Consider the following 54,974-nt stretch of genomic DNA (forward strand, 5'->3'; position numbering starts at 1 on the left):
CGTCATCCCGGACTAGGTCCGGAATCCACCGTGCCGCGATCTTAGTGGCGTCCGCTCCTGCGGAACCGTGGATGCCGGGGCGAGGTGGGTATGACGTCGATTACGGGAGGAGCGGACCACCCCGGCGAGGCCGGGGTCTTGGGCAACCGGCGTGGCCGCTCACGGGGCTTGACCCAACTGGACCCCGGCCTTCGCCGGGGTGGTAAGGTGGCGGCGGTGCGCCGCAGAACACGTACGGGGTAGCGGCGCGTTTTTCAGGCGACGCCGAGACTAACTCAGTATTCCCGCGCAGGCGGGAATCCCGTGGCCAAGCAGAACAACGGATTGTGGTGGAAGAAATACTGGGCTCCCGCTTTCGCGGGAGCACTCTACCCTCTCAGAACGGGTGGACCGGGCGATAGTCCCGACTATCGCCTCTGCCTCGCCGGCTTACCGTTCGTTCAGATAGTAACGATCCGTTGCCTGGAGCGCGTCGTCGAGTTCGTAGACGATCGGCTGGCCGGTCGGAATTTCCAGCCCGGTGATCGCATCGTCCGGAATGTTCGACAGATGCTTAACCAGAGCGCGCAGCGAATTGCCGTGCGCGGAGATCAGCACGCGCTGGCCGTCGCGCAGCGCCGGGGCGATCCGCTCCTCGAAATAGGGCAGGACGCGCGCGATCGTGTCCTTGAGGCTCTCGGTGGCGGGGATGGCGATGCCGGCGTAGCGACGGTCGGCGGACAGATCATAGGCGCTGCCCGGCTCGAGCGGCGGCGGCGGCACGTCGAAGCTGCGGCGCCAGATATGCACCTGTTCGTCGCCGTGCTTGGCCGCGGTCTCCGCCTTGTCGAGGCCGGTGAGCCCGCCGTAATGGCGCTCGTTGAGCCGCCAGTCCTTCTCGGTCGGCAGCCACAGCCGCCCCATCGCCTCGAGCGCGAGGTTGAGCGTCTTGATCGCGCGCGTCTGCAGCGAGGTGAAGGTCATGTCGAAGTCGAGGCCCTTGGCGGCCATCAGCTCGCCGGCGGCGCGCGCCTCGGCGGCGCCTTTCTCGGTGACGTCGACGTCCCACCAGCCGGTGAAGCGGTTTTCGAGGTTCCAGCTGGACTGGCCGTGGCGGATCAGGACGAGGCGCGGCATCGAAAGGCTCCCTTTACGCTTTAAGGCTCGGCCCGAAGGTCGAGGGCGAAGAATTGGTTGTGCGGGCTGGGGCGATAGTCGGCGAACGGCCCGGTGTCGATGAAGCCGGCGCTGCGATACAGCGCGACCGCCGGCGCATGCAGCGCGGCGGTGCCGGTTTCGAGGCTGAGCCGGTGATAGCCGCGGCGGCGCGCCTCGGCGACGACATGGCCAAGCAGCGCGCGGCCGACGCCGGTGCCGCGCATCGCCGAGGTGGCGCGCATCGACTTGACCTCGCCGTGGCACGGATCGAGCTGTTTCAGCGCGACGAAGCCGGCGAGCGTGCCGTCGCGCCACGCGGTCCAGAAGGTCACGTCGGGCCTGGACAGGCCGCCGGCGTCGAGCGCGAAGGCGAAATCCGCCATATGCCCGCGCAATTCGGCGAGATGGTGGGCGAGCAGCGCCGCGACGTGCGGCGCGGCGGGATCGTCCCGGCGGATCTCCATCAGATCGTGTCGATCATCTCGGCAAGCACCTCCAGGCACGCGACGCCGAGCCGGCGCGAGCGTTCGGGCGACCAGCCGAATTCGGCGTCGGGATTGGGATCATGGTCCTTGAACGGCATCTCCAGCGTCACCGACACCGCGCCGAAGCGGTGCGCGAGCTGGTTGGTCGACATCGACAGATTGGCGTTGCCGGCACTCGACTTCTCATAGCCCTTCTCGGTCTGGAAATCGGGGGTGTGCGCGGCGAGGCGGTGGCCGAAATCGTAGAATTTGGCGCCATGGTCCTCGGTCCAGTTCGGTATCCCCTCGAAGCCGGCGATGAAATTGGCCGGGATCGCCTCGTCGCCATGGACGTCGATCGCGAAGGCGACGCCGGTCGCGTCCATCGCATCGCGGACGCAGAGCACTTCGGGGCTGCGATCGGGCGTCGGCGCGTGCCATTCGCGGTTGAGATTGACCCCCGCCGCATTGGTGCGCAGATGACCGCGGCGCGTGCCGTCGGGATTCATATTGGGGACGACGTGCACCGTCGCCTTGGCGAGCAGCGGCGCGGCGGCCGGGCTGGTCAGCCAGTCGAGCGCGCCCTCCATCCAATATTCGGTCATCGATTCGCCGGGGTGCTGGCGCGCATAGAGCCAGACCGGCTTGGGCCCGTCGCCGATGCGCAGATAGTCGATGCTCTGCCCGTCGAGCGAAGTGCCGAGTTCGCGATGCGTCACCCCCGGCCGCGCGGCGATGCGCGCGACGAGATCGTGGTGCATCTCCATCGTGAACGGCGCGAAATAGGCGAACCAGGCGAGGTCGCCCGCGGCGTCGTAATCGAACGACAGCACGCCATCGTCATAGCGCGTCTCGATCATCCGCCATGCGCGGCGATCGGTGCTGACCCGTGCCTGATAGCCGGGCCAGCCGAACGGATAGGCCGACTGGCCGGCGTTGACGATGCGGAAGCGCAGCCGCCGTCCGCCCGCGCCGGCGACGCGGAAGTAGAACCACTGGAAGAAATCGGACCGGTGATCGCGGACGATCTCGAGATCGACCTGATCGCCGTCGATTCCGACGACACGGATGTTGCCGCCGTCGAAGGCGGCGTTGATGCTGAGGGTCATGGGACTGCCTGATGGAGGATGTTTGTTACGGGACGTCGCGGTCCTCACCCTTCGCCGCCTTCGGCGTCTTTTCCCGATACTCCCGATGGGAGAGGGAGGGGCGTCGCCGCGGAAGGGTGAGGGTCAAGGATTACCTCACCGAGATCGTCCGCCCCGATTCGCCGGGGAAGCCGGTGAACAGCGCGCGGGCGAGGCGGCCGGCCTGCTGGTCGGCGCCCTTGATGTCGCTGACCCCCTGCGCCTTGCCCTCCCAGACCGGCGACTGGTCGGCGCGGCGCTTGATCGTCACCGCCAGCTCGGCGACGAGCAATTCGGTCGGCCGGCTGCGGCCGATCGGGAAGCCGATGCCGCCGCCCAGCCCGACGCCGCCGCCGCGCCGCCCGCCGCTGAAGCCGCCGCCGCCGAGGCCGATGCTGACCGGCGACTGGCGCGGCGGGCCTTCGCGGCTGGTGCGGGTGAAGGCGACCGAGGCGACATAGTCCGGCGTCGCGCCCTGCGGCGGCAGCGTATAGCCGACCTTGAGCAATTCGGCCTCGACCGCGGCTGCATAGGTCTTGAACTCGAGGCTCGCCGGGCTGCCGCCCGACAGCGGCTCGACCGCGACCGTGCCGCGCGCGATCGGCGCGCCGAGATGATAGCGGATCACGTCCGTCGGCGGCAGCGACGCGGTGGTCGCGCAACCGGCAAGAGCCGCGGCGGCGACGCCGAGCGCGAGGAACGGACGGAGGATCATGGCGGGGGACCTTTGCGATACGTTGCGTCTGGGAAACGCTCTAACGCCGCCTGCGTTGCTTGACTATTGCAGCCTCCACGCTTAGGCGCTCGCGCTTTCACCGACACCGTCAATCTCGAAAAGAAGCGAATCGATCATGAAGATCCGCAATAGCCTGAAGTCGCTCAAGGACCGTCATCGCGACAACCGCGTGATCCGTCGTCGCGGCCGTACCTACGTCATTAACAAGACCAACCGTCGCTTCAAGGCGCGCCAGGGCTAAGCCTTTGGGCGTGCCCACGGCCGATGTCGCTGCCGCCGTTCCGACGGCGGTGATCTTCGATGTCGGCCGGGTCCTGTACGACTGGGATCCCCGGATCCTCTACCGGCACCTGATCGACGACGATCGGGCGCTCGATGCATTCCTGCGCGACGTCGTCACGCACGATTGGCATTTCCAGCATGATGCCGGACGCGACTTCGCCGATACCTCGGCGGAGCTCGTCGCGCTGCATCCGCAGCATGCCGAGCTGATCGCCGCCTGGGGACCGCGCTTCCTGGAGAGTATCGGCGATCCCATTCCCGGCATGCCGGCGCTGGTCGACGCACTCGACGCGGCGGGCGTGCCGCTGTTCGCGATCACCAATTTCAGCCACGAATTCTGGCCGCCGTTCCGCGCGCGCGAGGCGGCGATGTTCGATCGCTTCCGCGACATCGTCGTCTCGGGGGTCGAGAAGATGGTCAAGCCCGACCCGGCGATCTACCGGCTGGCGCTCGACCGGTTCGGGCTGGAGGCGGCGCGGACGGTGTTCATCGACGACAATGCCGCCAATATCGCCGGCGCACGCAGCGTCGGGCTGATCGCGCTGCACTTCACCGACGCACCGACGCTGCGGGCGGAGCTGGCGGCGCTGGGGCTGGTCGCGGCGTAGGCCTGCGGATCGGGTCGGGGGGCCGAGGCGGTCGGCCGAGGCTGCCGTTGCTGTTGCTCGCTTCTCCGGTCATTCCCCGCTTTATCGTCATCCCCGCGCAGGCGGGAATCCCGAGACGCTGACGGTGCGGCTCGAGCGAAGACCCGCGCGTCTGGATCCCCGCCTGTGCGAGACCTCTGCGAACGTTTTGAAACCGCCCCGGCGCAAGCCGGGGCCCAGTTGGGAGGCCTTTGTAACTGATTGTAAAGCTTCACCAAACTGGACTCCGGCCGGCGCCGGGGTGGTACGTGAGCAGGTCAGGTTGCTACTGTCGCAGAGGCCTCGCCTGCGCGGGGATGACACCGTTAGCGGATGACAACGTTAGGGGGTGACGGGGCAGGGGAAGACGGAGCTGGCGCGCGGCATGGCTGGGCCGGGATAGGACGTTCGCCCGCCGCCCTCATCCCATTCGCCGCTAGCCTCCTGAAAAAGCCACTGTATGGTGCGGCGACGTCGCCGGGGGGCGGCGTGTGTTTCCCCGCGGGATCTTCCATGCACCGTATCCTGATCGGCGTCGCCGGCATCCTCGTCATTCTCGCCATTGCCGTTGCGCTGTCCGCCGATCGCCGGGCGATCCGGTTGCGCGTCGTCGGCGCCGCCTTCGCGTTGCAGGCGCTGATCGCCACCGTCGTGCTCTATTGGGGGCCGGGGCGGCAGGCGCTCGCCGGCGCGTCGGCGGGGGTCGCGGCGCTGCTCGGCTATTCGCAGCGCGGCACCGAATTCCTGTTCGGCAAGCTCGCCGCGCCCGAGATCGGCGGGCAGAGCTTCGCGATCGCGGCGCTGCCCGTCATCATCTTCTTCGCCAGCCTCGTCTCGATCCTCTATTATCTCGGCGTGATGCAGGTGGTGGTGCGCTGGGTCGGCGGCGCGATCGAGACGGTGATCGGCACCTCCAAGGTCGAATCCCTGTGCGCGGCGGCGAACATCTTCGTCGGCCAGAGCGAATCGCCGCTGGTGATCCGCCCCTATCTCGCCGGCCTCACCCCGCCGCAGGTGTTCACGGTGATGACCAGCGGCATGGCGGGCGTCGCGGGGACGATCCTCGCGGCCTATGCCTCGATGGGCATCCGCATCGAATATCTGCTCGCGGCGAGCTTCATGGCGGCGCCGGGCGGGATCCTGATGGCGAAGATCATCATGCCCGACCGTCGCCTTCCGCCCGAGGGCGAGCTGCCGCTCGGCGACCAGCCCGGCGCGCCGCGCGACGTCCGCCTCGCCGAGGCGCGGATCAGCGGCGCCGGCCCCGCCGCGCTGCTGCCCGAAGGCACGCCCGGCGAGCCGCTGCCCGAGGCGACGCATGACGAGGAAAAGCCCGCCAATCTCATCATGGCGGCGGCACAGGGCGCGCAGACCGGCGTGCGGCTGGCGGTGGCGGTCGGCGCGATGGTGCTCGCCTTCGTCGCGCTGGTCGCGCTCGCCAACGGGCTGCTCGGCGCGCTCGGTGGTCTCGTCGGGCTGCCGGGGCTGAGCTTCCAGGCGCTGCTTGGCTATGTCTTCCAGCCGGTGATGCTGCTGCTCAACGTGCCGTGGAACGAGGCGGGGATCGCCGGCGGGCTGTTCGGCGAGAAGATCGTGCTCAACGAATTCGTCGCCTATATCGATCTCGGCAAACAGGCCGGGCAGCTCAGCGCACGGACGATCGCGGTGGTGACCTTCGCCTTGTGCGGCTTCGCCAATTTCTCGTCGATCGCGATCCAGATGGCGGTGACCGGCAGCCTCGCCCCCAATCAGCGGCCGACGATCGCGCGTCTGGGCCTGCGCGCGCTGGCGGCGGGCAGCCTCGCCAATCTGATGAGCGCGGCGCTCGCCGGGCTGCTGATCGGCTGAGCCGGGCAGGATGACCGGCCTCCGCCGTACGCTCGGACCGGGCCAGCTCGCGATGATCGCGATCGGCGGCGCGGTCGGCACCGGGCTGTTCCTCGGCAGCGGCCTCGCGATCGGACTCGCCGGGCCGGCGGTGCTGGTCAGCTATGCGATCGGCGGGCTGGTGACGCTGGCGCTGATGGGCTGCCTTGCCGAGATGACGGTGGCGGACCCGGCGACGGGGTCGTTCGGGCTGTTCGCCGAACGCTATCTCGGCCGCTTCGCCGGCTTCCTCGTCCGCTATGCCTATGCCGCGGCGGTGATCCTGGCGATCGGCACCGAGGTGACCGCGGTGGCGATCTACATGCGCTACTGGGCGCCGGGCGTGCCGGGATTGTGGTGGATCGCCGGCTTTTCGCTGGCGCTGCTCGGCGTCAACCTCGCCAGCGTGCGGCTGTTCGGTGCGGTCGAATATGTCTTCTCGGCGATCAAGATCGCGGCGATCCTGGTCTTCGTCGCGATCGGCCTGTGGATGATCGCGGCGCGCGGCGTCGGCTTCAGCCACTATACCGATGCCGGCGGCTTCGCGCCGCACGGGCTGGGCGGGATCTGGACCGCGGTGATCGTCGCGATCTTCAGCTATATCAGCATCGAGATGATCGCGGTCGCGGCGGGCGAGGCGCGCGATCCCGAACGCGCGATCGTCCGCGCTTTCCGCTCGACGATGCTGCGGCTGGCGCTCTTCTATCTCGGCAGCCTCGCGGTGATGCTGGCGATCGTGCCGTGGCGCGAGGCGGGGACGGCGACGAGCCCGTTCGTCACGGTGATGCAGGCGACCGGCGTGCCCTATGCCGCGGGCGTGCTCAACGCGGTGGTGCTGATCGCGGCGCTGTCGGCGATGAACAGCCAGCTCTATGCCGCGTCGCGGATGCTGTTCAGCCTCGCCGAGAGCGGCCTTGCGCCCGCAGGCCTGGCGCGCGTCGACCGGCGCGGGGTGCCGGCGGCGGCGCTGCTGGTATCGGCGGGCGGCATCGGGGTGGCGGGCGGCGTCTATGCCTGGCGGCCGGAGGCGGCGTTCGGGGTGATGATCGCGGTGTCGATTTTCGGCGCGCTGTTCACCTGGGGGATGATCTTCGTCACGCATCTCGCCTTCCGGCGGCGGCACGGGGCTCCGGCGGCGTTCCGGCTGTGGGGCTATCCGTGGACGAGCATTGCCGGCGCTGTGGCGATCCTGGCGATCCTGCTGACGACGCCGTTCACCGCGCCGTTCGCGCTGACGCTGGTATATGGCCTGCCGTTTCTTGGCGTGCTGGCGGGGGTGTATGCGGTGTGGTTCCGCGGTGCGGTGTCTCGCTGACGTTCCCCCCCATTCGTCATCCCGGCGCAAGCCGGGATCCATGGACGCGCGACGCTGATGATGCGCGAGACAAGCGGAGGCGCCGTGACCATGGATCCCGACTTTCGTCGGGATGACGAAGGAACGAAGGGGCGGCGCAGGACGGACCCTTATTCGTCGGTGCGCATCTTCACCTTGTTGGGCAGGTCCTTGCCCTTGGTGCGGCGCGAGGGGAGCTGCACCGGATTCTTCTTCTTCCATTCCTTGAACGTCATCGGCCCGTCGGGCGTGTCGATCATCGTATCGTCGAGGCTCATCGTGTCGGCTCCGGGGTCGCGCCGCTATAGTCGTAGAAGCCGCGGCCGGTCTTGCGGCCGTACCAGCCGGCCTCGACATATTTGACGAGCAGCGGCGCCGGGCGGAATTTGGGATCGCCGGTGCCGTCGAACAAGACGCGGATGATCTCGAGACAGGTGTCGAGGCCGATGAAGTCGGCGAGCGTCAGGGGGCCCATCGGATGGTTGAGGCCCAATTGGCAGGCGAGGTCAATGTCGCGGATCGTCGCGACGCCCTCGCCGAGCGCGAAGATCGCCTCGTTGATCATCGGCATCAGCACGCGGTTGACGATGAAGCCGGGCGCGTCATTGGCGCGCACCACCGCCTTGCCGAGCCGGTCCGCATAGGCCTCGATCGCGGCGACGGTGGTGTCGGCGGTGGCGAGGCCGCGGATCACCTCGATCAGCCCCATCACCGGCACCGGGTTGAAGAAGTGAACGCCGATGAAGCGCGCCGGATCGGGCGTGCTCTGCGCCAGCCGCGTGATCGGGATCGATGAGGTGTTGGAGGCGAGGATCGCGTCGCGGCCGAGCACCGTGCCGACCTCGGCGAAGATGGCGCGCTTGATCTCCTCGCGCTCGGTCGCCGCCTCGATCACCAGGCCGCATTCGGCCATGGCGGCAAGGGCGGCGACCGGTTCGATGCGGGCGAGCGTCGCGTCGCGCGTCGCCGCGTCGATCTTCTCCTTGTCGACGGCGCGGGCGAGCAATTTGGCGATGCCCGCCTTGCCCGCCTCGGCGCGCTCGATCGACACGTCGCTGAGCAGCACGCGATAGCCCGCCGCTGCCGAAACCTGGGCAATGCCGGCGCCCATCTGGCCCGACCCGATCACTCCCACTGCCTGCATGTCCGTCTCCTATTGGCTTTGCCGCCGGCCATAGCCGGTTTCGGCGCGGCTGCCAGCGGCGCGCATCAGGGCGCGGGACGTTCCGCCTGCGCCTCGGCGAGATAGAGGCCGAACATGCCGTCGGGGTCGGTCCATTCGCGGATCGGCGTCCAGCCGCCCGAGCGCAGCAGGATGCGCGCGTCGCGCGAGCCGTATTTATGGCTGTTCTCGGTGTGGATGCTCTCGCCCTCGGCAATCGCGAAGGGGCGGCCGTCGACGGTGAAGGCGACGTCGCGCGTCGCGACGAGGTGCATCTCGATCCGCGCGCGGTCGTCGTTCCAGCGCGCCTCGTGCGCGAAGGCGTCGACCGGGATGGTGCCGGCGAGTTCGCGGTTGATCCGGTCGAGCAGATTGCGGTTGAACGCCGCGGTGACGCCGCCGGCATCGTCATAGGCGGCGACCAGCGTCGCCTCGTCCTTGATCCGGTCCATGCCGATCAGCAGCATCGCGCCCTCGCCGAGCGAGGCACGCATCGTGCGCAGCAGGTCGACCGCCATCAGCGGGATCATGTTGCCGATCGTCGAACCGGGAAAGAAGCCGAGCTTGGGCGTATCCACCACCGCGCGCGGCAGGGTCAGCGGGCGCATGAAGTCCGCCTCGAACGGCAGCACCGGCAGGCCCGGGAAGGCCTCGGCGAGTGTCAGCGACGATTCGCGCAGGAAGTCGCCGGAGATGTCGATCGGCACATAGGCGGACGGGTCGGTGCAGCGCAGCAGCAGCGGCGTCTTGAGCGACGATCCCGAACCGAACTCGATCACCGCGCGGCCACGCCCCGCCACCTCGGCGACCTCGGCACAGACGTGTTCGAGCATCGCGGTCTCGGTCCGCGTCGGATAATATTCGGGGACGCTGGTGATGTCCTCGAATAGTTCGGAACCGCGGCGGTCGTAGAACCAGCGCGCGGGGATCGCGCGCGGGCGGCGTTCGAGCCCGGCGAGCACGTCCGCGCGGAATTGCGGATCGGCGAGCGACTGCTCGCCGTCCTCGACTTCGGGCTTGAGCATTACAGATCCTTGGCGAGCCGCACGCCGGTGAACTGCCAGCGCTGGTGCGGGTAGAAGAAGTTGCGGTAGCAGGCGCGGGCATGGCCGCGCGGGGTGGCGCAGCTGCCGCCGCGCAGCACGAACTGGCCGCTCATGAACTTGCCGTTGTATTCGCCGACCGCGCCGGCGACCGGGCGGAAGCCGGGATAGGGGCGATAGGCGCTGCCGGTCCATTCCCAGACGTCGCCGAAGAAGGCGGGGCCGGCGGCGGGGCGCGGCTCGACCGGCCCTGCGGCGTCCATCTGGTTGCCGGCGTGGCTGTCGTGCGCCTGCGCCGCGGCTTCCCATTCGAATTCGGTCGGCAGCCGTGCGCCGGCCCAGCTCGCATAGGCGTCCGCCTCGTAGAGGCTGACGTGCGTCACCGGCGCGGCGGGGTCGATCGGGCGCCGCCCGTCGAGGCCGAAGCGCGTCCAGGTGCCGTCGCGTTGCTCCCAATAGAGCGGCGCAGCGATCCCCTCCGCCTTGACCCACGCCCAGCCGTCGGCGAGCCAGTAAGCGGGATCGCGATAGCCGCCGTCGGCGATGAACGCCGCCCATTCGCCGTTGGTGACGGTGCGGTCGGCGATGGCATGCGGCGCGAGCAGGGCATCGTGGCGCGGGCCTTCGCAATCGAAGGCGAAGCCCTCCCCGCCGTGACCGATGCGGACGATGCCCCCGGCATGCTCGATCCAGCCGATCGGCCCGGGCATCGCCACCGGTACCTTGGGCGCGGCGGGCCAGATCGCCGGCTCGAGCGGATTCTCGCCGAACAGGTGGAGGATGTCGGTGACGAGCAGCTCCTGATGCTGCTCCTCGTGATGGCAGCCGAGCGTGACCAGCTCGCGCGCGGCGTCGGGCAGGTCGTCGAGCGTGGCGAGCAGGGCGTCGTCGACATGAGCGCGATAGGCGCGCACCTCGTCGAGCGACGGGCGGGTGATCATGCCGCGGCGGTCGCGCGCGTGGCGGCGCCCCTCCGCCTCGTAATAGCTGTTGAACAGGAAGGGGAAGCGCTCGTCGTGCAGGCGGTAGCCGGCGACATGGTCGCGCAGCACGAAGGTCTCGAAGAACCAGGTGGTGTGCGCAAGATGCCATTTGGTCGGCGACGCATCGGGCATCGACTGGACGGTGGCATCGGCATCCGACAGCGGCGCGGCGAGCGCGAGGGTGAGCGCACGGACATGGCGGAACCGCTCGGCAAGGGCGGCACGCGGTGCGGGAGCGATCTTCAACATGGCAAACCCTCCCCGGTGCGGCTTGCCGCAGATCAGGATGACGCATGAAACGCCAAAGGGTTGCAGCAGCTTGCGGATTTGTTCCCGCGGGTTGGCGGAAAACGTCGGGCGGGGAAGCCCGCCCGCGCCGTATCGGCTAGCGGCTCGCTCCCGGCTGCCAGAGGATGTCGCCTGCGCCGGCGCCATTGACGACGCGGGTCGCGACGAACAGCCAGTCCGACAGGCGGTTGAGATAGGCGAGCGCCGGCGCGTTGAGCCCCTCCGCCGCCACCGCGCTGCGCTCGGCGCGGCGGACGATCGCGCGGGCGAGGTGGAGCGCCGCGGCACCGGCGTCGCCGCCGGGCAGGATGAAGCTGGTCAGCGGCGCGAGACCGGCGTTCATCGCGTCGATCTCCGACTCGAGCCGCGCGACCTGTGCCGGCACGATGCGCAGCGCGCCGTCGATCCCCGCGGGCGTCGCAATGTCCGCGCCGAGATCGAACAGGTCGTTCTGGATGACGCGCAGCGCCGCCGCAGGCGCCCGCTCGCCGAGCGCGGCGACGGCGACGCCGATCGCGCTGTTCGCCTCGTCGATGTCGCCGATCGCCGCCATGCGCGGATCGGCCTTGGAGACGCGCGACCCGTCGACCAGCCCGGTGGTGCCGGCGTCGCCGGTGCGCGTGTAGATGCGGTTGAGCTTGACCAAGGCGGTCAGGTGCGGCCGGCGAGGAACAGGATCAGCACCACGATCAGGATCGCCAGCGCCTGGAAGAAGATGCGCATCTGCATCATCTTGTTCGACTTGAGCGAGGCGGCGGACGGCCCTTCGCCGCCGCGCACCTGCGCATGCGATTCCTGAAGGAAGGCGATGACGCCACGCACCAGCGCGACCACCGTCGCCAGCATCGCCGCGATCAGCAGCAGGACGAGGAAGGTGTTCATCCGCTATAGGTAAGCGCTCGCCACCATAAAGCCAATGGGAAGCCGGCCATCGCGCAACGCCGCCGCCAGCGCCCGCCCGTCCTCGCCCGCGGCACGCAGATCGGCGAGCGCCGGCGCGCCGTTGCGCTTGGCAAGCCGCGTGCCGTCGGGGCCGAGCAGCAGCGGGTGATGGCGGTAGCGCGGCGTCGGCAGGCCGAGCAACGCCTGCAGCAAGCGGTGGATGTCGGTGGCGCGCATCAGGTCGCGCCCGCGCACGACATCGGTGATGCCCTGCGCGGCATCGTCGATCGTCACCGCCAGGTGATAGCTCGCCGGGGCATCCTTGCGCGCCAGCACGACGTCGCCGAACGCGCCCGGATCGGCGCGCTGCGGCCCGGCGATCGCATCATGCCAGTCGAGCGGCCCCGCCGCCGCGACCGCCCGGTCGACCGCCAGCCGCCACGCATGCGGCACGCCGGCGGCGATCCGCGCCGCCGTGTCCGCTGCCGGCAGATGCCGGCAGGTGCCGGGATAGACCAGCCCGTCCGGCCCGTGATGCGGCGCCGACGCGCTCGCGGCGATATCGGCGCGCGTGCAGAAACAGGCATAGAGAAGGTCGCGCTCGCGCAGCGCCGCCAGCGCCGCGCGATAGGCGGCGAGCCGGGTCGACTGGCGCAGCACCGGCCCGTCCCAGGCGAGGCCGAGCCAGGCGAGATCCTCGACGATGCCGGCGACATGCTCCTCGCGACTGCGCGTGCCGTCGATATCCTCGATGCGCAGCAGGAAGCGGCCACCGGCGGCGCGGCCATGGTCGTGCGCCTGCAACGCCGCATAGGCATGGCCGAGGTGGAGCCGCCCGGTCGGGCTCGGCGCGAAGCGGGTGACGACGGCCGTCATCGGCGCGCCACCGGGTGCGGCCTGCCGCACAAGGCTTGACCGCCATCAATCGGGCGTGCTGTCATACCAGCGTCACTCTCGTGGGCGACAGGGCCTGCGGGTAATCCGTGGGAGGAGCCGTGTTTCATCCCGATCTGATCCGTCACCCCGATTCTTGTCCGGCGCTGGTACTCAACGCCGACTACACGCCCCTGTCCTATTATCCGCTCAGCGTCTGGCCGTGGCAGACCGCGATCAAGGCGGTGTTCCTCGACCGGGTCGATATCGTCGCGCATTACGAACGCACCGTGCGCAGCCCGACCGCGGAGATCAAGCTGCCCTCGGTAATTGCGCTCAAACAATATGTGCGCCCCTCGGCCTTTCCCGCCTTCACCCGCTTCAACCTGTTCCTGCGCGACAAATTCGCCTGCCAATATTGCGGCGTCGGGCGCGACCTGACCTTCGACCATGTCGTGCCGCGCGCGCAGGGCGGGCGGACGACGTGGGAGAATGTCGTCACCGCCTGCGCGCCGTGCAACCTCAAGAAGGGCGGGCGGACGCCAAAACAGGCGCATATGCCGCTGTATGTCGAGCCGATCCGGCCGACCAACTGGCATTTGCAGGAACATGGCCGCGCCTTCCCGCCTAACTATCTCCACGACACATGGCACGACTGGCTCTACTGGGACGTTGAGCTGGAAGCGTAACGAACGGAGACCGGGTTTGCGGACGGGGATGATGATCGCGGCGGCGCTCGCGATACCGGCAATGCTGGCCGGCTGCGGCGAGCGCCAGGAGAAGATGGCGCAGGCGGACGCCAATGCCGCCGGCTTCGTGCCCCCGGCGGTGACCAGCCGCGTCGACTTCACCAGCACGATGGAGCGGCGTTTCCGCGCGCTCGACCGCAACGCCGACGACCGGCTCGACAAGACCGAGCTGCCCCGCCAGAACAGCCGCCTGATGGGCCTCGACCGCAATGGCGACGGCGTGATCAGCCTGATCGAATGGGACGAAGGCACGCTCAAGCGCTTCGACCAGATGGACCTCAACCACGACGGCACCGTCACCTCCGAAGAGGAAAAGGAATGGCGCGCCGCCCGCGCCGCCGGCCGCTCCCCGACCGCGCGACCGACGACGCCGGTGCCGGGCGATCCGCTCGGGAACAGCGGGGGGTGAGGGCGCGGAGCGGGCGGTGCCCGGTCGGCGCGCCCGGCGGCGGCGATGCACGACCGGCTCCGGTGCGATCACTGCGGAGCCAGGCGTCGGATCGACAGGTCGGTGGATTGCGAGACCTTTGCGGTATCGCTCCTGGACTCCTGCGGACGCAGGAGCCCAGGGTCGCAGAGATTACACGCCGTTACTCTGCTTGACCCTGGGTTCCTGCATGCGCAGGAACACGGGTGCTTGGGCAAGCGACGCCGGCTTTCGTCACGGCCTAGCAGGGTCTCCGGCCGCGCTGCCACACCCGGATGAACGCAACGATCGCGCCGTCAGCGATCGCCGGGAGCTGTCGCAGCCTTAACGCCCGTCGTGCCCCCTCACGCCGCCTCCAGCGCCTCGGTCGCCTCCAGCCACGTCGCTTCCGCCGCCTCGATCTGCGCCTGCACGTCGGCGCGACGCTTCATCAGCTCGCTCATCGCCAGTTTGGCGAATTTGGGCTCGGCGGTCTTGGGATCGAACATCGCGCGGTCGATCGCGTTGCGGTCGGTGGTGAGGCGGGCGATCTCCGCCTCGCAGTCGCGGATCGTCTTTCGGCGGGCCTTGTCGGCGTCGCGGTCGAACGGCTTGGCCTTGCCCTTTTTCGCCTTGGGCTCGTCCTGCTTGTCGCCGGCGAGCACGAAGGCGATGTAATCGTCGAGGCTGCCGTCGAATTCGCGCGCGGTGCCGCCGTCGACCAGCACCAGCCGGTCGGCGGTCATCTCAAGCATGTGGCGATCGTGGCTGACCAGCACGACCGCGCCGGTGTAGGAGTTGAGCGCCTGGATCAGCGCCTCGCGCGCATCGACGTCGAGGTGGTTGGTCGGCTCGTCGAGGATGAGCATGTGCGGTGCGTCGCGGGTGATCAGCGCCAGCGCGAGCCGCGCCTTCTCGCCGCCCGACATCCGGCCGACCTTGCCGACCGCCTTGTCGCCGGAAAAGCCGAAGCGGCCGAGCTGCGCGCGCACCGCGGCCGGGCTGGCGCCCTTCATGATCCGCGTCATATGTTCGAGCGGCGTATCGTCGGCGTCGAGCTCCTCCACCTGATATTGGGTGAAATAGCCGACCTTCATCTTGCCGCTCGCGTTCATCGCGCCGTCCATCGGCGCCAGCTGCGCGGCGAGCAGGCGGGCGAGCGTGGTCTTGCCGTTGCCATTGCGCCCCAGCAGCGCGACGCGGTCGTCAGGATCGAGCCGCATGTTGAGCCGCTTGAGGATCGGTGTCTCGGCATAGCCGACGCTCGCCATGTCGAGCGTGATCAGCGGCGGGCGCAGCTCGCTGGGATCGGGGAAGTCGAACGACAGCGTCGGATCGTTGGCGAGCTCGGCGATCGGCTGCATCTTGGCGAGCATCTTCTGCCGGCTCTGCGCCTGTTTGGCGGTCGAGGCGCGCGCCGAGTTGCGCGCGACATAATCCTGCAGCTTGGCGCGCTGCGCATCCTGATTGGCCTTGGCGGCGGCGAGCTGCGCCATCCGTTCGGCGCGCTGCCGCTCGAAACTGTCGTAGCCGCCGGCGTAGAGCGTGATCTTGCCGTTCTGCAGGTGGAGGATGTGATCCACGACATTGTTGAGGAAGTCGCGCTCGTGGCTGACCACGACGATCGTCGCCTTGTAGCCGACGAGGAAGTCCTCCAGCCACATCACCGCTTCGAGGTCGAGGTGGTTGGACGGTTCGTCGAGCAGCAACAGGTCGGGCTGAGAGAACAGCAGCGCGGCGAGCGCGACGCGCATCTTCCAGCCGCCCGAGAAGCTGTCGAGCGGGCGCTGCTGCATCTCTTCGTCGAAGCCGAGGCCGAGCAGGATCTGCGCGGCGCGCATCGGCGCGGTATAGGCGTCGATCGCGATCAGCCGCTCGTAGACGTCGCCGAGCCGGTCGGGGTCCTCGCTCGTCTCCGATTCGATCATCAGCGCGGCGCGCTCGGTATCGGCGGCGAGCACCGTCTCGAACGGCGTCGCGGTGCCCGACGGCGCTTCCTGCGCGATATAGCCGAGCCGCGCGCCCTTGGGCATGTCGGCGGTGCCGTCGTCGGGTTCGAGCATGCCGGCGATGACGCGGACCAGCGTCGACTTGCCGGCGCCGTTGCGGCCGATCAGGCCGACGCGACTGCCCGGCGGCAGCGCCGCGGTCGCGCCGTCGAGGATCGTGCGGCCGCCGAGGCGCACGGTGATGCCGTTGAGGTTGAGCATGGCGCGCGCTGTAGCAGATGTTGCGTTGCAGCTAAAGCGGTGCGGGCCGATCGGCGTGCGGTCGGGAACGGAACCGCCCCCGGCCTTTCCGTCACGGCCGTCGGCGCTTCGACACGCTCAGCGCGCACGGCGCTGCTGCCGAATCGTCACAGCGCGCGGATCAGGCGGGCGGCCTGCGCCAGCCAGGGGGGCGAGGGGATCGCGGTCGGGCGGGCGTTGGGGGTGAGGGGTAGAAGGAGCAGGGCGTCGCCGTCGCGGCCGATCAGGCGGGCGAAGAGGAAGCGGCCGGCGGCGACAGGGACGAGCACGTCGCGGTTGAGCGCCTCGCCGAACCGGTCGGGCGTGCGCAGCTCGCACCAGATCGCGTCGCCGGCGCGATAGTCGCCGACGCTGCCGTCGACCGAGATCGCGACGCTGCCCGCGGACGGCTCGGGCGGCACCAGGGTGAGCGACTGGCGCGGCGCATGCGCACCGTCGGCGTCGAGCGTCGCGGCGACGGGCAGGGTGGCGCGATCGGGCAGAGTGACGAGATCGGCGGGCGCGACGCCGAGCGCGGCGGCGATGCGGTTGAGCCAGGCGACCGAGACGGTGCGCGTTCCCGTCTCGAGCCGGCCGATCGTCTGGGCCGTGGTCGGCGGGATGCAGGCCCGTGCGACCGCATCGAGCGTCATGCCCTTGGCACGGCGGACTTCCCGGATGGCGGTGATCATCGAACGCCCCTTTTTTAACCGATGTGGTTATTCACCTGTCCTACAAAGCTGACGTTGTGGCAAGAGACCGGCGACTCGGCAATAGGAGGACAGGATGCGGGATCTGGTCGATCAGGTGCTGGCGAGCGGGCGTCACGTCACGGTGAACGTCGCCGAATCGCCGCTCGGCTGGCTGCGCGCGCGCGGGCTGGTCGATGCGCGGCAGTTCGAGGCGGGGGAGCGGTTGCGCGGCGATTATGAGACGGCGGCGCTCGGACCGCGGGTGACGATGCGCTGGGCGGATCGCGTTGACGGCGGCGGCGAGGGACTCGACCCGACCTCCGCGCAGATCGCCGCCAAGCGCCGGTTCGATGCGGCGCTGGCGGCGGCGGGGCGGGGACTCGCCGACGTCGCGTGGCGGGTGATCTGCGCGGGCGAAGGGCTGCCCGCCGCCGAAAAGGCGCTCGGCTGGCCGGCGCGCGCCGGGCGGCTGGTGCTGACGCTCGCGCTCGACCGGCTGGCGGATCATTATCGTTTGCCGTGAGCGGCCCGGCGGGTGTAACGGCGCCGCCAGAGAGAACATAAGCGGCCCGCAGGGTCGCAGCGGGAATGGATGTGGTGCGCTTCGACTTCGTCAAATGCCATGGATCGGGCAACGACTTTCCGCTGATCGACGCGCGCGGCATCGCCCTGCCGGCGGCGGAATGGGCGGCGGTGGCGCGGGCGCTCGCCGATCGGCGCGGGCCGGTCGGCGGCGACGGGCTGCTGCTGTTCCGCGACGCCGGCGACGGCGCGGACTTCGCGATGACGATGCTCAACTCCGACGGCAGCGAGGCGGAGACATGCCTCAACGGGCTGCGCTGCGTCGCACGCATGGGGTTCGAGGCGCTGGGCATCGATCGGGCGACGGTGCAGCTCAAGACCTCGCGCGCGACGGTGGCGCGCGACGCGGCGCTGGCGCCCGACGTCTATACGATACGCGAGACGGCGGGGCCGGCGGATCTCGACGCCGCCGCCTGGCCGCTGCACGGCGCGGGCGGGCGGATCGTCGATGCGCCGGTGGCGCCGCTCGGCTCGGACCGGCACTTCACCGCGGTGGCGATGCCCAATCCGCATCTCGTCGCCTTCGTCGACCGGATCGACGAGGCGGAGCTGGTCGCGATCGGCGAAAGCTGCGAAGCGGCGCCCGACTGGCTGCCCAACCGCGCCAATGTCTCGTTCGTCGAACTGCGCGACGCCGACGCGGATCGGCAGGCGCTGTTCGTGCGGACGTTCGAACGCGGCGTCGGGCTGACCGACAGTTGCGGCAGCGCGATGGCCGCCTCGGCCTTCGCCGCCTGTCTGACCGGGCGGCTGGCGTATGACGCGGCGATCACCGTGTTCAACAAGGGCGGACTGGTGCGGGCGCAGGTGGCGCGGGATGCGATGGTCAGCCTGTCGGGCAATGCGACCTGGGAATGGCGCGGCTCGGTCAGCGTCGACACGGCGCAGGCGCGGGCGGGCGACCTGACGGTCGCGGCGCATTGCGACGCCGAGATCGCCGCCTGGGCCAGGCTCGCCGATGCGGCGAGCCGTTGATCCGGCAGGGCGCCGAAACGTTATAGGAATTGCGATACGCGGTATCGCCGGAAAGCGACGGACATGCGCGACGACACGAACTACTTCTACGCACGGGCGGAAACCGAACTGGAACTGGCCCAGCGCGCGACCCATCCCGAAGCGGTGCGGGCCCACTATATCATCGCCAACCACTATCTCGATCGCTGCTACGGCGGCGGCGAGCCGACGGCGGACGCGGGCAGCGAGGACGATGCGGCCGATTGACCGATGAACCCTTGCCCGCGCCAGTCGTTCAAGGATGCGGACGAGGGCGGCAATCATGGATGGCGGCGACGACGGCAGTAACGGACGGGACCCATCGCGCCTTCGGCAGGAGGCGAAGCTGCAACCGCTCGGCCAGGCGCTGCGCGCGACCTATGACGCCGAGAATCACGCGACACTGTCGAAGGATGTGACCGGATTGATGCTCGACCTGGCGCATGTGCCGTTCGAGCCGCATGAGTTCGAGCCATTGATCGCACCGCTGCGGCCGCCGCTGCCGCGGAGCTGGCTGGCGCGGATGCGGCTGGCGCTGCGCCGGCGCAAGGCGCGCTGATCACGCCTCGACGGGCATGCCCTGGGCGACCGAGAGCAGCGAACCGAAGATCGTCTCCAGCATCGCCAGCGCCTGCGGGCTGAGGCGGATCGGCGTATCGTCGGTGATCGGCCCGGGGCGTTCGAGCTCGATGAAACCGGCATTGCCGAGCGCGAGCAGCCAGCGGCGCGCGAGCAGCCAGTCGACGGTGATCCGCCGCGCGATCTCGCCGCCGTTGATCGCGCGGGCCTCCGCCTCCGCGACATAGGCGCTGAGCATGATCTCGGTGGCGGGATTGCCCATCAGCGCCTGGCCGAAGGCGCGCTTGCCGTGGCCGATCGCGGTCAGCAGCATCCGCGCCATCCGCCATTGCGCCTCGACCGCCGACGGCGAGACGTCGGGTTCACGCAACGGCTGGCAGGTCACCGCCAATTGCCAGTCACCCTGTGCACCGATCCGCGAGACGTGGAGGTTGACCCACAGGATGCTGCCGTCGGCCCGCGCATGGCGATGGGTGAAGAATCGCGCCTCGCCGCTGTCGAGGATATGGCGGAGCTGGCGTTCGCCGGCGGGGCGATCGGCGGCGGCGAGCGTGTCGAGGACGCTGTGACCGATAATCGCGCCACGCGGCAGGCTGAGGATCGACTCATAGGCCGAGTCGATGTCGACGACGGTCAGATCCGAGCGGATCAGGCCGTGCGCCGCGGGTCCCAACGCCATCCTCATAAAAAATCGTTTCGGTTTAATCGGTTATGATCGTGCGTCATGCCGTCTCTGCCGTTCCCGCCGGAAAGCTGACCGTCGCCCGCACCGATCCGCCCGCGCGTGCCGTTGGCCGTCCTCTCCGCCTGTATCTGCAATGAAACCGATTGTGACACAATTAGTTGGACAGGTCGATCAGAGATTGTGAGCGTTCACAATAGGTCGTAATCCGACAAAACCTATCTGGTACAAAAAGCTTGACATCGTCACGCTGTTTGAGTACAAAACAGGAACGATGAGGAATTGCGGGCGGGGCCGCGGCATGGGCGACACCGTCCGGCGCCGCTGCCTTTCGTTTGCGGAGCGGGAGGCGGGCGATGGCGCGAGGCAGGGCGGCGGGCGGTCGGCAGCGGTGGACGCCGACACGGACGTCGATGTTTCTCGACCGGATCGCCGCGGGGCAGGATGCCGCGGCGGCGGCCGAGGCGGCGGCGGTGGACGTGACGCAGGCATATCGCCGGCTGCGTGACGACGACGGCTTCGCCCGCGGCTGGCGGGCGGCGACCGAGGCCGCGCGGCTGCTCGTCGAAACGCAGATGATCGCGGCGATCCTCCACGGTGACGGCGGCTTCGATCGCGATGCCGCGATGCGGCTGGTGCTGGCGGGGCGCCGCGCCCCGGCGGGCGATGCAGCGCCGGCGGTGGCGACGCGCGAGGAGACCGATGCGCTGATCCTCGACCGGCTCGCCAAGGTCGCCGGGCGGTCGCGGCAGGGCGATGCGGCATGAGCGGGGCCGCGGGGGATATGGTCGCGGCGCTCGCCGCTCTGCCGGAAGCGGAGCGGCGGTGGGTGATCGGGTCGCTGCCGGCCGCGGCGACGCGCGAACTGGCCGAACGCTGGCAGGGCGGCTGGGCGCGCGCCGGGCAGGTGGCGCCCGACGGCGATTGGCGGATCTGGCTGATCCGTGCCGGGCGCGGCTTCGGCAAGACGCGCGCCGGGGCCGAATGGGTCAGCGCGGTGGCGCGCGATCCGGCGGCGCGTATCGCGCTGGTCGGCGCGACCGCGGCGGAGGTGCGGCGGGTGATGATCGACGGGCCGAGCGGCCTGCGCGCGGTCGCCAAGACGCAGCAGGTGCCGAGCTATCGGATCAGCCACGGCGAATTGCGCTGGCCGAGCGGCGCGCTGGCGCGCGTCTATTCGGCGGATGCGCCCGATCAGCTGCGCGGCCCCGAACATAGCGCGGCCTGGTGCGACGAACTGGCGAAGTGGCGGCGCGGCGATGCCGCATGGGACAATCTGATGATGGGGATGCGGCGCGGACCGGCACCGCGCGTGGTGGTGACGACGACGCCGCAGCCGACGGCGTTGATGAAGCGCCTGCTGCGCACCCGCGGGCTGATCGAGACGCGGGGCGCGACGCGCGACAATCCGTACCTGCCGGCGCGCTTCGTCGCACAGGTCGAAGAGGCCTATGGCGGCACCGCACTCGGCCGGCAGGAGCTCGACGGCGAGTTGATCGAGGATCTCGGCGGCGCCTTGTGGACGCGCGGCGGGATCGAGGCGTGCCGGGCGGAACCGCCGTCGGCGCTGGTCCGCACCGTCGTCGGCATCGATCCGCCGGCGGGCGGCGACGGCATACCGGGCGACGCCTGCGGCATCGTCGCGGTCGGACGCGACGATGCCGGCATCGGCTATGTGCTGGAGGATGCGAGCCTCGTCGCGCGGACGCCGGAGGAATGGGCGCGGGCGGCGGCGGAGTGCGCGGCGCGGCATCGCGCCGACCGGGTGGTGGCGGAGGCCAATCAGGGCGGGGCGATGGTGCGATCGGTGCTGCTCGCCGCCGACGTGACGCTGCCGGTGGTGCTGGTCCATGCCAGCCGCGGCAAGGTGGCGCGGGCCGAGCCGGTCGCGACGTTGTACGAACGCGGGCGGGTCAAGCATGGCGGGCGCTTCCCCGCGCTTGAGGACGAGCTGTGCGGGCTCGTCGCGGGCGGCGGCTATCATGGGCCGGGCCGGTCGCCGGATCGCGCCGATGCGCTGGTGTGGGCGCTGAGCGAGCTGATGCTCGGTCGGCGCGCGCAGGCGGGGGTGCGGGGATTGTAGCACGCGGGCGCGGGCAGACCGACGCAGGCTTGTCCGTGTGACCCTGGGCTCCTGCCTTTGCAGGAGCACGGACGTTTTACGCGCGCGTCGCTCGACGACGCTTGCGCTCCTATCGATGGCGGGAGACGATCATGCGGTTGTTCGGACGCAAGCCGGCGCGCGAGGGCGCGCGGCCGGCGCTGTCGCGGGCGGCGACGGGGGTGTCGGTCGGCGACTGGCCGCGCTCCTATGAGGCGCAGGTGCGCGACGGCTATGGCGGCAATGCGATCGCGCAGCGCGCGGTCAAGCTGGTCGCGGAAAGCGTCGCGGCGGCGCCGGTCGTCGCCAGCGCGCCGGCGCTCGCCGCGCTCGTCCAGGCGCGGACCGGCGGCCAGGCGCTGCTGGAGAGCGTCGCCGCGCAGATGCTGCTGCACGGCAATGCCTATGTCCAGCTGCTGCGCGATGGCGAGGGCGAGGTCGCCGCGCTCTACGCCTTGCGGCCCGAGCGGGTCACCGCCGAGCTCGACGCGGCGGGCTGGCCGACGGCGTACGTCTATCGCGTCGGCGAACGGCGGACGCGGCTCGATGCCGAGGGTCCGCGGCCGGCGGTGGTGCATCTGCGCGGCTATAACCCGACCGACGATCATTACGGCATGGGCTGCCTCGGCGCGGCGGCGGGCGCGGTGGCGGTGCACAATGCCGCGGCACGCTGGAACAAGGCGCTGCTCGACAATGCGGCGCGGCCGTCGGGCGCCCTGGTCTATGATCCGCAGGATGGCGCGGCGCTGTCGCCCGACCAGTTCGCGCGGCTGCGCAGCGAGATGGAGGCGGGCTTCGGCGGTGCGGGCAATGCCGGGCGGCCGATGCTGCTCGAGGGCGGACTGCGCTGGCAGCCGCTGTCGCTGAGCCCGGCGGACATGGACTTCGTCGGCCTCAAGGCGGCGGCGGCGCGCGAGATCGCGCTCGCCTTCGGCGTGCCGCCGATGCTGCTCGGCCTGCCCGGGGACGCGACCTATGCCAATTACCGCGAGGCCAATCGCGCTCTGTGGCGGCTGACCGTGCTGCCGCTCGCCGAGACGATCCTCGCGGGCCTGGCGCAGGGCCTCGCCGGCTGGTTCGCGGACGCGCGCCTGCGCGTCGACCTCGATCGCGTGCCGGCGCTGAGCGAGGACCGCGAGCGGCTGTGGGCGAGCGTCAGCGCGGCGAGCTTCCTGACCGACGACGAGAAACGCAAATTGGTGGGAGTGGAACGATGAGCGAGGTTCTGGCGCAACTGATGGCGCAGGCGGCACGCGAGGGCAGCAATCTCGCGACGATGCGCGCGATCGCCGAGGAGGCGGGCGAATTGTCGGCGATGCGCGCGTTGAAGCGGCTCGGCCTCGCCGATGAGGAGGCGCGCGACGATCTCGCCGCGCTGCGCGAATTGCTGGCGACGTGGCGCGACGCCAAACGATCGGCGTGGAAGGCGCTCGCCGGCTGGCTGATGCGGCTGGCGGGGGCGCTGCTGCTCGCCGGCTTCGCGGTCAAGCTCGGCTGGCGGACGTGGCTCGAATGAGCGCGCTGCGCTTCGCCGGCTATGCGGCGCTGTTCGATCGCGCCGATCGTGCCGGCGACGTGATCCGCGCCGGCGCCTTCGCGCGGCCGGAGCGCGTGCCGCTGCTCTGGCAGCATCGCGGTGCGCCGATCGGCCGGATCGCGGCGATCGGCGAGGATGCGCGCGGGCTGCGCATCGCGGGCGAGATCGACGATGCCCGGCTTGCCGCTCTGGTGCGGGCGCAGGCGGTCGACGGGCTGTCGGTCGGCTACCGGCCGCTGCGCATCGCGCAGGGTGCGCGGCGCGAACTGCTGCGCGTCGCGCTCGCCGAGGTCAGCCTCGTCGCGGTGCCGATGCAGCCGGGGGCGCGGATCGATCGGGTCGGCTGACCCGGCACAGGGTTTCTGGAGGGAGAATGACGATGGACGTGGTCGATCGGCCGGCGTTGGACGGCGCACGCGTGGCGCCGGCGGACGGGGCTTTCGAAGGCTTCGTGCGGCAGGGCACGATATTGGAAACCAAGGCCTTCACCTCGGTGAGCGACGAAGCGGGCGGCTATGCCGTGCCGCGCGAGATCGATGCCGAGATCGCGCGGGTGCTGACCCAGGCATCCCCCATCCGCGCGATCGCCAAGGTGGTGACGGTGGGATCGGCGGGTTATCGCAAGCTCATCACCAGCGGCGGCACGCCGTCGGGCTGGGCGAGCGAGACCGGGCCGCGGCCGGAGAGCGCGACGCCGGTGTTCACCGAACTCGCGCCGCCGATGGGCGAGCTGTACGCCAATCCCTCGGCGAGCCAGGCGATGCTCGACGATGCGGCGTTCGACGTCGAGCTGTGGCTGGCGGGCGAGATCGCCGCCGAATTCGCGCGGGCGGAGGGTGCGGCGTTCGTCGCCGGCAGTGGCGACAATCGCCCGCGCGGTTTCCTGACGCAGCCGGTGTCGACCGCCAGGGATGGCGCGCGCCCGCTCGGCACGTTGCAATATCTGCCGTCGGGCGCGGCGGGCGATTTCGCCGGCGCGGCGGACGAGCGGCTGATCGACCTGATGCAGAGCCTGCGCGCGCCCTATCGGCAGGGGGCCTGCTGGGTGATGAATGCGAGCACGCTCGCGCGCATCCGCAAGATCAAGAGCGGCGACGGCCATCCGCTGTGGCAGCCGGGGCTGGCCGACGGGCGGCCGGCGAGCCTGCTCGGCTATCCGGTGATCGAGGCGGAGGACATGCCGGATATCGCCGCCAACGCCGCGGCGATCGCCTTCGGCAATTTCACCGCGGGCTATCTGATCGCCGAGCGCGGCGAGACGACGATCCTGCGCGATCCCTATTCGAACAAGCCGTTCGTCAGCTTCTACGCGACCAAGCGGATCGGCGGCTGCGTCGCCGACAGCGAGGCGATCAAGCTGATGAAATTCGCCGCCGCCTGAGCGCGGCCGCAGCGGGATGACAGGGGAGGGGGGCATATGGAAGCGGCGATCACCGCCGTCGCGGCGGCGGCGGCGGACTATCTGCGGATGGCGGCGGCGGACGGGGTGCTGGTGCGCGCCGCCGCGGCGGCACTGGCGCTGGCCGAGGCATTCTGCGGGCAGCGGCTGATCGAGCGGAGGTTCGATCAGCCGGTCGTCGCCTCGCCCGACTGGCAATTGCTCGACGAGGCGCCGGTGCGGGCGATCGTGGCGCCGGTCGACGGCGTCGCGCTCGACATCGATCGTGGCGGGATCGGCTGGGTGCGCGCCGCGGCGACGGGGACGGTGTCCTATACGGCAGGGCTGGCGGCGGACTGGGCGACGGTGCCCGCGCCGATCGCGCAGGGCGTGGTGCTGCTCGCCGCGCATCTGTTCGAGCATCGCGACGGGCGCGGCGAGCCGCCCGCCGCGGTGGCGGCCCTGTGGCGGCCGTACCGGCGGCTGCGGCTGGCGACGGCGGTGCAGCGGTGAGCGCGGCGGCGGTGTTGCAGGCGGCGGCGCTGGCGCAGCTGTCGCGGCGGATGCGGGTGTTCACCGCGCCGCCGCTGCGCGCCTCGCTGCCGCGCGTCGTGCTCGACGACGCGGTGCTCGCCGCGGCGGATGCGGTGGGCGTGAGCGGGCGGATCGGCACGATCGGCGTCACCTGCACCGACAGCGGCGAACAGCCCGACCGGCTGCGCATGCTGGTCGAGCAGGTCGAGACGGCGATGGCGGCGATCCCGCCCGATCTCGGCGCGGGCTGGCGGCTCGCCGCGCTGACGCTGACCCGCAGCCGCATCGTCCACGGCAAGGAGGTGCGCGGCGACGTCCGCTCCGAGCGGGGCGAGCAATGGACCGCGACCTGCCTGTTCGCGGTGCGGATGTTCCGGATCAACTGATCGGGACCGCGCAGAAGCGCGTTCCGCGGCGCCTGCCCGCTCCCCCGCCCCGCCTCCCAGTCATGATGCCGATGGGAGGCGGGGCGGGGGAGCGGGCAGGCGCCGCTCTTTCTATTCAACCAGGAGACGTACGATGGCGGTGGAACGGGGCAGTGCCTTTCTGCTCAAGATCGGCGACGGCGCGGCGGCGCCGGCGTTCGCGACGGTGGCCGGGCTGCGGACGACGCAGATGAGCGTCAACGGCGAGACGGTGGTGATCACCAACAAGGATTCGGGCGGCTGGCGGCAGTTGCTGTCGGGCGCCGGGGTGCGCAGCGTCAGCGTCTCGGGCGCGGGCGTGTTCACCGGATCGGCGGGCGAGGCGCGGATCAGAGCCAATGCACTCGCCGGGACGATCGACGATTACCGGCTGAGCTTCGAGGGCGGCGACAGCATGACCGGCCGCTTCCTCGTCACCAAGCTCGACTATGCCGGCGATTTCAACGGCGAGCGATCCTATACGCTGAGCCTCGAAAGCTCCGGCCCGGTGGTGGCGGCATGAGCGCGGCGGCCAATCCGGCGCGCGGCGAATGCGCCGTGCGGGTCGATGGATGCGAGCTGGTGCTGCGGCCGTCGTTCCAGGCGTTGGTCGCGGCGGAGCAGGAGCTGGGCTCGCTGTTCGACCTCGTCACCCGCGCCGCTGACGGCAAGCTGGCGATCGGCGAGCTGGTCGCCCTGTTCTGGCATTGCCTGCGCGAGCCGCCGGCGGGGATGACGCGCGAGACGCTGGGCGAGTCGCTGGTCGCGCTCGGGCTCGCCCAACTGACGCCGGTGCTGCGCCACCTGCTCCACCAGATTTTGGCGGGGCGATGAGCGGTTTTACGGCGGCGGCGGTGCGGCTGGCGGGTGCGGCGGGGGCGATCCTGGGGTGGAGCCCCGACGCCTTCTGGCGCGCCACGCCGGCCGAACTCGCGGCACTGGTCGCGGCGATGCGGGACGGCGGCGGGGCGGCGACGCCGCCCGACGCCGCGACGATCGCCGCCTTGCAGGAGGCACATCCGGATGGATGAGGTGGAGCGGATGATGATCGGCGTGCGCGCCGACACGACGGGGTTCGCGCGCGACGTCGAGGCGATGCGGAGCACGCTCGAGGATAGTCTCGGCGCGGGGGCGCAGCGGGTCGGGCGGACGATCGAGGCGGCGCTGCTGCATGCGGCGCGCAGCGGCAGCTTCGGCTTCGAGGAATTGAAGGGCGTCGCGCTGGCGGCGATGGCACAGATCGCCAAGGCGGCGCTGCACGCCGGCGTCGGCGCGCTGTTCGGTGGCGCTGGCGGTGGCGGTGGCAGTGGCAGGGCGCCGGCGGGCGGCGATGCCGGCGGGTGTTTCGGCAACGGCGGTCCCGATGTGTTGGGATCGCTCCTGCAGCGCGGCTGGCCGGGGCGGGCGACCGGCGGGCCGGTGACGGCGGGGCGCGGCTATATCGTCGGCGAGCGCGGTCCCGAAATGTTCGTGCCGACCGCGAGCGGACGGATCGAGCCGGCCGCGGCGGCGCCGCGCGACGTCCGCGTGACGATCCACGTCCAGACCGCGCCGGGCGAGGCGCCGGCGGCGATGGAACGATCGAGCCGGCAGGTGGCGCGCGCGGTGCGTGCGGCGCTGAGCGAATGAGGGGGTAGGCGGATGGCATTCTGGCTGTGTGCGACGCCGCCGGCGGCGGACGCCGTCCTCTCGCGCTTCGACGCGCGCTTCTGGACGGTCGACTTCCCGCGGCCGATGATGGCGGCGGTGACCAATCCGGCGGCGGATGCGCTGCGCGTCGATCTGGTGTTCCAGACGCGCGGCGACCTCGCCGGGCTGATCTGGGCGGCGGAGGACCGCTTCGATCACCCCTTGCTGCGCTATGCGACGGAGCGCGACTTTCGCGGCTGCCGGTTCCGCTTCCGCTGGCGGTCGCAGGGAATCCTGCCGCTCGACGCGGTCAACGGGCCGACGCTGACGATCGAGGGGCGCGACGCGGCGGGGCAGGCGGCGACCTGGTACGTGCGGCTGTGGAATTATGCCACGGGTACGCCCGAGGATGCGGCGGTGACGCTCGACTTCGCCGATCTCGCCGGCGGGTTCCGGCTGCCCGACGATGCGCGGCCGGTATGGGCGGGCGATATCGACCGGCTGTTCGTATCGATGGTGCCGCCCGGTTATGACGGCAGCGATGCCCTGCTGCCCGCGGCGGCGGAGGGCTGGGTCGAGCTGAGCGACATCGCCTGCGACGGGCCGGGTGCGGTGATCGGGCTCGGCGACGTGGTCGTGCCCGAACACGGCTTCGCCGTCGCCAGCGGGTATGACGACAGCTATCACCTCACCCCGGCCCGGCTGCTGCGCAATGCGCTGCATCTCGGCTATCGCGGTGCGATCACGCATTATGTCGGGATGAGCCATTATTTCCGGCTCGAACCGCTCGGCGCCGGGCTGTACGTCAGCCTGCGCGGCGGGGTGATCAATGCCGCCTGCGCCGCCTGGCATCGCGACTTCGCCGAGCGGGCGCAGCGGCTCGGCTATGCGCTGATCTGGTCGCTGAGCTACGAACTGCTCGACGCGCATTGCTGGAACGACTGGAAGCAGCGCGCCGCGGACGGGACGCCGGCGCGGACCGGCTGGACGCCGCCGTCGGCGCTGCTGTCGCCGGCGCATGACGGGGCGATGCGTTACCTGCACCAGGTGGCGACGGCGTTCGTCGGACTCGGCGTCGCGGCGGGGCTGGCGCCGCACTTCCAGGTCGGCGAGCCGTGGTGGTGGCTGATGGCGGACGGGCGGCCGTGCCTGTACGACGCGGCGGCGGTGGCGGCCTTCGCGCCGGTCGCGATTCGTTCGGTGCGGGCGCCGCTCGACGCGGTGCAGCGCGCGACGCTCGATCGCGCGGGGGCGGCGCTGGCGGCGTCGACCTCGGCGCTGGTCGCGCAGGTGCGGGGCGCGTTTCCGGGCTGTCGCACCTATCTGCTCGCCTATCTGCCGACGGTGCTCGACGGTGCGGCGCCGGACTGGGCGCGTGCCGCCTTGCCGGTCGGCTGGGCGGCGCCGGCCTTCGACGTGTTGCAGCTCGAAGATTACGACTGGGTCACCGCCGGCGACGGCGCGCTGACCGCGCGCGGCGTCGCGGTGGCGCAGGCGCGGCTCGGCTATCCACCGGCAGAGCAGCAATATTTCGCCGGCTTCGTCGCCGAGGCCGCGCAGGCGGCGGCGCATTGGCCACGCATCGAGGCGGCGGCCCAAGCGGCGCGGGCGCGCGGCGCCGCGGCCGTGACCCTGTGGGCGCTGCCGCAGGTGATGCGCGACGGCTTCGTCCATTTCGAAGGGGAGGATGCGATGCAGGATTACGACGATATCCTCTTTCCGATCGCACTCGGCCGCGAGGCGGCGGTGACGCCGGCATTTTCGACGACGATCCTGACCGCGGCGGGCGGCGCCGAGCAGCGCAACGCCGCCTGGGCGGAAGCGCGCACCAGTTACGACGTCGGGCCGGGGGTGCGCAGCGAGGCGGACATCGCCGTCCTGCTCGCCTTCTTCCGGGCGCGGATGGGGCCGGCGCGCGCCTTTCGCCTGCGCGATCCGTTCGATGCCGAGGGGCAGGACGAGCCGCTCGGCAGCGGCGACGGCGTCAGGCGGCAGTTCGCGCTCGTCCGCCATTATGGCGCGGCGGTACGGCGGATCGTCCGGCCGGTCGAGGGCAGCGTCCGCGTCGCGATTGACGGGGTGGCGACGCAGGCGTTCAGCCTGGTGGCGGACGGCATGCTGCTGTTCGACACCGCTCCGGCAGCGGGTACGCGCGTGACGGCGAGCTTCGTCTTCGACGTCGTCGTGCGCTTCGCCGAGGATCATCTGCGCGTCAGCCGCACGACCTTCCTCGCCGGTGAGGCGGTGTCGGTGCCGTTGATCGAGGTGCGGACGTGAGCGCGCTGTCCTGCATCGCCTATTGCTGGCGGATCGAGCGGCGCGACGGGATCGCGATCGGGCTGACCACGCATGACCGCGACCTGACGATCGACGGCATGACCTATCGCGCCGCGCCGGGCATGACGCCCTCGGCGATCGAGCGCCATGCCGGGCTCGAGGCGGATACGATGGACGTGCGCGGCAGCCTGACCAGCGCGGCGATCGGCGAGGCGGACCTGCTCGCCGGGCGCTGGGACGGCGCATGGGTGCGGCTGTTCGCGGTCGACTGGGAGATGGGCGCGATCGTCGCGCCGCTGGGCGCCGGGCGGATCGGCGCGGTCGAGCTGGGCGAGGACGGCTTCACCGCCGAACTCGCCGGCGCGAGCGCGGCGCTCGACCGTGCGGTGGTCGAGGAGACCTCCGCCGCCTGCCGCGCCGAACTGGGCGACCGGCGTTGCCGCGTCGCGATGGCGGCGCGGCGCCGGTTCGCCCGGGTGGTCGCGATCGCCGAGCGGGTGGTGACGCTCGACGCGGCGGAGCCGGTCGCGGGAGCCTATGCCGGCGGCGTGCTGCGCTGGTTCGGCGGCGCGAACGGCGGGCTGGTGCAGGCGATCGACGCCTCGGCGGGATCGACGGTGACGCTGCGCGCGCCACCGGTCTTTGCGGTCGGCGAAGGCGTGCTCGTCGAGCTGGGCGAGGGATGCGACAAGCGCTTCGCGACCTGCGCCGGGCGTTTCGCCAATGCGGCGAACTTCCGGGGCGAGCCGCATCTGCCGGGCATGGACCTGCTGACGCGCTATTCCGGTGGCTAGGGGCGTGGCGGTCGCGGCGGCGGCGCGGGCGCTGGTCGGGGTACGCTTCCGCCTGCATGGCCGCGATCCCGCGCACGGGCTCGACTGTATCGGCGTGATCGCGGCGGCGCTGCGCGGCGCGGGTTGGCGGGGCACGGTGCCGAGCGGCTATCCGCTGCGCGGTGGCGATCCGGCGCAGGTCGCGGCGCGGTTCGACAGGGTGCTGGCGCGCGGCGACGGCGCGGCGACGGGGGACGTGCTGCTGTTCGCGAGCGGGCCGGCGCAGCTGCACGGTGCGGTGCGGGTCGCGGGCGGCATCGTCCATGCCGATGCGGCCCTGCGCCGCGTGGTCGAGCGACCGGGCCGGCCGGACTGGCCGTTGCTCGGCGCCTGGCGGTACGAGGGGGAAGGGTGATGGCGACCTTGGTGCTGAGCACGGTCGGGCGAGCGTTGGGCGGGCCGATCGGCGGCGCGGTCGGCGCGATCCTCGGCCAGGCGATCGATGCGCGGCTGTTCCGCCACGCCGCGCGCGAGGGGCCGCGGCTCGCCGACCTGTCGGTGCAGACGTCGAGCTACGGCACGCCGCTGCCGCAATTGTTCGGGACGATGCGCGTCGCGGGAACGGTGATCTGGTCGACCGACCTGATCGAGACCCGCAACAGCCAGCGCGGCAGCAAGGGGCGGCCGGCGACCAACACCTACAGCTACAGCGCGAGCTTCGCGGTGGCGCTGTCGGCGCGGCCGATCGTCGCGGTGCGGCGGATCTGGGCGGAGGGCAGACTCCTGCGCGGCGCGGCGGGCGACTGGAAGACGCAGACGGGCTTCCGGTTGCATCCCGGCAGCGAGGACCAGCCGGTCGATCCGCTGATCGCCGCGGCGATGGGGGCGACGCCCGCCTATCGCGGTATCGCCTATGCGGTGTTCGAGGGCTTGCCGCTCGCCGATTTCGGCAACCGCATCCCGTCGCTGACCTTCGAGGTGGTCGCCGATGCGGCGGCGGTGCCGAGCGGGACGATCGCCGCGACGATCTCGCCCGAGGTGACGGCGCAGGGCGGGCTGCCGCTCGACGGCTTCGCCGCGGCGGGGGCGAACGTGCGCGGTGTGCTCGAGACGCTGGCGCTGCTCGACGGCGGCTGGTGGCGCAGCGACGGCGCGCGGCTGGTGCGGCAGACCGACACGGGTGCGGCGGTGCCGATCGCCGACGCGGGGCTGGCGGCGGGCGGGCGGACGCCGCGGCGGCGCAGAACGGTCGCCGCGCTCGCCAGCGTGCCGCGCGAGGTGGCGGTGGCGCATCACGACCCGGCGCGCGACTATCAGGTCGGCGTGCAGCGCATGCGGCGGCCGGGACCGGGCGAGCGGATCGATCGCGTCGAATTGCCCGCGGTGATCGACGCGACCGCGGCGAAGGGCGTCGCGGCGGCGCTGCTCGCGCGGGGCGAGATCGAACGGACGCGGCGGCAGGTCGCGCTCGGCCGGGAGGGACTCGGCATCGCGCCGGGCGCGATCGTCGCACTCGATGGCGAGGCGGGGCGCTGGCGGGTGGCGAGCAGCAGCATCTCGGGCGTGCTGACGACGTTGACGCTGCTGCCGATCGGCACGGTGCCGGTGGCCGGCGCGGCGAGCAGCGGCGCCTGCCTGCCGGCGGCCGATCTGCCGATCGGGCGCACGACGCTGGTGGCGGCGGAGCTGCCCGAGCTCGGCGAGGCACCGCTGACGCTGCCGCGGCTGAGCGTCGTGGCGTGCGGCAGCGGGCCGGGCTGGCGACAGGCGACGTTGCTCTACAGCCTCGACGAGGGCGCGAGCTGGAGCGCGGCGCCGGCGAGCGCGGCGCCGGGGATGATCGGCACGGTCGACGTGCCGCCCGCCGCGGCGGCATCCGGCCGGCTGGCCGACCGGCAGAGCGCGGTGGTGGTCACGCTGCTGCGCGACGACATGATGCTGGGCGATGCCGATGCGGTGATGCGCGGGCAGGGCGGCAATCTCGCGCTGGTCGGCGACGAACTGATCCAGTTCGCGACCGCGACGCCGCTCGGCGGCGGGCGCTGGCGGCTGACCGACCTGATGCGCGGCGTGCGCGGCAGCGAGGCGGCGATCGCGACGCATCGTACCGGCGAGCGATTCGTGCTGATCGAGCCCGACGCGATCACCGCGATCGCGCTGCCGGCGGCGGCGATCGGCCGGCGGCTGCGGCTGCTGGCGAGCGGCGTCGGCGATGTGGCGCCGGTGGAGACGGCGGTGACGATCACCGGCGCCTCGGTCGCGCCTCCCGCGCCGGTGCTCGGCTCCGTCACCGTCGAGGCGGACGGCGGCATGACCGTGCGCTGGGTCCGTCGCAGTCGTGCCGGATGGAGCTGGCGCGACGGCGTCGACGTGCCGCTCGGCGAGGAGAGCGAAGGCTATCGCCTCGCCTGGACGACATCGGCAGGACCGCAGGCGGCCGTCACCGACGCGCCCGCCTATCGCTTCACCGCTGCGGCGCGGCCGCCGGCCGGGACGAGCGTCACGGTCGTCCAGCTGGGGACGCTCGCCGTCTCGACACCATTGACGATCATCGTGGGAGACACGGCATGACCACCATCGACCAGAGCGCCCGGCTGGCCTTGCCCTTCCTCGCGCCCGGCCAGGCGGGCAAGGAGCTGACGCACAACGAGGCGCTGGCGCGGCTCGACATGCTCGTCCAGCCGGTGGTGGCCGGCGCCGGCGGCAACGTTCCGCCCGCCGATCCGCGGCCCGGCCAGTGCTGGATCGTCGGAGCGGCGCCCGAGGGGGTCTGGGCGGGGCAGGCGCAGGCGCTGGCCGGATGGACCGGCGACGGCTGGCGGTTCGTCCGGCCCGCCGAGGGCTATGCCGCATGGAACGCTTCGACCCATCAACCGATTGTTTACCACGATGGCGCGTGGCACGATGGCGACGTCTATGCCGGTCGGCTGGTGATCGGCGGGGAAACCGTCGTCGGCGCGCGCGGCGCGGCGATCGACGACCCTGTCGGCGGAACCATCGTGGATGACGTGGCTCGGGAGGTTTTGACTAGGATTCTCAGTGCTTTGCGACAGCACGGTCTGATCGCGCGGTGAAAATGAGTGTGGGATTCCTGCAACAGGTCCCGGCTTTTGCATTCTTGCGTGGAAACCAACCCTCGGATAGTGAGTTTGCCCTGTCCGTAGTGACACTCAAGAAAGGGGACTTCTATGCGGAAGCTTGCCGTCGTACTGGCACTGGCATCCACCGCGCTCGCCACTCCCGCCCTCGCCCGCGACAAGTCGTGGTACGTTGGCGTCGAAGGCGGCGCGATGATCGTCGAAGACATCAACTATGACATCGGCGCCGTCTCGCGCGCTGCTACCGTCGACCACAACTACGGCTACGACGTCGATGGCGTGATCGGCTACGATTTCGGTGCATTCCGCGTCGAAACCGAAGTCGGCTACCGTTCGGCGACCGTCGACGGCTACAGCTCGACGCTGACCACCCCGGCGTACACCGCCGCTGGCCTGGGCAACGCGGCTGCCGGTTCGTACGACTATGCCGGCGGCAAGACCTCGGCGCTCAGCTTCATGCTGAACGGCCTGCTCGACTTCGGTGACGATGACGGCATCCAGGGCTTCGTCGGCGGCGGTGTCGGCGTCGCTCGCGTCAAGGCGAACTACGGGCTCAACACCCGCGGCAACTTCGTCGACGATTCGGACACCGTGTTCGCGTGGCAGGGTCTCGCCGGCGTCCGCGCTCCGCTGACCGACCACATCGACGCGACGCTGAAGTATCGCTTCTTCAACGCCGACAACGTCAAGCTGGTCGACGTGACCAACCGTCAGTTCGACGGTCGTTTCCGGTCGCACAGCATCCTCGGTGGCGTGACGTACAACTTCGGTACGCCGACCCCGCCGCCGCCGCCGCCGCCGCCGCCCCCGCCGCCCCCGCCCCCGCCGCCGGCTCCCGAGCCGGTCGCTCAGGCTCCGGTCTGCTCGCCTGGTCCGTTCATCGTGTTCTTCGAGTGGGACAAGTCGGACGTCACCCCCGAGGCCGCGTCGATCCTCGACAACGCCATCAGCCAGTACCAGAGCTGCGGCAACGCGCAGGTCATGCTGGCGGGTCACACCGACAAGTCGGGTTCGGCCAAGTACAACGTCGGCCTGTCGCAGCGCCGCGCGGACTCGGTGAAGGCGTACATGACGTCGCACGCCATCCCCGCCGGTGTCATCTCGACGGAAGCGTTCGGCGAGAGCCGCCCGCGCGTCGACACCGCCGACGGCGTTCGCGAAGTGCAGAACCGTCGCGTGGAAGTCACCTACGGCCCGGGCGCCGGTCAGTAAGACCAGCTCCTTTCGTAGGACTACAGATCGGGAGGTCGGCGCGAGCCGGCCTCCCTTTTTGTTGCGCGCATCCCGCGATGGGACGTGCGTCGCGGCGGCGGTTGCCCGAGGCTGGCAATCGCGCCGCGTTTGGTTAGAGACGGTGCCACAATCTCATCCGCCAAGAGGATATCGATGCGTATCACGATGATCGGTTCGGGCTATGTCGGCCTGGTGTCCGGGGCCTGTTTCGCCGATTTCGGTCATGACGTGATCTGCGTCGACAAGGACGAGGGCAAGATCGCCGCGCTCAAGGCCGGGCGCATGCCGATCTACGAGCCGGGGCTCGAATCGCTCGTCGCGACCAACGTCGCCGCGGGTCGGCTGACCTTCACCACCGATCTTGCCGCCTCGGTCGCGGGCGCGGATGCGATCTTCATCGCGGTCGGCACGCCGTCGCGGCGCGGCGACGGCCATGCCGACCTCAGCTATGTCTTCGCCGCCACCGAGGAAATCGCCGCGGCAGTGACCGGGCCGACCGTCGTCGTCACCAAATCGACCGTGCCCGTCGGCACCGGCGACAAGGTCGAGGCGATCCTGCGCGAGAAGCGGCCGGAGATCGACGTTGCGGTCGTCTCCAATCCGGAATTCCTGCGCGAGGGCGCCGCGATCGGCGACTTCAAGCGCCCCGACCGGATCGTCATCGGTACCGACGACGAGGCCGCGCGCAAGGTGATGCGCGGCGTCTATCGCCCGCTCTACCTCAACGAATCGCCGATCCTGTTCACCGGACGGCGGACGTCCGAGCTGATCAAATATGCGGCCAACGCCTTCCTCGCGACCAAGATCACCTTCATCAACGAGATCGCCGATCTGTGCGAGGCGGTCGGCGCCAACGTCCAGGACGTCAGCCGCGGCATCGGTCTCGACAATCGCATCGGCGCCAAGTTCCTCCATGCCGGCCCCGGCTATGGCGGCTCGTGCTTCCCCAAGGACACGCTGGCGCTGCTCAAGACCGCCGAGGATTTCGAGAGCCCGGTCCATATCGTCGAGGCGGTGGTCAAGGTGAACGACAGCCGCAAGCGCGCGATGGGCCGCAAGGTGCTGCACGCGCTCGGCGATGCGCCCAAGGGCAAGACCGTCGCGCTGCTCGGCCTGACCTTCAAGCCCAACACCGACGACATGCGCGACGCGCCGTCGATCGCAATCGCGCAGGCGCTGAGCGATGCCGGCGTGACGGTGCGGGCCTATGATCCCGAGGGGATGGAAGCGGCGGAGCGGATGATGCCCGAGCTGGCCTTCTGCAAGGATGCCTATGAGGCGGCGACCGGCGCCGACGCGGTGGTGATCGTCACCGAATGGGATGCGTTCCGCGCGCTCGACCTGCCCAAGCTGGCGTCGATCATGGCCGCGCCGGTGCTCGTCGACCTGCGCAACGTCTACCGCCGCGACGAGGTGGAAGGCGCCGGTTTCGCCTATACCGCGGTGGGCCGCTGATCGGAGGCGAGCGCCGCGGCCAGCCAGTCTGGCCGCAGCGCATCGCCTAACGCCTCGACCCGGCGATGCTCGATCATCAGGCCGAGGTCGGGGTAGGTCGTGCGCGTACGCTCGCCGGCGGCGGTGAGCGGCGCGACGACGAGGCGGCGGTTGACCTTGGCGCGATGGTGCATCCGCGCCGTATTCTCCTGTCCGATATAGCAGCCCTTGGCGAAGCTGACGCCGTTGAGCTCGCGCGCATTGCATTCGAGCCACAGCGTCTCGCCATTGCCGAGCTCGGCGACGCCTTCGACCACGCCGAGCGCCAGGCGATGCGCCCGCCAGCCGCGCGCCGGCTCGCCCGCGGGCGCCAGCCAGCGGCGACCGAGCGCGGCGAGGCGCGGATCGGCGACACCCGCCGCACCATCCGGCGCCCAATGGACGGCGCGCGACTCGTCGCGCGCGATGACGATCGGCCGCCGCAGCCGGTAGAGCGTCAGGCGGCGGATCAGCGCATCGGCGGCGTCCCGCTCGACGTCGAGCAGCAGATCGTCGCCATCCGCCCAGACGAGGAAGTCGAACAGCGCCTTGCCCTGCGGCGTGAGCAACGCCGCCCAGACCGGCAGCACGCCGCCGACGTCGTTGGTGACGAGTCCCTGGAGGAAGCCGCGGACATCGGGGCCGGCGAGACGGACGAGCGCGCGATCGCTGAGCGTGGTGGCTTGCATGCGGCTAAGCTAGTGACGCCGCGGGCGTCATCAAGCTGGCGGTGCGGCCGGACGCCCGATAGGGAGGCGCAATGACCGACCGCCTGACCATCCGCCGCCCCGACGACTGGCACGTCCACCTGCGCGACGGCGCGATGCTCGATGCGGTCGCGCGCTATACCGCGCGGCAGTTCGCGCGCGCGATCATCATGCCCAACCTGACCCCGCCGGTGACCGACCTGGCCGCGGCGATCGCCTATCGCGAGCGGATCCTCGCGGCGCTCGGCGGGGCGACCGATTTCACGCCGCTGATGACCTGCTACCTCACCGATCACGCCGATGCGGCGATGATCGCGCGCGGCTATGCCGAGGGCGTCTTCGCCGCGTGCAAACTCTATCCTGCGCATGTGACGACCAATTCGGCGCATGGCGTCACCGATATCCGTGCGCTCACCGACGTGCTTGAGACGCTGCAGCGGATCGGCATGCCGCTGCTGATCCACGGCGAGGTGACCGATCGCAGCATCGACATCTTCGATCGCGAGGCGGTGTTCATCGATCGCGTGCTGACGCCGCTGATCCGCGATTATCCCGCGCTCAAGATCGTCCTCGAACATATCACCACGGCGGAGGCGGCGGCGTTCGTCGCCGAGGCGGCGCATCCGATCGCCGCGACGATCACGCCGCAGCATCTGGTGATCAACCGCAATGCGATCTTCGACGGCGGGCTGCGTCCGCATGCTTACTGCCTGCCGGTCGCCAAGCGCGAATCGCACCGGCTGGCGGTGCGCCGTGCCGCGGTGTCCGGCAGCCCGCGCTTCTTCCTCGGCACCGACAGCGCGCCGCACGTCGTCGGCGCGAAGGAATCGGGCTGCGGCTGCGCCGGCATCTTCAACGCGCCCTATGCGCTCGAAACCTATCTCCAGGTGTTCGACGAGGAAGGCGCGATCGACCGGTTCGAGGGCTTTGCCGCCGAACATGGCGCGCGCTTCTACGGCCTGCCGCTCAACACGGGCACGGTGACGCTGGTGCGCGAACCGGTCGCCGTGCCCGCGCACATCGGCACAGGCGACACCGCCGTGGTGCCGTTCCACGCGGGCGAGACGCTCGGCTGGCGGCTCGAGCGATAGGCCGCGCCGCTCAGAAGGGGAGCCAGCGCGCCTTGCGGGTGATCTTCATATAGCCGACGTTGACGCCGGCACGATAGCCGACGCCGAGCCGGATCGGGATCAGCACGATATTGCCGCGGCGCAGATAGGTCGCGGCGAACCCGCCGACGAAATACAGCCGCCCCTCCGCCGCCGGGAAACGGTGGAACAGGTCGGCGGTGTCGTAGAGATTGTAGACGAGCACGAACACCTTGTTGGCGTCGCCGCCGGCGTCGAAGCCGATCGACGGCCCGGTCCAATAGACCGGCTGCTGTCCCTCGACCTTGTGGCTCATGATCCCCGAGCCGTAGCGCAGGCCGACGATGAACGCGCCCGACGCCTCGCGCCCGGCGATATAGGCATTGGGTTCGCCCTGTTCCTTGAGCACCTTCTCGAGCAGCCCGGCGAGGCCCGCCGCGCCCTTGCCGAACACGTCCTCGCCCGCGGCGAGCAGGTCGTCGCGATGATAGGTCTCGGCCGCCCGATTGACCGCCTCGACGCGGCCGCGCTCCTGCACCGGGGTGGAGGAGGGTGCGGCGTCGAAGCCGGGTGCCGGCGACGCCGGTTCGACGGGGCGCGGGGCGGGGCGGGGCGCGGTCCGTGGCGGTGCCGAAGTGGCGAGATCGCCGTCGATCGCGCGATTGGGATCGATCGTCGTCACCTGCGCCGACGCACTCGCCGCGAGCAGCGCCGCCGCCGTCATCGCATATCCCAATTTACGCATGCCAATCCCCCGCGACCAAACCGCCGCGGACGGGTTAACCATCGACGCGCTTGCCGGGCAATGAACGATTGGCGGATCGCCGCGAAATTACGCCCGGCCGTGCACGCGCGCCCAGTTGATCCGCCCGCCGCGCCTCGCTATAGCGCCCACTCTGCCGCATCCGGAGACGTGGGTGAGTGGCTGAAACCAACGCTTTGCTAAAGCGTCGTACGGGAAACCGTACCGAGGGTTCGAATCCCTCCGTCTCCGCCACCCCATTCCTGCCGGAATGGCGTCCCCCGCAGCATCTGCCTGTCGCCGCATAGCTTCGGATGTTCTGGCAACTGGCCGGGCGAGCGCGGCTATGCGCCTTGCCCGACGGTTCCGACGCGCGTTCGATCGTAATGGATGGCGTCGATCATCGGCCGTCATCCGCGATTGCGCGCACACGGCAGGCGCGCGCGACGACCGCTATCGTCATGACCCCCGCCGCATCCCGCCGAGGTACAGGACCATGGAACCGGCGAGCGCGGAAACAACGGAGCCGGCGAGGACGCCGAGCTTGACCGCATGCTCGAGCGTCGCGTCGCTGAACGCGAGTCCGCCGATGAACAGGCTCATGGTGAAGCCGATGCCGCAGAGCAACGCGGTGCCGTAGATCTGCAGCCAGGACGCGCCCTGCGGCTTGCCCGCCCAGCCGAGGCGTGCCGCGCCATAGACCGCGCCGAGCACCCCGATCTGCTTGCCGATCACCAGCCCGGCCGCGATCCCCAGCGGCAAGGGCGCGAGCAGCGTCGACAGGCCGAAGCCCGCCAAGGGCACGCCGGCATTGGCGAAACCGAACAGCGGCACGATCGCGTAGGCGACCCACGGCTGCAAGCCGTGTTCGAGCCGGTGCAGCGGCGATCCCGCCGCGTCCGGCGCGCCCGGCGAGCGGCGGATCGGGATCAGGCTGGCGGTGAGCACGCCGGCGATGGTCGCATGGATGCCCGACATCCATACCGCGATCCACAGCAGCAGCGCGAGGCAGAGATAGGGCAGCAGCCGCACCACCCCGAGCCGGTTGAGCACGAACATCACGCCTGCGATCAGGCTCGCGGCGAGCAGGGCGATGCCGCTGATGTCATGGGTATAGGCGAGCGCGATCACGGCGACCGCGCCCATGTCGTCGACGATCGCGACGGTGGTCAGGAACAGTTTGAGCGACGCCGGCACGCGCTTGCCGAGCAGCGCCATCACGCCGATGGCGAAGGCGATGTCGGTCGCCGACGGGATCGCCCAGCCGCGCGCCAGTCCCGGCGTCGTCCCGGCGATCGCCAGATAGACCGCCGCGGGCACCGCCATGCCGCTCAGCGCGGCGAGGGTCGGCAGGATGCGATCGGACCAGCTCGCCAGATGCCCGTCGACCAGCTCGCGCTTGATCTCGAGGCCGACGAGCAGGAAGAACAGCGACATCAGCGCATCGTCGATCCAGTGCAGCACCGACAGCGGGCCGACATGGGCGGCGAGGATGCCGAAATAGGCCTCGCCGAGGCCGCTGTTGGCGATGATCATCGCGGCGAGGGCCGCCGCCATCAGCACCAGCCCGCCCGACGCGCCGCTGCGCAGAAAGGCCCGCAGCGCGGATCGGGGCTTTTCGACCAGGCTGGTGGCGATGGCGACGACGGGGGACGGGGGCGCGGGTTGATCGGTCATGCGGCGGCTCCGGGCATGAGGGGTCGCCGTTGGCGGCCCGACCAACGAGAGACCCTGTCGATGCGCGCGCGCCGACACCCGCGGCGGTCTTGGCATCATGACGGTGGCGACACAAGCCGATGTCGCCCATCGCCCGGTCCGCCGATACGCCGGTCGCCATCGCGGCCCCGCGGCAGGTGCCGTCGCACGCCAGACGTCCGACGCAGGGCAGACTTTGCGGTGCGACCTGTGTAGGCCGGCGCGGTGACCGCCTGCGACCTTATCCCGGCCTGCCCGTTCCGCGCGCGTTGGGCGTCCTCGGCTCCCGCATCGTCCTGACATGTCGTGGCGCTCGCTTCTGGTCGCTGCCGCGACGCTCGCCGTGCTCGCGATTTCGGTCGTCGCGCTGCGCCACCTGCTCGCCGATACCCAGTGGAGCGCGGTGATGACCGCGGTTCGCGCGCTGCCGACCGCGGCGCTCGCGGGCGCGGCGATGCTGGCGGTGCTGAGCTATGGCATCCTCACCGGGTTCGACGTGGTGGCGTTGCGGCTCGTCGGGCGGCCGGTCCCCTATGCCAGCGTCGCGCTGGCGGCGTTCACCAGCTATATCTTCAGCCACAATCTCGGCTTTGCCGCCTTGACCGGCGGCGCGGCGCGATACCGTATCTATCGCCGCCATGGCGTGCCGCTTGCCGATGTCGGCCAGATCATGATCGTCGCCGGCGTGACCTTCTGGCTGGGCGCCGTCCTGCTGCTCGGCCTGAGCCTCGTCCTGCTGCCGAGCCTGCCGCCCGTCGCGCACCGCGCCATCTCGCCGGGTTTCCAGACCGCCGCCGGCCTGTGCCTGCTCGCGCTGTTGGCCGCCTATATGGTGGCGCTCGGGCGTTTGGGCGGGCGGGCCATACGGCTGTGGCGCTGGCCGCTGCGGCTGCCGACGTGGCGGATGGCGATCGTCCAGTTCGCGCTCGGGACCGGCGATCTGCTCGTCGCCGCGAGTGTCGTGTTCGTGCTGCTACCCCAGCCGGCGATCATGCTCTATCCCGCCGTGCTGGTCGGCTATCTGTTCGCGATCGTCACCAGCCTGCTCGTCCACGCCCCCGGCGGGCTGGGCGTGTTCGAGGTGGTGATGATCGCCGCTCTGCCGCAGGTCGACCGGCCAGGGCTGGTGGCGGCGCTGCTCGCCTTCCGGCTGATCTATTATCTGATCCCGCTCGCCATCGGCGGGCTGTTGTTCGTCGGCCATGAACTCGTCGGCTTGCGCCGACCGTGCGTCGATGACGGTGTCCGGAGCTTCGATGACCATCCATAATAGCGCACCATGGCTGGAGGCGGCGTTCCTCGGCGTCCTGCAGGGGCTGACCGAGTTTCTTCCCGTATCCTCCAGCGCGCATCTGCGGATCGCGGGTGCGCTGCTGCCGTCCGGCACCGATCCCGGCGCGGCCTTCACCGCGATCACGCAGATCGGCACCGAGGCCGCGGTGCTGCTCTACTTCCGCCGGGATATCTGGCGCATCGCGCTGGCTTGGTTGACCGCGGTGAGGCAACGCCCCGCGACGCTGTCGCCGGACGCGCGGCTCGGCTGGCTCATCATCCTCGGCACGCTGCCGATCGCGATCCTCGGTCTGGCGTTCAAGCATCAGATCGAGGGCGGGCTGCGCAATCTCTATATCACGGCCACCATGCTGATCGGGTTCGGGCTGGTGCTCGGTCTCGCCGACAGGATCGGCGCGCGCAGGCTGCCGCTGGAGACGCTCGGCTGGCGGCACGGCGTACTGCTGGGCTTTGCGCAGGCGCTCGCGCTGATCCCGGGCGTGTCGCGATCGGGCGGCACGATCAGCGCGGCGCTGCTGCTCGGCTATACGCGGGAGGCGGCGGCGCGCTATTCGTTCCTGCTGGCGATCCCGGCGGTACTCGCGTCCGGCGTGTTCGAGCTGCTCGACAGCTATGACAAGCCGAACCCGATCGGCGGCGGGCCGACGCTGCTGGCGACGGTGCTGGCGTTCGGTGTCGGCTATGCGGTGATCGTCGGGTTCCTCCGCCTGCTGCAGAGCCGCAGCTTCCTGCCCTTCGTCCTATACCGGATCGCGGCCGGGACGGCGGTGCTGCTGCTGTTGGCGAATGGGATGATCGCCGCGCGGTAGCAGGACGCAAAAAAATGGAGGCGGCTGGCCGGCCGCCTCCAGAGGGGACTGTGGAACCATCGCGAGAGCGATGGGAAATTGGGAAAGGCGTGGCCGGCCTAGCGTATGCCTCTGACCTGTTCGATGACGTCGTCGGCGCTGTAGATCGTCGGCTGCTGGGTCAGGCCGGGAAAGGCGGCGTTGTCCCCCGATCCCGGCTGGATGACGACGACCGACTGCGCCGTCTGACTGGGGCGCCAGCGTTCCAGCACCTGATAGGGCACGTCGCCGCCGCCGAAGCCGCCCGTCGTCGGGCCGGTCGGAACCGCGCCGTCGCTGACCCCGGGCGAGGATCCCGCCTGGCCGGCCGCGCCGCTCGCGGCGCTCGTCGATCCGGTCGCGAAATCTGGTCCGGTCTTGTCGCGCAGGCTGGAGCCGGTGCCGTTGGCGAGATCGCTCGTCTGTGCCGAGATGACGGCAAACCAGGTCATGCCCGCCTCTTTGGTCAATTCGGCGGCGCGCAGCATCGCGAATTTCGCCACCTGATCGGGCTTCGCGCCCCTGGCGCCGGTGTAGACGATCGTGATCCGTCCATCGGTGCCGGTCGTCGAGCGATAGCCGACGTCCTTGGCCGTCTTCGCCGCCTTATACCCCTTTTGCGCGGTCGCCGGCATGGCCACGACCATCGCGACGCTTGCAATCCAAATGCCGAGCTTCATGACCACCTCCATTGGGCAGGATCGATCCTCGTCTGCGCCAGCGCCGGAGCGCGGCGCCGGTCAGAATTGCAGCAGCGCACCGAACACCACGCGTCGATCGTTGAGGAAGCTGAACCGGTCGAACATCTGGCCGCTCTTGTCGATCTGCACCTGCGACTTGCTCTTCGTGTCGAGGATATTGGCGATCGAGGTGCGCAAGGTCAGCGCGCCGACCTTGAAGCGGACCGAGGCGTCGAGGAACCCGGCCGCCGAGTTGAACACCGGGTTGCCGGTCACGTAGTCGCGATACGAGGTGAGATATTTCGATCGCCAATTGTACGCGAGACGCAGTTCGAGCGCGCTGTCCTGGTAGATGCCGACCGCGTTGAGGATATGGTCGGACTGGCCGAGCAGATTGTCGACCCCGAAGCGGAAGACGGTGGTCTGATCGTCCGGCACGCCGTCGCCGTTACTGTCGACGCCGTTGGCCGGTGGCGTCGCCGACGAGTCGATATAGGTGTAATTGCCCTGGAAGCCGAGATGGCTGAGCACGCCGGGCAGCTTGTCGAAGAACTGTTGGTAGCTGACCTCGACGCCCTTGATCTTGGCCTTCGCCTGATTGACCTGGCCGCTGTAGATGATGTTGACGGTCTGGCCGTCGAGCTGCGTGGTGCCGAGCGGCAGGTCGCCGTTGGTGATGATGTTGGACAGGCTCTTGTAGAAACCGGCGATCGAGACATAGCCGCCGCGGAAATAGCGTTCGATCGACAGGTCGAAATTGTCCGCCAGCGTCGGGCGCAGTCGGGGATTGCCGCGATTGACGCGGATTTCGCCGACCGTGATGCTCTGCGCCCCCCGATCGATGCCGTAGAGCGGATCGTTGCGGTCGGTGATCGTCGGATAATTGATCCGGTTGGTGGTCACGACATATTCCTGCGATGCGCGCAGGTCCTGCACGTTCGGCCGGCTCAGCCCCTTGCTGTAGGCGAAGCGGACGAGCTGCTGGCGATCGATGTTCCAGCGCACGTTGAACGAGGGCAGCCAGTTGACGTTGGTCTGCTTGTAAGTGATCGGGACGGCGGCCTGCTCCGAATAAGCGGTCGCGCCGGGCAGGAAGTCACGGGGATCGTCCCGGCTCTCCGCATCGTCGGTTCGCGTTCGCACGCCGTTGGCATCGATTGCGGACGTCTGGGTATCCGCGACGAACGGACGGAACGCCTGGAAGCCCGCCGAATTCAGTTCGGTGCGCACGTAGCGGACGCCGGCATTCGCCGCGATCGACATGCCATTGTCGAACTCGTGCTTGGCGTCGAGCCGCATATAGGCGTTGAACGTGCGTTCGGTGATGTCCGAGATATCCTCGGGGCGGAAGGTCGGCGAGCCGAAGCGCGATCCGTCGTCGGTGCCGCGCGGCAGCCAGCCGAAATTGCCGGCGCAGGTCGGCAGTGCGCAGCCGGCGGGCGGCGCGAGCTGCGGTTCGCTGTTCAGATATTTGCGAAAGTTCGAATAGCTGCTGAGCAGGTTGCGGTTGGCGAAGACGAAGGACTGGTTGCTGCCCTGGACCACGCCGCCGCGATAGAAGTTGCTGAAGCTGACGACCTCCGCGGCCTGGTTGGGGTCCTGGAAGGTGCCGACGATGCCATAGCCGCCGCGACCGTCCCACGGCGGCGCGATCGATCCCCAGTTGAGCGCCATTTCGGCATTGGTCTGGCTCCGCTTGGCATAACGCGCGCCGAGCTTGACGCTGTCGAACCAGCCGCCGAAGCCCTCACCACCCGACAGATCGTAGGCGGTATCGGCGCGCAGCGCATAAAGGTCGCCCTTGCCGACCTGGAACTGATCGGCGGCGAACTGGAAGGTCGACCCGTTGAAGTCGGCGCTCGACGTCGGCCGGGCGAGGGGATTGGTGGCGCTGTCGCCGGTGTAGCGTGTGTTGTTCGGATTGAACTGATGCTCCGGATCGACCGAGAAGTTGATCCGCGGATTGTCGAGATTGGGCGCGATCTGCCAATCGAGATAGGTGTTGAAGCCGGCCCAGATCTGGCGGGTGCTGGCGCTGGCCTTGGTATATTGCCCGTCGAGGGTGACCAGCAGGCGATCGGTCGCCTGCCATTTGGCGTTGAGGCTGATATCCTGGGTCTTGCTGCGATCCATCCGCCCGATGCCGAGCGAGCCGACCGGCGAGCCGACCGCGCCCGTCCAGGAATCGATGCGGTTGGTGACGAAGCCCGATTCCATCAGGCCGCCCTGGATCGGGATCAGCGTCTCGCAGTCACCCGGATTGGACGGAAAGGCGCCGGCGCCGCTGCACATCGCCACCCCGGCCGACGAGAAGCCCTTGTCGACCTTGAGGTTGGTGATCCCGGCGGTCGTACCGGTATCGTGTTCGGGAAACCATTCGAACGTATGTTCGATGCTGTCGGTGGTCTCCTCGACGCGGATATATTTGGCGGTCAGCTGCAGCCGGTCGTTCTTCCACTGGATCGCGCCGTAATAGCTGCGCCGGTCACGGTCGACGTCGTTCGTCCGCATCTGGAAACCGGGCGTCGTGCCGATGATGTTCGACGGATCGACGCCGGTGAACTCGCCGAGCTTGGCGGCGCCGGTCAGATTGGTCTGCGGCACGTTGCCCGACGCATCGAGCACGCGGGGGAAGGGGGCGTTCTGCTGCCAGCCGTTGATCCGCGAATCGAGGTTCGAGCGCGAATAGGAGGCGATGACGCCGAATTCGCCGATCCCCGTCTGCCACCGCCGTCCGGCGGTGATGCTGCCCGACGGCGACGATTTCTTGCGCAGATCGGTGTAGGTATTGTCGAGCGAGATGGCGAGGAACGGCTTCTGCCGGTCGAAGGGTTCGAGCGTGCGCAGGTTGATCGTGCCGCTGATGCCGCCTTCGATCAGGTCCGCCGTCTGGTTCTTGTAGACGTCGACGGCGCCGATCAATTCGGGCGGGATGCTGGAGAAATCGAGCACCCGGCCGCCGTTGGCGCTGAACGCGTCGCGGCCGTTAAATTCGGAGCGGACGAAGCCGAGGCCCCGGATCAAATTGCCCTGGCCCTCGGGCGACGGGAAGTCGGGCGAGGCGCCACCGGTCGCGAAGCGCGAGATGGTCACGCCGGGAACGCGGCCGAGCGCCTCGGCGACCGACAGATCGGGCAGGGTAGCGATATCGGAAGCGGTGATCGAATCGACCACCGTATCCGCGTTGCGCTTGATTTCCTTGGCGCTCTCCAGCGCCTTGCGGATGCCGGTGACGACGATGTCATTGGGCCGGCCGGGATCGGCGGCGCCATCGTCGGGCACGGTGGCGGGATCGGTGTCGGGGGCGCCGGTCTTCGGCGGTGATGCCTGCTCGTCGATCGGCGGCGTCGCCGTCTGCGCGGCCGCGGGCGACACGATCGCCGCGAACACCGACAATGCCGATGTAGTAAGCAGCAGCGACTTCAAAGGCCCGGACACGACCGAGCGTACGCTATTCTTCATGATGGCACCCCCTCCACGTTCGGCGCACCGAACCCGTTCTCCCTTCGACGCCGGCCTTGTGGAACGATCCGGGGCTCTCCAACCCCGGTCGACAACCGGTCATCAAATGTAAGAGTATTGCTATGTCAGGTATTTGTAAGACGCAAGACGAAAAATTATAGACGCTATTCTGTCGTATTCCGGCCTAACATTGAGGTGGCGGCGCTTCCCCTTTGCAAATTCAGTGGGCAGGTTTATCTCATTGAAAGGGAAGAAAAGGGGGCGGAAAATGCACAGATTGAATCCGTTTTGATGGGCGAAATCATGCGCTATGTGTCGCCGCGAGCCGGTCAACATCGATATGCCGAAACTAAAGCTCGGCGGTTGCGAGACTTACGCGGGGATTTCACGGGCTTGTCAGACATAACGGCGAGGCTTCGCTTGCCGGTGCCTGCTACATTAGAACCGGATCGGGTCTATAAACGAAGCCGGATGGCGCTACGTCTTCCCCGCAACGACTTGCAGCCGTTGGATAGAAAACTTTACTGGTATCGCAGATTCAATGGGATGAGGGTTCAAATTACTGTGTTGGTCGATACTGGCATTGTCGCGATCGCAGCAAATCGGCGGCACGATACTTCGACGATTTGTCCGGTCGGCGTGGCTGACAGGCCGGCACGAGCCCCGGCGCAGGCGCCCGGTCGATGACGGCGCCGTCCATCGGATCGATCGTCATCGTCGGTGGCGGCTCCGCCGGCTGGATGACCGCGGCGGCGCTGTCCAGCCTGATCGACGAGCGCAGTGCGATGACCATCACCCTGGTCGAATCGGAAGCGATCGGTTCGGTCGGCGTCGGCGAGGCGACGATTCCCGACATCCTCGCCTTCAACCAGATGCTCGGCATCGACGAAGCCGAATTCATGCGCGCGACCGAGGCGACCTTCAAACTCGGCATCGAGTTCATCGACTGGGCCCGGCCGGGCGATCGTTATATCCACCCCTTCGGCCAGCATGGCGTGGATATGGAGGGGGTCGACTTCCATCATTACTGGCTGCGGCTGCGCGCGGACGGCGTCGAGACGCCGATCGAGACGTACAGCCTTTCCGCATTGGCGGCGCGGGCCGGGCGCTTCACCGCGCCGCATCCCGATCCGCGATCGATCCTGTCGCATCTTCGCTACGCCTATCATTTCGACGCCGCGCTCTACGCCCGCTATCTCCGGCGCTATGCCGAGGCGCGCGGCGTGACCCGTGTCGAAGGGATCGTCACGCAGGTCGATCGCACCGCGTCCGGGGAGGGGATCGCCGCCGTCGTCATGGCTTCGGGGGAGCGGATCACGGGCGATATCTTCTTCGACTGCACCGGCTTTCGTGCCCTGCTGATCGGCGAGACGCTCGACGTCGCTTATACCGACTGGAGCGCCTGGCTGCCGTGCGACAGCGCGCTGGCGATGCCGAGCGCGCCGGTCGGCCCACCACTGCCCTATACCCGGTCCACCGCACAGCCGGCCGGCTGGCAATGGCGCATCCCGACGCAGCGCCGCACCGGCAACGGCCATATCTACAGCCGTCACTTCATGGACGACGATACGGCCGAGGCCGTGTTGCGCGCGGGGGTGGACGGCGCGCCGCTCGCCGAACCGCGGCAGATCCGCTTCACCGCGGGGCACCGCCGCCGCTTCTGGTCGGGCAATTGCGTCGCGATCGGCCTGTCCGCGGGCTTCCTCGAGCCGCTTGAATCGACCTCGCTCTATTTCATTCAGGAGGGGATCAGCCGCTTCATCTCGCTCTTCCCGACCAAGGATATGCCCGACATCCTGCGGACGGAATACAATCGGCACATGGATGTCGAGTTCGAGCAGGTGCGCGACTTCATCGTGCTGCATTATGCAGCGACGGAGCGCGACGACACGCCGTTCTGGCGATATTGCCGGACCATGGATCTGCCCGACACGCTCCGCCACAAGATCGAGCTGTTCCGCGAAACCGGACGGGTCTTCCGCTACAATGACGAATTGTTCGCGCGGCCAAGCTGGGTGGCGGTGATGCTCGGGCAGCGGATCATGCCCCGACGCTATGATCCGGTCATCACGACCCTGCCGGTCGGCGACGTCGCGCACAGCCTGCGTTCGATGGCACATGCCATGGCCGATGCCGTGCAGCGCCTGCCGACGCATGCCGACTATCTCGCGCATTATTGCGCGGCGGGGCGCTGAGCGATGGACCCGCTGGCGATCCGCCGCATCGTCGTGGTCGGCGGCGGCACCGCCGGCTGGATGGCGGCCGCGGCGCTGTCGCATATGCTGACCGGGGTGGAGATCGACCTAGTCGAATCGGAGGCGATCGGCACCGTCGGGGTCGGCGAGGCGACGATCCCGCATATCCTCTACTTCAACCGCCTGCTGGGCATCGACGAGGCGGAGTTCATCCGCCAGACCGGCGCGACGTTCAAACTCGGCATCGAGTTCGTCGACTGGGGCCGGATCGGGGACCGGTATTTCCACCCCTTCGGCACTTATGGTCAGGAGATGGAGGGGCTCCACTTCCATCATTTCTGGTATCGCCAGACGCGGCTCGGCCATGCGCTGCCGCTCGACCGGTTCAGCATCGGCGCGCAGGCGGCGGCGGCGGGCCGGTTCCAGCGACCGGATCAGGCGCGGCCGGGATCGCCGCTCGGCACGCTCAACTACGCCTATCAGTTCGATGCCGGCCGCTATGCCCGCTTTCTGCGCGAGCGTGCGGAGGCGCGCGGCGTGCGTCGCAGCGAGGGGCGGATCACCACGGTTCGGCGCGCGGCGGAGGCCGGTCATGTCGAGGCGGTCGTCCTGGAGGACGGGCGCGCGCTCGGCGGCGATCTGTTCATCGACTGTTCGGGGTTCCGGGGCCTGCTCATCGACCAGACGCTGGCGGCGGGGTTCGAGGACTGGAGCCACTGGCTGCCGTGCGACCGCGCCGTCGCCCGTGCCTGCGCGCGGGTCGACGCGCCGCTGCCCTATACGCGCGCAACCGCGGTGGCGGCGGGCTGGCGATGGCGCATCCCGCTCCAGACCCGCACCGGCAACGGCTTCGTCTATTGCTCGCACTATTGCGATGACGAGGCGGCGCTGCGGTCGCTCGACGCCGCCCTCGACGGCGAGCCGCTGTCGAACCCCAACGTCCTGCGCTTCAAGGCGGGTCTGCGGCGCAAGGCCTGGGATCGCAACGTCGTCGCGCTCGGCCTTGCCGCCGGCTTCCTCGAGCCGCTCGAATCGACGTCGATCCACCTCATCCAATCGGGGATCGCGCGCCTGCTCACCAACTTTCCGGATCGCTGCTTCAACCAGCACGACATCGATTATTACAACCGGCGCACGCGGATCGAATATGAGCAGGTGCGCGATTTCATCATCCTGCATTACGCCGCCACGACGCGTGACGATTCGCCCCTGTGGCGCCATTGCCGCACCATGGCGCTGCCCGCGTCACTCGCGGAGCGGATCGCGATCTTCCGCGAGAACGGCCGCCTCTACCGGCACGACAATGAGCTGTTCAGCGAGACGAGCTGGCTCGCGGTGTTGCACGGCCAGGGCATCGCGCCCAAGCGCCAACACCCGCTGGCGCACCAGTTGCCCGAGCAGGAGCTCGACCGGCGGATGGCGCATATCGCCCGGGCGATGGACCTGACCGTCGAGCGCATGCCGTCGCATCAGGATATCCTCGATACGATCGCCGGCGGGTGACCGGCGCGCCGGCGGTCGTCAGCCGCCGCCCAGCATGGCGACCAGATAGTGTTTGATCCGCTGGCTGCGGGAGGCGGAGGCCGCCCCCAGTACGCCGCGCGCCGCCTCGGGCAGATGATCGGCGACCCGCCTGGCGGACTCATCGAAGACATAGTGATCGAACCAGCCCCGCCAGACCGCGCGTTCGGCGGCGGGCAGATCGCGCACCGCGAGCATCGCGTGAATCATTGCGGTGAATGGGCTGCTTGCCGTCGGATCCTCCGCCCAGTAATTGACGAGCACGTTCAGCGGCCCGAACGCGCGGACGTTGTGCCACCACAAGGTCGGCATGAAGATCGCGTCGCCGGGCGCCAGCTCCGCGACCAGCGCATGCCGCATCGCCGTCGCGAAGCGCGGATACCGGTCGAGGTCGGGGGCATCGGGATCGACCATGCTGGTCGGCTGCCCCGCCATCGTCTGTTCGAGCGGCCCGACGTAGAGATTGGCGAGCTGGTCGGGCGGAAAGAGGAGAAAGCGGCGGCGCCCGCCGACGACGCAGGCGAGATTCGCCGACCCGTCGAAATGGGTCGAGATCCGCGTCTCGTTACCGATCCAGATCCGCGCCTTGGCGCCCGGCAGCGTCAGCGCGAGCGGATTGGCCTCGCTCCAGCCGGGCAGCAGCTGTCCGGTCGGCGCCGACCCGGCGTAGAGCGCCGGCGCTGCGGGATCGCCGGCAAAGCGCACCAGCTCCGACAGCAACACCTTCAACGGCACCATCCGCCGATGGAAATTGAAGTCCTCCACCGTCGCGTCGTAGAAATAGCGGCCGGCGATCTCCGGTCGCCCGACCATCACCTGCACCGGCGCGCCCTGGTCGAATTGCCCGATGTAGCGCGCCAGACTCTCCCGGCCGGCATTGGCGGCGGCGATCGCCGGCCAGTCCGCGACCTGTCCGCGCAGGACGACGGGCTGCCCCTGGCGGACGATCGTGTCGGCAAAGGTCGCCGCATCCACCCGCCCGCATTCGGGCAGCGGCCTGGCCCAGTCCAGCGGCATCATCGCACGCCCTCCGCCATGATCTTGCGCCTCCCCCTGTGCGACCCGCGCCCGCCGATTGCCATGCGACCGTCGTTTGCGCGTTGATTCTCCGGATCGGACGGGAGCTTAGCGTCAATCCATTGACGCGCACAACGGATGGGCCGGGGTGTTTGCGCGAACATGGCGGGGCCGAAACGGCTTGCGGCCCGGCGCCTTTGCTGCATGATCGGGCAAAAGCGGGGGAGCGAGCATGGATACAGCCGAATGGGCCCGGATCGCAGCCGATCCGCGATATATCGCGCTGGTGCGGCGGCGCCGGCGGTTCACCTGGGGGCTCACCGGAGTGATGCTCGCCGCCTATCTTGGCTTCATCCTGCTGATCGCCTTCGACAAGGCGCTGCTCGCGCGACCGATCGGGCAAGGCGTGACCTCGGTCGGCATCGTCGTCGGCTTCGGCGTCATCCTGCTCGCCATCGCGCTGACCGGTCTGTATGTGCGCCGCGCCGCGCGCGAGTTCGATCCGTTGAGCGAGGCGCTGCGCAGCGAGTCGCGCGCGTGACGCGCCGGGCAGCGCTCGCCCTCGCCGCGGGCGTGGTGCTTATGCCGGCTCCGGCGCTGGCGGATGCGCTGGCGGGCGAGACGGTCCGGCAGCCGACCAACTGGACCGCGATCGCGATGTTCGCCGCCTTTGCGGTGCTGACGCTGGCGATCACCCGCTGGGCGGCGCGACGGACGCGCACCGCGAGCGATTTCTACACCGCGGGCGGCGGCATCACCGGCTTCCAGAACGGCCTCGCCATCGCCGGCGACTATATGTCGGCGGCGTCGTTCCTCGGCATCTCGGCGCAGATCTTCACCGACGGCTATGACGGGCTGATCTATTCGATCGGCTTTCTGGTCGGCTGGCCGATCATCCTGTTCCTGATGGCCGAGCGGCTGCGCAACCTCGGCCGCTACACCTTCGCCGACGTCGCCAGCTTCCGCTTCGCGCAACCGCCGGTCAGGGGCTTTGCCGCGATCAGCACGCTCACCGTCGTGCTCTTCTACCTGATCGCGCAGATGGTCGGTGCCGGGCAGCTGATCAAATTGCTGTTCGGGCTGCGCTACGAATATGCCGTCGTCATCGTCGGCGTGCTGATGACGCTGTACGTGCTGTTCGGCGGGATGACCGCGACCACCTGGGTACAGATCGTCAAGGCGGTGCTGCTGCTCGGCAGCGCGACCTTCATGGCGCTCGCGGTGCTCGCGCAATTCGGCTTCTCGCCCGAAGCGCTGTTCGCGCGCGCCGTGGCGGTGAAGACCGACCTCGCCGCCGCGGCCGGCCTCGATCCGGGCGCGGCGGCGGTGCGCGGGCGATCGATCATGGGGCCGGGCAATTTCATCAAGGACCCGGTGTCGGCGGTGTCGTTCGGGCTGGCGCTGATGTTCGGCACCGCCGGCCTGCCGCATATCCTGATGCGCTTCTTCACCGTTCCGGACGCGCGCCAGGCGCGCAAGTCGGTGCTGTGGGCGACGGGGTGGATCGGCTATTTCTACCTGCTGACCTTCATCATCGGCTTCGGCGCGATCGTGCTGGTCGCGACCGAGCCGCGCTACCTCGATCCCGCCGGCGGGCTGGTCGGCGGCGGCAATATGGCGGCGATCCACCTCGCGCATGCGGTCGGGGGCAATGTGTTCCTCGGCTTCGTCTCCGCCGTCGCCTTCGCGACGATCCTCGCGGTGGTCGCCGGGCTGACGCTGTCGGGCGCCTCGGCGGTCAGCCACGATCTCTATGCGACCGTCTTCCGCAAGGGCGCGGCGGATTCGGCGGCGGAGCTGCGCGTGTCGCGGCGTACCGTGCTGGTGCTCGCGATCCTTGCGATCCTGCTGGGCATCATCTTCGAGAAGCAGAACGTCGCCTTCATGGTCAGCCTCGCCTTTGCGGTGGCGGCGTCGGGCAATTTCCCGGTGCTGCTCCTGTCGCTGCTGTGGAAGGGCTGCACCACCCGCGGCGTGGTGGTCGGCGGCACGCTCGGGCTGGTGCTGGCGGTGGGGCTGACGGTGCTGTCGCCGGCGGTGTGGGTGACGATCCTCGGCCACCCGGCCGCGATCTTCCCCTATTCGTCGCCGGCGATCATCTCGATGCCGGCGGCGTTCCTCGCCATCTGGCTGGTGTCGCTGTTCGATCGCAGCGCGCGCGCCGCGGTCGACCGCGACGGCTATCTCGCGCAGCGGGTGCGTGCCGAGACGGGGATCGGCGCCGTCGGCGGGGCGTCGCACTGACTCAAAGCGGTCGGCGGGCGGCGGCACCGCCCGCCGCTCACCCGCCGCGGTTGCCGACGAGATGCAGCAGCCGGCCCGAGTCGCCGTCCTCAAGCAGCCACAGGCCGCCGTCGGGTCCGGCCATCACCGCGCGGATGCGGGCGCCCATGTCCCACCGCTCGGCCTCGCGTGCGCTGGTGCCGTCGAAGGCGAGGCGGATCAGCGCGGTCGAGGCGAGGCCGCCGACGAAGGCCGATCCGCGCCACTCCGGGAACATGTTGCCGGCGTAGAAGGCGAAGCCTGCCGGCGCGATCACCGGGTTCCAGTAGAGGACCGGCTGTTGCAGATCGGGGCGGCTGTCCGGCTTGGCGATCGGCGTACCATCGTAATTGTCGCCGTAGGAGACGAGCGGCCAGCCGTAATTCCTGCCCGGCTCGATCAGGTTGAGCTCGTCGCCGCCCTGTGGCCCCATCTCGGTTTCCCAGAGACGCCCCTGCGCGTCGAAGGCGAGCCCGTACGGATTGCGATGGCCGCTGGTCCAGGTCTCGGCAGGCGTCAGGTTGGGCGTGGTCAGCGTCACCTTGCGCACCGGCGCCTTGGCCGCCGCGCCGGTATTGGCGGGCGGATCGATCACCGCGATCGTCGCCGCGCCGGTCTGGCCGGCGTGCGGATTGCCGGGCGCGGGCTTGCCGTCGAGCGTCAGCCGCAGGATCTTGCCGAGCGCCTGGTCGGGGTCCTGCGCGGGGGTGAAGCGCTGCCGCTCGCCCGAGGTCAGGTATAGAGACTGGCCGTCGGGCGAGAAGGCGATATAGCCGCCGAACTGGCCGCCGTTGCCGCGCGGCAGCTGACGCCACAGCACCTCCAGCCCCTGCAACGCCGGCTTGCCGTCCGCCGTGCCGAGCGTCGCGCGGGCGAGGGCAAGGCCGTCGCCGCCCTCGCCCGGTTCGGCATAGGTCAAATAGATCTGGCGGTTCTGCGCGAAGCCCGGCGCGGTGGCGACGAACAGCAGGCCGCCCTGCCCCGAGTCGTGCACGGTCGGCACGCCGCCGACCGCGGTCTTGCCGCCGTTCGGCGTTACCAGCCACAGGCGGCCGGGCTTCTCCGTCACCAGCATCGTCGCGTCGGGCAGAAAGGCGAGCGCCCAGGGCGAATCGAAGGTGGCGACCGGCACCGTCCGGAACGGCTTGGTCGCGGCGGGTTTGCTGTTGCCGTAATTGACCGGCGCTGCCGCGGCCTGCGCCTGTTCCGTCGGCTGCGGGGCGCCGGAGCCGGCCGACCCGCCGGACCCGCCGCATCCGGTGAGCAGGCCCAGCCCCGTGGCGGCGATCAAGGTGGTGCGCAACATGGACGATCCTTCGGCGAGTGGGCGAGCTG

General features: G+C 69.8%; 58 protein-coding genes and 1 tRNA gene. 38 read left to right on the forward strand and 21 right to left on the reverse strand.

Features of this window, described 5'->3' with window-relative positions; genetic code table 11:
* Positions 1-429: 429 nt before the first annotated feature.
* The 4 genes from gpmA to PBN85_RS01690 form a co-directional block, all read right to left on the reverse strand.
* Positions 430-1,116 carry a 2,3-diphosphoglycerate-dependent phosphoglycerate mutase gene (gene gpmA, locus PBN85_RS01675; protein WP_037535099.1) on the reverse strand — a complete coding sequence of 229 codons (687 nt, stop codon included), beginning with the start codon at positions 1,114-1,116 and terminating at the stop codon, positions 430-432.
* 20 nt (positions 1,117-1,136) lie between these two features.
* Complete coding sequence (locus PBN85_RS01680; RefSeq protein WP_271299945.1) at positions 1,137-1,601, reverse strand: GNAT family N-acetyltransferase; 465 nt, start codon at positions 1,599-1,601, stop codon at positions 1,137-1,139.
* Positions 1,601-2,710 (reverse strand): M14 family metallopeptidase, encoded by a 1,110-nt coding sequence (locus PBN85_RS01685; RefSeq protein WP_271299946.1) that lies wholly within the window; start codon positions 2,708-2,710, stop codon positions 1,601-1,603. Before PBN85_RS01685 ends, PBN85_RS01680 begins: the two co-directional genes overlap by 1 nt.
* A gap of 130 nt (positions 2,711-2,840) precedes the next feature.
* Positions 2,841-3,443 carry a DUF4136 domain-containing protein gene (locus PBN85_RS01690; protein ID WP_037535102.1) on the reverse strand — a complete coding sequence of 201 codons (603 nt, stop codon included), beginning with the start codon at positions 3,441-3,443 and terminating at the stop codon, positions 2,841-2,843.
* Between the two features lie 136 nt (positions 3,444-3,579).
* On the opposite strand from PBN85_RS01690, the gene ykgO reads away from it, so the two are divergent.
* The 4 genes from ykgO (at position 3,580) to PBN85_RS01710 (ending at position 7,553) form a co-directional block, all read left to right on the forward strand.
* The gene (gene ykgO / locus PBN85_RS01695; protein ID WP_003046794.1) at positions 3,580-3,705 is read left to right on the forward strand and encodes a type B 50S ribosomal protein L36; all 126 of its coding nucleotides are present in this window, start codon (positions 3,580-3,582) and stop codon (positions 3,703-3,705) included.
* A gap of 10 nt (positions 3,706-3,715) precedes the next feature.
* Positions 3,716-4,354: an HAD family hydrolase gene (locus PBN85_RS01700; RefSeq protein WP_333781836.1), complete on the forward strand. Its 639-nt coding sequence runs from the start codon at positions 3,716-3,718 to the stop codon at positions 4,352-4,354.
* A 531-nt stretch (positions 4,355-4,885) separates the two neighbouring features.
* On the forward strand, positions 4,886-6,220 hold the full coding sequence (locus tag PBN85_RS01705) for a NupC/NupG family nucleoside CNT transporter (protein ID WP_037535104.1): 1,335 nt from the start codon (positions 4,886-4,888) through the stop codon (positions 6,218-6,220).
* Positions 6,221-6,230: 10 nt separating this feature from the next.
* Complete coding sequence (locus PBN85_RS01710) at positions 6,231-7,553, forward strand: amino acid permease (RefSeq protein WP_081793102.1); 1,323 nt, start codon at positions 6,231-6,233, stop codon at positions 7,551-7,553.
* A gap of 149 nt (positions 7,554-7,702) precedes the next feature.
* Here the strand turns inward: PBN85_RS01710 and PBN85_RS01715 are convergent, their stop codons facing one another.
* The 7 genes from PBN85_RS01715 to gluQRS all read right to left on the reverse strand — a co-directional run bounded on the left by PBN85_RS01715 (position 7,703) and on the right by gluQRS (position 12,805).
* Entirely contained in the window at positions 7,703-7,849 is a 147-nt protein-coding gene (locus tag PBN85_RS01715) for a hypothetical protein (protein ID WP_200870433.1), read from the reverse strand.
* Entirely contained in the window at positions 7,846-8,715 is an 870-nt protein-coding gene (locus PBN85_RS01720; protein WP_037535105.1) for a 3-hydroxybutyryl-CoA dehydrogenase, read from the reverse strand. Before PBN85_RS01720 ends, PBN85_RS01715 begins: the two co-directional genes overlap by 4 nt.
* Positions 8,716-8,780: 65 nt before the next feature.
* On the reverse strand, positions 8,781-9,758 hold the full coding sequence (gene egtD, locus PBN85_RS01725) for an L-histidine N(alpha)-methyltransferase (protein ID WP_271299948.1): 978 nt from the start codon (positions 9,756-9,758) through the stop codon (positions 8,781-8,783).
* Positions 9,758-11,008, reverse strand: coding sequence for an ergothioneine biosynthesis protein EgtB (gene egtB / locus PBN85_RS01730; RefSeq protein ID WP_271299949.1), 1,251 nt, complete (start codon positions 11,006-11,008; stop codon positions 9,758-9,760). The genes egtD and egtB overlap by 1 nt, the downstream gene beginning before the upstream one ends.
* A 136-nt stretch (positions 11,009-11,144) precedes the next feature.
* On the reverse strand, positions 11,145-11,693 hold the full coding sequence (locus PBN85_RS01735; protein ID WP_271299950.1) for a cob(I)yrinic acid a,c-diamide adenosyltransferase: 549 nt from the start codon (positions 11,691-11,693) through the stop codon (positions 11,145-11,147).
* Positions 11,694-11,698: 5 nt separating this feature from the next.
* Positions 11,699-11,929: a twin transmembrane helix small protein gene (locus PBN85_RS01740; RefSeq protein ID WP_037535109.1), complete on the reverse strand. Its 231-nt coding sequence runs from the start codon at positions 11,927-11,929 to the stop codon at positions 11,699-11,701.
* A 3-nt stretch (positions 11,930-11,932) separates the two neighbouring features.
* On the reverse strand, positions 11,933-12,805 hold the full coding sequence (gene gluQRS / locus PBN85_RS01745) for a tRNA glutamyl-Q(34) synthetase GluQRS (protein ID WP_271299951.1): 873 nt from the start codon (positions 12,803-12,805) through the stop codon (positions 11,933-11,935).
* A gap of 119 nt (positions 12,806-12,924) precedes the next feature.
* On the opposite strand from gluQRS, the gene PBN85_RS01750 reads away from it, so the two are divergent.
* Both PBN85_RS01750 and PBN85_RS01755 read left to right on the forward strand, forming a co-directional pair.
* Positions 12,925-13,491, forward strand: coding sequence for an HNH endonuclease (locus PBN85_RS01750; RefSeq protein ID WP_037535110.1), 567 nt, complete (start codon positions 12,925-12,927; stop codon positions 13,489-13,491).
* Positions 13,492-13,519: 28 nt separating this feature from the next.
* Positions 13,520-13,960: a hypothetical protein gene (locus PBN85_RS01755; RefSeq protein WP_235199772.1), complete on the forward strand. Its 441-nt coding sequence runs from the start codon at positions 13,520-13,522 to the stop codon at positions 13,958-13,960.
* A 362-nt stretch (positions 13,961-14,322) separates the two neighbouring features.
* Here PBN85_RS01755 and PBN85_RS01760 read toward each other — a convergent pair whose 3' ends face one another.
* Together PBN85_RS01760 and PBN85_RS01765 are read right to left on the reverse strand one after the other, a co-directional pair.
* Positions 14,323-16,167, reverse strand: coding sequence for an ABC-F family ATP-binding cassette domain-containing protein (locus PBN85_RS01760; RefSeq protein ID WP_271299952.1), 1,845 nt, complete (start codon positions 16,165-16,167; stop codon positions 14,323-14,325).
* A 146-nt stretch (positions 16,168-16,313) separates the two neighbouring features.
* Positions 16,314-16,877, reverse strand: a complete 564-nt coding sequence (locus tag PBN85_RS01765; RefSeq protein ID WP_271299953.1) for a helix-turn-helix domain-containing protein — start codon at positions 16,875-16,877, stop codon at positions 16,314-16,316.
* A gap of 94 nt (positions 16,878-16,971) precedes the next feature.
* On the opposite strand from PBN85_RS01765, the gene PBN85_RS01770 reads away from it, so the two are divergent.
* From PBN85_RS01770 to PBN85_RS01785, 4 genes are all read left to right on the forward strand, one after another.
* The gene (locus PBN85_RS01770) at positions 16,972-17,400 is read left to right on the forward strand and encodes a DUF6456 domain-containing protein (RefSeq protein WP_271299954.1); all 429 of its coding nucleotides are present in this window, start codon (positions 16,972-16,974) and stop codon (positions 17,398-17,400) included.
* A gap of 74 nt (positions 17,401-17,474) precedes the next feature.
* A complete protein-coding gene (gene dapF, locus PBN85_RS01775; RefSeq protein WP_271300820.1) occupies positions 17,475-18,434 on the forward strand; it encodes a diaminopimelate epimerase in 960 nt (319 codons plus the stop codon).
* 63 nt (positions 18,435-18,497) lie between these two features.
* Positions 18,498-18,680: a hypothetical protein gene (locus PBN85_RS01780; protein WP_037535114.1), complete on the forward strand. Its 183-nt coding sequence runs from the start codon at positions 18,498-18,500 to the stop codon at positions 18,678-18,680.
* Between the two features lie 55 nt (positions 18,681-18,735).
* On the forward strand, positions 18,736-19,011 hold the full coding sequence (locus PBN85_RS01785) for a hypothetical protein (RefSeq protein ID WP_051583508.1): 276 nt from the start codon (positions 18,736-18,738) through the stop codon (positions 19,009-19,011).
* Here the strand turns inward: PBN85_RS01785 and PBN85_RS01790 are convergent, their stop codons facing one another.
* A complete protein-coding gene (locus tag PBN85_RS01790) occupies positions 19,012-19,716 on the reverse strand; it encodes a PAS domain-containing protein (RefSeq protein ID WP_081793104.1) in 705 nt (234 codons plus the stop codon).
* Between the two features lie 410 nt (positions 19,717-20,126).
* Here PBN85_RS01790 and PBN85_RS01795 point away from each other — a divergent pair, with 410 nt between their 5' ends.
* From PBN85_RS01795 to PBN85_RS01885, 19 genes are all read left to right on the forward strand, one after another.
* Positions 20,127-20,480, forward strand: a complete 354-nt coding sequence (locus PBN85_RS01795) for a hypothetical protein (protein ID WP_271299955.1) — start codon at positions 20,127-20,129, stop codon at positions 20,478-20,480.
* Entirely contained in the window at positions 20,477-21,796 is a 1,320-nt protein-coding gene (locus PBN85_RS01800; RefSeq protein WP_271299956.1) for a DNA-packaging protein, read from the forward strand. Before PBN85_RS01795 ends, PBN85_RS01800 begins: the two co-directional genes overlap by 4 nt.
* Positions 21,797-21,927: 131 nt before the next feature.
* The gene (locus tag PBN85_RS01805) at positions 21,928-23,031 is read left to right on the forward strand and encodes a phage portal protein (protein ID WP_271299957.1); all 1,104 of its coding nucleotides are present in this window, start codon (positions 21,928-21,930) and stop codon (positions 23,029-23,031) included.
* Positions 23,028-23,330, forward strand: a complete 303-nt coding sequence (locus tag PBN85_RS01810; protein ID WP_037535118.1) for a DUF6127 family protein — start codon at positions 23,028-23,030, stop codon at positions 23,328-23,330. Before PBN85_RS01805 ends, PBN85_RS01810 begins: the two co-directional genes overlap by 4 nt.
* Entirely contained in the window at positions 23,327-23,698 is a 372-nt protein-coding gene (locus PBN85_RS01815) for an HK97 family phage prohead protease (RefSeq protein WP_271299958.1), read from the forward strand. Before PBN85_RS01810 ends, PBN85_RS01815 begins: the two co-directional genes overlap by 4 nt.
* Positions 23,699-23,730: 32 nt before the next feature.
* Positions 23,731-24,732 carry a phage major capsid protein gene (locus tag PBN85_RS01820; protein WP_271300821.1) on the forward strand — a complete coding sequence of 334 codons (1,002 nt, stop codon included), beginning with the start codon at positions 23,731-23,733 and terminating at the stop codon, positions 24,730-24,732.
* A 36-nt stretch (positions 24,733-24,768) separates the two neighbouring features.
* Positions 24,769-25,242, forward strand: coding sequence for a head-tail connector protein (locus tag PBN85_RS01825; protein WP_271299959.1), 474 nt, complete (start codon positions 24,769-24,771; stop codon positions 25,240-25,242).
* Positions 25,239-25,649: a DUF3168 domain-containing protein gene (locus tag PBN85_RS01830; RefSeq protein ID WP_271299960.1), complete on the forward strand. Its 411-nt coding sequence runs from the start codon at positions 25,239-25,241 to the stop codon at positions 25,647-25,649. The genes PBN85_RS01825 and PBN85_RS01830 overlap by 4 nt, the downstream gene beginning before the upstream one ends.
* Before the next feature lie 133 nt (positions 25,650-25,782).
* Positions 25,783-26,190, forward strand: coding sequence for a phage major tail protein, TP901-1 family (locus PBN85_RS01835; protein ID WP_271299961.1), 408 nt, complete (start codon positions 25,783-25,785; stop codon positions 26,188-26,190).
* Complete coding sequence (locus PBN85_RS01840) at positions 26,187-26,501, forward strand: gene transfer agent family protein (RefSeq protein ID WP_271299962.1); 315 nt, start codon at positions 26,187-26,189, stop codon at positions 26,499-26,501. Before PBN85_RS01835 ends, PBN85_RS01840 begins: the two co-directional genes overlap by 4 nt.
* Positions 26,498-26,698, forward strand: coding sequence for a phage tail assembly chaperone (locus tag PBN85_RS01845; RefSeq protein WP_271299963.1), 201 nt, complete (start codon positions 26,498-26,500; stop codon positions 26,696-26,698). The genes PBN85_RS01840 and PBN85_RS01845 overlap by 4 nt, the downstream gene beginning before the upstream one ends.
* Complete coding sequence (locus tag PBN85_RS01850) at positions 26,691-27,296, forward strand: tail tape measure protein (protein ID WP_271299964.1); 606 nt, start codon at positions 26,691-26,693, stop codon at positions 27,294-27,296. Before PBN85_RS01845 ends, PBN85_RS01850 begins: the two co-directional genes overlap by 8 nt.
* A gap of 12 nt (positions 27,297-27,308) precedes the next feature.
* Positions 27,309-29,573: a DUF2460 domain-containing protein gene (locus tag PBN85_RS01855; protein ID WP_271299965.1), complete on the forward strand. Its 2,265-nt coding sequence runs from the start codon at positions 27,309-27,311 to the stop codon at positions 29,571-29,573.
* Positions 29,570-30,367: a DUF2163 domain-containing protein gene (locus PBN85_RS01860; RefSeq protein WP_037535498.1), complete on the forward strand. Its 798-nt coding sequence runs from the start codon at positions 29,570-29,572 to the stop codon at positions 30,365-30,367. Before PBN85_RS01855 ends, PBN85_RS01860 begins: the two co-directional genes overlap by 4 nt.
* Complete coding sequence (locus tag PBN85_RS01865) at positions 30,360-30,761, forward strand: peptidoglycan endopeptidase (protein WP_271299966.1); 402 nt, start codon at positions 30,360-30,362, stop codon at positions 30,759-30,761. Before PBN85_RS01860 ends, PBN85_RS01865 begins: the two co-directional genes overlap by 8 nt.
* Positions 30,761-32,917, forward strand: coding sequence for a phage tail protein (locus tag PBN85_RS01870; protein ID WP_271299967.1), 2,157 nt, complete (start codon positions 30,761-30,763; stop codon positions 32,915-32,917). The genes PBN85_RS01865 and PBN85_RS01870 overlap by 1 nt, the downstream gene beginning before the upstream one ends.
* The gene (locus tag PBN85_RS01875) at positions 32,914-33,420 is read left to right on the forward strand and encodes a DUF2793 domain-containing protein (protein WP_271299968.1); all 507 of its coding nucleotides are present in this window, start codon (positions 32,914-32,916) and stop codon (positions 33,418-33,420) included. Before PBN85_RS01870 ends, PBN85_RS01875 begins: the two co-directional genes overlap by 4 nt.
* A 114-nt stretch (positions 33,421-33,534) precedes the next feature.
* On the forward strand, positions 33,535-34,656 hold the full coding sequence (locus PBN85_RS01880; RefSeq protein WP_271299969.1) for an OmpA family protein: 1,122 nt from the start codon (positions 33,535-33,537) through the stop codon (positions 34,654-34,656).
* 174 nt (positions 34,657-34,830) lie between these two features.
* Complete coding sequence (locus tag PBN85_RS01885) at positions 34,831-36,132, forward strand: UDP-glucose dehydrogenase family protein (protein WP_271299970.1); 1,302 nt, start codon at positions 34,831-34,833, stop codon at positions 36,130-36,132.
* Here PBN85_RS01885 and ygfZ read toward each other — a convergent pair.
* On the reverse strand, positions 36,111-36,839 hold the full coding sequence (ygfZ, locus tag PBN85_RS01890) for a CAF17-like 4Fe-4S cluster assembly/insertion protein YgfZ (RefSeq protein ID WP_271299971.1): 729 nt from the start codon (positions 36,837-36,839) through the stop codon (positions 36,111-36,113). The genes PBN85_RS01885 and ygfZ overlap by 22 nt on opposite strands.
* A gap of 71 nt (positions 36,840-36,910) precedes the next feature.
* Between ygfZ and pyrC the strand changes: the two genes are divergently transcribed.
* Positions 36,911-37,948, forward strand: coding sequence for a dihydroorotase (gene pyrC / locus PBN85_RS01895; RefSeq protein ID WP_271299972.1), 1,038 nt, complete (start codon positions 36,911-36,913; stop codon positions 37,946-37,948).
* A 10-nt stretch (positions 37,949-37,958) separates the two neighbouring features.
* On the opposite strand, the gene PBN85_RS01900 is transcribed toward pyrC, so the two are convergent.
* On the reverse strand, positions 37,959-38,690 hold the full coding sequence (locus tag PBN85_RS01900) for a DUF1134 domain-containing protein (protein WP_271299973.1): 732 nt from the start codon (positions 38,688-38,690) through the stop codon (positions 37,959-37,961).
* Positions 38,691-38,852: 162 nt separating this feature from the next.
* Between PBN85_RS01900 and PBN85_RS01905 the strand changes: the two genes are divergently transcribed.
* Positions 38,853-38,942, forward strand: a tRNA-Ser gene (locus PBN85_RS01905).
* 204 nt (positions 38,943-39,146) lie between these two features.
* Here the strand turns inward: PBN85_RS01905 and nhaA are convergent.
* A complete protein-coding gene (gene nhaA, locus PBN85_RS01910) occupies positions 39,147-40,364 on the reverse strand; it encodes a Na+/H+ antiporter NhaA (RefSeq protein ID WP_271299974.1) in 1,218 nt (405 codons plus the stop codon).
* A 319-nt stretch (positions 40,365-40,683) separates the two neighbouring features.
* Here nhaA and PBN85_RS01915 point away from each other — a divergent pair, with 319 nt between their 5' ends.
* Positions 40,684-41,652: a lysylphosphatidylglycerol synthase domain-containing protein gene (locus PBN85_RS01915; RefSeq protein WP_271299975.1), complete on the forward strand. Its 969-nt coding sequence runs from the start codon at positions 40,684-40,686 to the stop codon at positions 41,650-41,652.
* Positions 41,639-42,484, forward strand: a complete 846-nt coding sequence (locus tag PBN85_RS01920) for an undecaprenyl-diphosphate phosphatase (protein WP_271299976.1) — start codon at positions 41,639-41,641, stop codon at positions 42,482-42,484. Before PBN85_RS01915 ends, PBN85_RS01920 begins: the two co-directional genes overlap by 14 nt.
* Positions 42,485-42,582: 98 nt before the next feature.
* Here the strand turns inward: PBN85_RS01920 and PBN85_RS01925 are convergent, their stop codons facing one another.
* Both PBN85_RS01925 and PBN85_RS01930 read right to left on the reverse strand, forming a co-directional pair.
* Positions 42,583-43,182 (reverse strand): CC0125/CC1285 family lipoprotein, encoded by a 600-nt coding sequence (locus PBN85_RS01925; protein ID WP_271299977.1) that lies wholly within the window; start codon positions 43,180-43,182, stop codon positions 42,583-42,585.
* A gap of 60 nt (positions 43,183-43,242) precedes the next feature.
* On the reverse strand, positions 43,243-46,644 hold the full coding sequence (locus PBN85_RS01930; protein WP_271299978.1) for a TonB-dependent receptor: 3,402 nt from the start codon (positions 46,642-46,644) through the stop codon (positions 43,243-43,245).
* Positions 46,645-46,839: 195 nt separating this feature from the next.
* Here PBN85_RS01930 and PBN85_RS01935 point away from each other — a divergent pair, with 195 nt between their 5' ends.
* From PBN85_RS01935 to PBN85_RS01945, 3 genes are read left to right on the forward strand one after another with little or no spacing between them, the layout of a single operon-like run.
* The gene (locus PBN85_RS01935) at positions 46,840-47,331 is read left to right on the forward strand and encodes a hypothetical protein (protein WP_271299979.1); all 492 of its coding nucleotides are present in this window, start codon (positions 46,840-46,842) and stop codon (positions 47,329-47,331) included.
* The gene (locus PBN85_RS01940) at positions 47,328-48,839 is read left to right on the forward strand and encodes a tryptophan halogenase family protein (RefSeq protein ID WP_271299980.1); all 1,512 of its coding nucleotides are present in this window, start codon (positions 47,328-47,330) and stop codon (positions 48,837-48,839) included. The genes PBN85_RS01935 and PBN85_RS01940 overlap by 4 nt, the downstream gene beginning before the upstream one ends.
* A gap of 3 nt (positions 48,840-48,842) precedes the next feature.
* On the forward strand, positions 48,843-50,342 hold the full coding sequence (locus tag PBN85_RS01945; RefSeq protein ID WP_271299981.1) for a tryptophan halogenase family protein: 1,500 nt from the start codon (positions 48,843-48,845) through the stop codon (positions 50,340-50,342).
* 18 nt (positions 50,343-50,360) lie between these two features.
* Here PBN85_RS01945 and PBN85_RS01950 read toward each other — a convergent pair whose 3' ends face one another.
* Positions 50,361-51,380, reverse strand: a complete 1,020-nt coding sequence (locus PBN85_RS01950; protein ID WP_271299982.1) for a cupin-like domain-containing protein — start codon at positions 51,378-51,380, stop codon at positions 50,361-50,363.
* Between the two features lie 229 nt (positions 51,381-51,609).
* On the opposite strand from PBN85_RS01950, the gene PBN85_RS01955 reads away from it, so the two are divergent.
* Entirely contained in the window at positions 51,610-51,918 is a 309-nt protein-coding gene (locus PBN85_RS01955; RefSeq protein WP_271299983.1) for a DUF485 domain-containing protein, read from the forward strand.
* The gene (locus PBN85_RS01960; protein WP_271299984.1) at positions 51,915-53,621 is read left to right on the forward strand and encodes a cation acetate symporter; all 1,707 of its coding nucleotides are present in this window, start codon (positions 51,915-51,917) and stop codon (positions 53,619-53,621) included. Before PBN85_RS01955 ends, PBN85_RS01960 begins: the two co-directional genes overlap by 4 nt.
* Before the next feature lie 37 nt (positions 53,622-53,658).
* Here PBN85_RS01960 and PBN85_RS01965 read toward each other — a convergent pair whose 3' ends face one another.
* A complete protein-coding gene (locus PBN85_RS01965; RefSeq protein WP_271299985.1) occupies positions 53,659-54,945 on the reverse strand; it encodes a PQQ-dependent sugar dehydrogenase in 1,287 nt (428 codons plus the stop codon).
* Between the last annotated feature and the right edge of the window lie 29 nt (positions 54,946-54,974).

Origin of the sequence: Sphingomonas sp. CV7422 (assembly GCF_027945725.1) — a bacterium.
In the GTDB taxonomy this organism is placed as follows: domain Bacteria; phylum Pseudomonadota; class Alphaproteobacteria; order Sphingomonadales; family Sphingomonadaceae; genus Sphingomonas; species Sphingomonas kyungheensis.

Coding starts and splice junctions, on each gene's coding strand:
- gpmA (WP_037535099.1), bottom strand. CDS start 1,116: ATGCCGCGCCTCGTCCTGATCCGCCACGGCCAGTCCAGCTGGAACCTC.
- PBN85_RS01680 (WP_271299945.1), bottom strand. CDS start 1,601: ATGGAGATCCGCCGGGACGATCCCGCCGCGCCGCACGTCGCGGCGCTG.
- PBN85_RS01685 (WP_271299946.1), bottom strand. CDS start 2,710: ATGACCCTCAGCATCAACGCCGCCTTCGACGGCGGCAACATCCGTGTC.
- PBN85_RS01690 (WP_037535102.1), bottom strand. CDS start 3,443: ATGATCCTCCGTCCGTTCCTCGCGCTCGGCGTCGCCGCCGCGGCTCTT.
- ykgO (WP_003046794.1), top strand. CDS start 3,580: ATGAAGATCCGCAATAGCCTGAAGTCGCTCAAGGACCGTCATCGCGAC.
- PBN85_RS01705 (WP_037535104.1), top strand. CDS start 4,886: ATGCACCGTATCCTGATCGGCGTCGCCGGCATCCTCGTCATTCTCGCC.
- PBN85_RS01710 (WP_081793102.1), top strand. CDS start 6,231: ATGACCGGCCTCCGCCGTACGCTCGGACCGGGCCAGCTCGCGATGATC.
- PBN85_RS01715 (WP_200870433.1), bottom strand. CDS start 7,849: ATGAGCCTCGACGATACGATGATCGACACGCCCGACGGGCCGATGACG.
- PBN85_RS01720 (WP_037535105.1), bottom strand. CDS start 8,715: ATGCAGGCAGTGGGAGTGATCGGGTCGGGCCAGATGGGCGCCGGCATT.
- egtD (WP_271299948.1), bottom strand. CDS start 9,758: ATGCTCAAGCCCGAAGTCGAGGACGGCGAGCAGTCGCTCGCCGATCCG.
- egtB (WP_271299949.1), bottom strand. CDS start 11,008: ATGTTGAAGATCGCTCCCGCACCGCGTGCCGCCCTTGCCGAGCGGTTC.
- PBN85_RS01740 (WP_037535109.1), bottom strand. CDS start 11,929: ATGAACACCTTCCTCGTCCTGCTGCTGATCGCGGCGATGCTGGCGACG.
- gluQRS (WP_271299951.1), bottom strand. CDS start 12,805: ATGACGGCCGTCGTCACCCGCTTCGCGCCGAGCCCGACCGGGCGGCTC.
- PBN85_RS01755 (WP_235199772.1), top strand. CDS start 13,520: ATGATGATCGCGGCGGCGCTCGCGATACCGGCAATGCTGGCCGGCTGC.
- PBN85_RS01760 (WP_271299952.1), bottom strand. CDS start 16,167: ATGCTCAACCTCAACGGCATCACCGTGCGCCTCGGCGGCCGCACGATC.
- PBN85_RS01765 (WP_271299953.1), bottom strand. CDS start 16,877: ATGATCACCGCCATCCGGGAAGTCCGCCGTGCCAAGGGCATGACGCTC.
- PBN85_RS01770 (WP_271299954.1), top strand. CDS start 16,972: ATGCGGGATCTGGTCGATCAGGTGCTGGCGAGCGGGCGTCACGTCACG.
- PBN85_RS01780 (WP_037535114.1), top strand. CDS start 18,498: ATGCGCGACGACACGAACTACTTCTACGCACGGGCGGAAACCGAACTG.
- PBN85_RS01785 (WP_051583508.1), top strand. CDS start 18,736: ATGGATGGCGGCGACGACGGCAGTAACGGACGGGACCCATCGCGCCTT.
- PBN85_RS01790 (WP_081793104.1), bottom strand. CDS start 19,716: ATGAGGATGGCGTTGGGACCCGCGGCGCACGGCCTGATCCGCTCGGAT.
- PBN85_RS01795 (WP_271299955.1), top strand. CDS start 20,127: ATGTTTCTCGACCGGATCGCCGCGGGGCAGGATGCCGCGGCGGCGGCC.
- PBN85_RS01800 (WP_271299956.1), top strand. CDS start 20,477: ATGAGCGGGGCCGCGGGGGATATGGTCGCGGCGCTCGCCGCTCTGCCG.
- PBN85_RS01805 (WP_271299957.1), top strand. CDS start 21,928: ATGCGGTTGTTCGGACGCAAGCCGGCGCGCGAGGGCGCGCGGCCGGCG.
- PBN85_RS01810 (WP_037535118.1), top strand. CDS start 23,028: ATGAGCGAGGTTCTGGCGCAACTGATGGCGCAGGCGGCACGCGAGGGC.
- PBN85_RS01815 (WP_271299958.1), top strand. CDS start 23,327: ATGAGCGCGCTGCGCTTCGCCGGCTATGCGGCGCTGTTCGATCGCGCC.
- PBN85_RS01820 (WP_271300821.1), top strand. CDS start 23,731: ATGGACGTGGTCGATCGGCCGGCGTTGGACGGCGCACGCGTGGCGCCG.
- PBN85_RS01825 (WP_271299959.1), top strand. CDS start 24,769: ATGGAAGCGGCGATCACCGCCGTCGCGGCGGCGGCGGCGGACTATCTG.
- PBN85_RS01835 (WP_271299961.1), top strand. CDS start 25,783: ATGGCGGTGGAACGGGGCAGTGCCTTTCTGCTCAAGATCGGCGACGGC.
- PBN85_RS01840 (WP_271299962.1), top strand. CDS start 26,187: ATGAGCGCGGCGGCCAATCCGGCGCGCGGCGAATGCGCCGTGCGGGTC.
- PBN85_RS01845 (WP_271299963.1), top strand. CDS start 26,498: ATGAGCGGTTTTACGGCGGCGGCGGTGCGGCTGGCGGGTGCGGCGGGG.
- PBN85_RS01850 (WP_271299964.1), top strand. CDS start 26,691: ATGGATGAGGTGGAGCGGATGATGATCGGCGTGCGCGCCGACACGACG.
- PBN85_RS01855 (WP_271299965.1), top strand. CDS start 27,309: ATGGCATTCTGGCTGTGTGCGACGCCGCCGGCGGCGGACGCCGTCCTC.
- PBN85_RS01870 (WP_271299967.1), top strand. CDS start 30,761: ATGGCGACCTTGGTGCTGAGCACGGTCGGGCGAGCGTTGGGCGGGCCG.
- PBN85_RS01875 (WP_271299968.1), top strand. CDS start 32,914: ATGACCACCATCGACCAGAGCGCCCGGCTGGCCTTGCCCTTCCTCGCG.
- PBN85_RS01880 (WP_271299969.1), top strand. CDS start 33,535: ATGCGGAAGCTTGCCGTCGTACTGGCACTGGCATCCACCGCGCTCGCC.
- PBN85_RS01885 (WP_271299970.1), top strand. CDS start 34,831: ATGCGTATCACGATGATCGGTTCGGGCTATGTCGGCCTGGTGTCCGGG.
- ygfZ (WP_271299971.1), bottom strand. CDS start 36,839: ATGCAAGCCACCACGCTCAGCGATCGCGCGCTCGTCCGTCTCGCCGGC.
- pyrC (WP_271299972.1), top strand. CDS start 36,911: ATGACCGACCGCCTGACCATCCGCCGCCCCGACGACTGGCACGTCCAC.
- PBN85_RS01900 (WP_271299973.1), bottom strand. CDS start 38,690: ATGCGTAAATTGGGATATGCGATGACGGCGGCGGCGCTGCTCGCGGCG.
- nhaA (WP_271299974.1), bottom strand. CDS start 40,364: ATGACCGATCAACCCGCGCCCCCGTCCCCCGTCGTCGCCATCGCCACC.
- PBN85_RS01915 (WP_271299975.1), top strand. CDS start 40,684: ATGTCGTGGCGCTCGCTTCTGGTCGCTGCCGCGACGCTCGCCGTGCTC.
- PBN85_RS01920 (WP_271299976.1), top strand. CDS start 41,639: ATGACCATCCATAATAGCGCACCATGGCTGGAGGCGGCGTTCCTCGGC.
- PBN85_RS01925 (WP_271299977.1), bottom strand. CDS start 43,182: ATGAAGCTCGGCATTTGGATTGCAAGCGTCGCGATGGTCGTGGCCATG.
- PBN85_RS01930 (WP_271299978.1), bottom strand. CDS start 46,644: ATGAAGAATAGCGTACGCTCGGTCGTGTCCGGGCCTTTGAAGTCGCTG.
- PBN85_RS01940 (WP_271299980.1), top strand. CDS start 47,328: ATGACGGCGCCGTCCATCGGATCGATCGTCATCGTCGGTGGCGGCTCC.
- PBN85_RS01945 (WP_271299981.1), top strand. CDS start 48,843: ATGGACCCGCTGGCGATCCGCCGCATCGTCGTGGTCGGCGGCGGCACC.
- PBN85_RS01950 (WP_271299982.1), bottom strand. CDS start 51,380: ATGATGCCGCTGGACTGGGCCAGGCCGCTGCCCGAATGCGGGCGGGTG.
- PBN85_RS01955 (WP_271299983.1), top strand. CDS start 51,610: ATGGATACAGCCGAATGGGCCCGGATCGCAGCCGATCCGCGATATATC.
- PBN85_RS01965 (WP_271299985.1), bottom strand. CDS start 54,945: ATGTTGCGCACCACCTTGATCGCCGCCACGGGGCTGGGCCTGCTCACC.